We start from the raw sequence: 56,730 nt of genomic DNA on the forward strand, positions 1-56,730 counted from the left end.
TCGACGTGCTGGTGCCCTGGCTGGCCTGGTAGATGTTGTACGAGCCGACGCCGGTCGAGCCGACATAGAGCCAGTACTGCGAAACGCCACTACCCGTGGTCCATATGAACGTCGCAGAGGACCCGAGGGTGGAGCCCGGGGTCGGGGACGTCATGACGGCCTTGGTGCCGCCGCCGGTCTTGTAGGTGTAGTCGTTAGACTGCCAGCTTCCCGAAATCAGCGACCACAGCCGCACGTAGATCGTGCCGGTGGACGGCAGACCCGTCACGGTCCTGGTCGTGCTGGTGCCGTTGCTCGCATTCCAGATGTTGGAAGAGCCGACGCCGGTCGAGCCGACATAGAGCCAGTACTGCGAAACGCCACTACCCGTGGTCCATATGAACGTCGCAGAGGACCCGAGGGTGGAGCCCGGAGTCGGAGACGTCATGACGGCCTTTGCGGTACTGCCGCCGAGTGCTGTCAGAGCACTGTCCACCTTTATGCGTGGCTTCGTCGTGCCGGACGAGGAGATGGCGACGCCGGTCGTCTCGAGAGCCGTCTCTATCTGCGATACCGTCGCAGCGGGTTTCGCTGACCTGAGAGCAGCGAAAGCGCCCGCCACGTGCGGAGACGCCATAGAAGTGCCGCTCAAGGATGCATAGAAGTTGTTGCTCGACCCACTGGGGTACGACGCCAGGATCGACGAACCTGGAGCGACGACATCAACAAGGGTTCCCCAGTTAGAGAAGGACGAACGAACATCCGATTTAGTCGAGGAAGCAACGGTGATCGCGCTGGAGATGCAGCCTGGCGCCCCGACGCTCGTATTGAAACCGCTGTTGCCTGCTGCGATCACTGTTGCAATTCCGGCTGCGCGCAGCTGGTCGATGATCGGCTTGCGCGAATCACTATCGCAGGCGGAGAAGTGCTGTCCACCGCCGAGGCTCATGTTCACCGAGGCTATATTGTAGGTGTTGCGCAACGCGTAGACCCGCTCGAGACCCTTGATTTGGTCCGACGTGAAGGAGAGCACGCACCCGCTGGACTTGATGTTGGAGCCGCAGTTGGAGGTGGTGGTGAAGCGTGAGAAGACATTGATGGTGATGAGCTTGGAATTGCGTGCCACACCATTGGCAGGCTCGCCGGAACTAAGGCTGGTGTTGAATCCGGCAGCCGTTCCGGAAACGTGCGTGCCGTGACCGCAGCCAGCGATCGTCGCTTCATTGCAGTCTAGTGCCGAATTGATGTCCGTCGAGGCGCTTACCCCGCCGGGGCAGAGGCTAAAAGACGGATAGCTAGAACTCGAGGTGCTATAGCAAGCAGCCGAGTTCACGCTTGAGCTGAGGAACTCGTGGGTCCGGCGCGCGCCCGTGTCGAGCACGGCCACATACCATCCGTTGCCTGTCGCACCGGCCGCGTAGGCGTTCGGCATTCCGATCAGCGGAAGCGACTGGATGAGATCAGGCTTGGCGAGCCCGTCCTCGTGGATGCGCACCACCGCCGGATCCGCCGCCAGTTTCTCCAGCGTCGCCTGGTCAACCGTGACGGCGAACATCGGCGAGAAGTCCATTCTCTTTATGCCGAGCTGGTCCGAAGCAAGGGCTCCGGAAAGTCCGCCTTCGGCCGCGAAGACCCGGCCCAGGATCTCGTCCTGTTTCTGATGCACGGCCGAGGTGAGCGCCTCGTCGGCCGCCGCGGCATCTGCTGCCGTGTCGGCGGCCGGCATCGCGAATTCCACGATTACCGGTGCGCTTCCATCTGCCATGTTGGCGAGGATCTGGTCTGAACCGACCAGCTTTTCCGTGGCAACCTTCGAAAGACCGCCGTTCTCCGCGAACGAGAAGCCGATGGCCGTCGTCGTCAAAAGTGACGCAACCACCGCTCGTCGCAGGATTTTCGATACTACTGCGGATAGCATCTCACTCTCCCGATCATTTGATGCCCCAACGGAAGCTAACAGGAATTGCCAAGCCGGCACAAGTAAAAATTCATTTATAGTATCAATGTAAAATCTACAGCGAATTTACTTCGTATTTTGTCCCATAATTGACAGAAAGGGGTCCTTCTCACGGCTCTGGAGGCCTTCATCTGGTACATTTCGATGCGCGTATCTGCAGTCTGTGATCCCTAGTCGCGGAGTCCCGGCGGAATCGGGGAAAAATCCGTGCGAATTGTACTTCGCATCGCTAGTTGAAAGGTGAAACGTACAGATTTTCTGCGTGTCAATAGCCAAAATAGGCGGACTTGCCGCCGAAACGATTGCTGACTAATATCAACTCGCAATGGTCATTTGCCCCACCTCCTGACCAAAGCGGGCCGGCGCAGTGGTTCGTCCGCTGCGCCGGCTTCTGGAGGTACGTGGTCACGGCAGCGAGGTGATTCTCCCCCACCGCCAGGGCCGTAGCCAGCAGTGCGCGCGACTATCGCGGCCGGGTAGCCGCATGCGACTTCACTCATTCGACCAGAATAAATCCCGCCGGAGCGGCGGGATTCTCCTGCAACGCGTTCCCGATCGATCAGGTGATGGGAGCGAGCCGGATCTCGACGCGGCGGTTCTGCGCGCGCCCTTCGGGCGTGGCGTTCGATGCGATCGGCTGGCTTTCGCCGAGGCCGAGGATCGAGAAGCGGCGAGAATCGACGCCCTGGGCACCGAGATAGTTCGCCACCGACAGCGCGCGGCGCTGCGAGAGGTTGAGGTTATAGTTGTCGTCGCCGCTGGAATCGGTGTGGCCGTAGACGTCGACGATCGTGCGGTTGTACTTCTGGAGTACGATCGCGACGGAGTTCAGCGTGCCGTAGAAGCCAGGCTGGATCGAATCCTGATCCGTCGCGAAGGTGATGTTGGATGGCATGTTGAGGATGATGTAGTCGCCCTGGCGCGTGACACCGACGCCGGTGCCCTGCAGTTGCGCACGCAGCTGCGCTTCCTGCTGATCCATGTAGCCGCCGATCGCACCGCCCGCGAGTGCCCCGATACCGGCGCCGATCAGCGCATTGCGGCGGTCGTCGCCTCCCGCGAGCGTGCCGAGACCGGCGCCCGCAAGCGCGCCGAGCGCGGCGCCGCCGGCCGTGTTCGACATCTTCTGCTGCCCCGTATAAGGGTCGGTCGTGCATGCACCCAGCGCAAGAGCCGCGACCGTGGCCGCGGCAATCATCTTCACCTTCATCGAATTCCCTCTCCATGTGGCCGGCGATGGCACGCCGGCCGAGTCGCCTTCGGCGAAGTCTTTAACATGAATTGAGGCGAAAAACGGATGATGCCCAACTTTCGTCGCGGTCAGGCCCTGCCTCAGTTCTTTCGCCGCTTGCGGCCGTAAAGCTCGAGCCGGTGGTGGAGGATGTCGTACCCTAGTTCTCGGGCGATCTCGTCCTGCAGCTTCTCGATCCGGGCGGAGCGGAATTCGATAACGTCGCCGGTCTCGACGTCGATCAGGTGGTCGTGATGCTCCTCGCCCGTGTGCTCGAAACGGGATGGGCCGCCGGCGAACGCGTGCCGCTGGATCGCGCCGTGCTCCTCCAGGAGCTTCATCGTCCGGTAGACGGTCGACAACGAGATGCTGGCGTCGAGCGCGGAAGCGCGGCGCAGGATCTCGTACGCGTCCGGATGGTCGCCGGTCTCTTGCAGGATGCCCAGGATGATCCGGCGCGGACGCGTGATGCGGATGCCGGCGCGCCGGAGATCGCCTTCGAAATCGAGGGATTGCTTGGCCTCTGTCGTCATGGCCCGGACTATGGTTCAGATGACAACCAGTTGCAAATGGGCAAGATCACGAGAACCTTTTTGCAAATGATTTGCATTTGCGTTGACAATGCCGATCCAGCCGCTACATTCCCGCGGCATGGCAGAAAGTCGCGAAATCCGGGGTATGGAATGCAGCTGAAACGTCTCATTGTCGCTATCGCAATGATTGCCGGAGCGGGCTCCGGCGCTCTCGCGGCCGACGACAAGCTCAAGGTGATCACGACCTTCACGGTCATCGCGGACATGGCCCGCAACGTCGCCGGCGATGCCGCGGACGTGGATTCGATCACCCGGCCTGGCGCGGAGATCCATAACTACCAGCCGACCCCGGGCGATATATTGAAGGCCCAGGACGCGGACCTCATCCTGTGGAACGGCCTGAATCTCGAACTCTGGTTCGAGCGATTCTTCACCAATCTCCGCGACGTCCCGTCCGCCGTCGTGTCGGATGGCGTCGAGCCCATGGGCATCTCGGAGGGTCCGTACACCGGCAAGCCCAATCCGCATGCCTGGATGTCCCCGTCGGATGCGCTGATTTACGTCGACAACATCCGCAAGGCGCTTGCGGAGCACGACCCTGGCAATGCTGACATCTATGCGGCCAACGCCAAAGCCTACGCCGACGAGATCACGTCCGAGATAGCCCCGATCCGCGAACTGCTCGGGCGCATACCGCAGGAACGGCGCTGGCTGGCGACCAGCGAAGGCGCCTTCAGCTATCTCGCGCGCGATTTCGGCCTGAAGGAACTGTATTTGTGGCCGATTAACGCCGACAGCCAGGGCACGCCGCAGCAGATCCGCAAGGTGATCGACGCAATGCGAGACAACGATGTGCCGGTCATCTTCAGCGAGAATACCGTCTCGGACAAGCCGGCCAGGCAGGTCGCGAGAGAGACAGGAGCCAGATATGGCGGCGAGCTCTACGTGGACTCGCTGAGCGAGGCGGACGGTCCGGTGCCGACATACATCGACCTCCTGCGCGTCACGTCGGAGACGATCGCGAAAGGCCTGGCCGAGTGAACATATCCACCAGACCGAGCGAAACAGCACTGCCGCGGTCCGGCATCGCGGTGAAAGACCTGACCGTCACCTACCGCAACGGCCACACGGCTCTGACCGACGTCAGCTTCGAGATCCCCATCGGTACGATCACGGCGCTGGTCGGCGTCAACGGAAGCGGAAAATCCACGCTATTCAAGGCCATCATGGGTTTCGTTCCGCTGGCCAGGGGCTCCGTCTCGATCCTCGGCGAACCCTCCGGCCGCGCCCGCAACCGCAATGCCGTCGCCTACGTGCCACAGGCCGAGGAGGTCGACTGGAACTTTCCGGTGCTCGTCGAGGACGTGGTCATGATGGGCCGCTACGGCCACATGAACATGTTCCGCATCGCTTCGCGCCGTGACCGGGAACTCGTCGGGACCGCGCTCGATCGCGTCGGGATGGCGGATTTCCGCAAGCGCCAGATCGGCGAGCTTTCCGGCGGACAGAAAAAGAGGGTCTTCCTGGCCCGCGCGCTCGCCCAGGAAGGCCGCGTGATCCTGCTCGACGAGCCCTTCACCGGCGTCGACGTAACCACCGAGGAAGCGATCGTGCAGCTTCTGCGCGACCTTCGAGAGGAGGGACGCGTCATGCTCGTCTCGACGCACAATCTCGGCAGCGTTCCGGAGTTCTGCGACCGCGCCATCCTCGTCAACCGGACCCTGCTCGCGGCCGGTCCGACGGAAGAGGTCTTTACCCGCGCCAACCTCGAGCGCGCGTTCGGCGGGGTGTTGCGGCACTTCGTCCTCGGCGGGACCGACCTTCACGACGATGCCGACACCCGGCAGGTGACGGTCATCACTGACGATGAACGTCCCTTCGTCTTCTATGGCGAGGAAGGCGTGGACGGCGCAGCCAGCCGTTCCTCGCCGTCGGCTCCCGACGCGCCTTCCGGACGTCGGGACGAGGACGCCGGCAGCGGCGTTTCCGGGAACTGAGGCATGGAAACGCTGCTCGAACCTTTCACCTACGGCTACATGATCAATGCGATCTGGGTGAGCGCGCTGGTGGGCGGCGTGTGCGCGTTCCTTTCCGCCTATCTGATGCTGAAGGGCTGGTCCCTCATCGGAGACGCGCTCTCGCACTCGATCGTGCCCGGCGTCGCCGGCGCCTACATGCTCGGCCTGCCCTTCTCGCTCGGCGCGTTCATCTCCGGCGGGCTGGCGGCCGGCGCCATGCTGTTCCTCAACCAGCGCACCAAGCTTCGCGAGGACGCCGTCATCGGCCTGATCTTCACGTCCTTCTTCGGGCTTGGCCTCTTCATGGTCTCGCTGTCGCCGACCTCGGTGAACATCCAGACCATCGTACTGGGCAACATCCTGGCGATCACGCCGGAGGACACGCTCCAGCTCGTCATCATCTCTGGCGTCTCGCTGGCCGTGCTGCTGGCAAAATGGAAGGACCTGATGGTGGTCTTCTTCGATGAGAACCATGCACGCTCGATCGGCATCAATCCCGGGCTGCTGAAGGGCATATTCTTCACCCTCCTTTCCGCTTGCACCGTCGCCGCCTTGCAGACGGTGGGCGCCTTCCTCGTTATCGCCATGGTCGTGACGCCCGGCGCGACGGCCTATCTCCTGACCGACCGCTTCCCGCGCCTGATCGTCGTGTCGGTGGCCATCGGATCGATGACCAGCCTGTCGGGCGCCTATCTGTCCTATTTCCTCGATGGCGCGACCGGAGGTATCATCGTGGTACTGCAGACGCTGGTGTTCCTGACGGTCTTCGTCTTTGCGCCCAAGCACGGCATGCTGGCGGCGCGCCGAAGGGCGCGCGCCGCTTTGATGGAGAGCGTTTGATGGAGACCCTCCTCCTGCCCTTCGCGTTTCCGTTCATGCAGCAGGCCTTCGTGATCTCCCTGCTCGTCGCGACGCCGATGGCGCTGCTTTCAACATTCCTCATCCTGAAGGGCTGGTCGCTGATGGGCGACGCGGTGAGCCACGCGGTCCTGCCCGGCGTGGTCATCGCCTACATCATCGGCATCCCCCTCGCGATCGGCGCCTTTGCCGCCGGTATGGTCTGCGCCATTGGCACCGGCTTCCTGAAGGAGAACAGCCGAGTGAAGGAGGACACGGTGATGGGTGTCGTCTTTTCCGGCATGTTCGGGCTTGGCATCGTGCTCTATGTCGGCGTGCAGACGGAGGTTCATCTCGACCACATCCTGTTCGGCGACATGCTGGGCGTGACCTGGACGGACGTGGCCGAAAGCGGCGCGATCGCGGCGATCGTGTCCGCCCTGCTGCTCGTCAAGCAGCGCGACCTGTTGCTGCTCGCTTTCGATCCGCAGCATGCCCGCGCGATCGGCCTGCCGGTACGGCTGCTCCACTACGGGCTGCTGGCGATCCTGTCGCTGACCATCGTCGGGGCGCTGAAGGCCGTCGGCATCATCCTGGCGATCGCGATGCTGATCACGCCCGGCGCCACCGCCTTCCTGCTGGCGCGACGCTTCGAGACGATGATGGCACTCTCGCTGGCCGTGGCACTCGCGGCGTCATTCCTCGGGGTCTATCTCTCGTTCTTCATCGACAGCGCGCCGGCGCCGACGATCGTGCTCTTGCTGACCGCCGCCTTCGTCGCCGCATACGTCCGGTCGCGATCCGTCACCGCGCGCGCTCAGTCGACGGCGGGGTAGTGACACGGTTGCAGTGGAACAGTTTCCTGGCGCGACCTACATTCGAGGCATGAGAACACTTCCGAACCAGGAAATGCCGTCGCCGCGACGCCTGCGCGGGGCTGCGCACATGCTGCTCGCCGTCGCTGTATTCGCAAGCGCGGTGGGTGTCTCGTGGGCGCAAGGCACAAACCCACCGGAGAATTCGCGCCAGAACGCCGTGACGGTCGAGGAACTGCAGATGGAGCGTACCATTCAGCAGCGCGAGCAGTTCCAGCAGCTCCAACAGCTCAACCGGCAGCAGGACCGCAATGATCTCCGCTACCGGCCGGAACGGCTTCAGGTGCCGGTAATTCGACCCTCTTGCCGGAGTTCCGTCTACGGCAGCAGCATTTCCGCCGGCTGCCGCTGACGAACAACAGGTTTGAAAGCGCTACTTGTCCTGTTCGCGATCGGCTGGCGGTTTGCCGGGCACGCCGGTCGTTTCGTAAGACACCGGATCGCTGGCGGGGAAGGTATCTTCCAGTCCCTCCTGCAGTTCTTCCTCGATGTTTTCGCGGGCGCTCCCCTTCTTTGCGCGCTCTTTTCTGAATGCTTCGGCGGCTTCGGAATTATGCGGCGTATTCGGGGTGGCTTGCGGCTTGCCGGACATGATCTTCATTCCTCGGTGAACTGAGCGGTCGTCGAGGTTAACACCGCCGCGCCGCGCCGGGTTCCACGTGCTAACGCCTCAGACGGTCAGGAATTTCCTCACTTCGGGATCATCGAGGTCGGCGGCCGGACCCGAATGCACGATCAGGCCGCGATCCATGATGTTGACCTCGTCGGCGAGTTCGCGGCAGAAATCGAGATACTGTTCGACAAGCAGGATGGCGATGCCGGCCGTGTCGCGCAGGAAGCGGATCGCGCGGCCGATGTCCTTGATGATCGAGGGCTGGATGCCCTCCGTCGGCTCATCGAGCACCAGCAGCTTCGGCCGCATGACCAGCGCCCGCCCGATGGCGAGCTGCTGCTGCTGACCGCCGGACAGGTCCCCTCCCCGCCGCGACAGCATCGTCTTCAGGACCGGAAACAGTTCGAAGACATGTTCGGGAATGTTGCGGTCGGCCCGCTTCAGCGGCGCAAAGCCCGTCTCCAGGTTCTCCTTTACCGTCAGGAGCGGGAAGATTTCCCGCCCCTGCGGCACGAATGCGATGCCCGACCGGGCGCGATCGTACGCCGCGCTCCGGTCGAGCGCCTTCCCCTCGAAGGCTATCTCTCCGCTCGTCAGCCGGTGGTGGCCGACGATCGCTCTCATTAGGCTGGTCTTGCCGACCCCGTTGCGGCCGAGCACGCAGGTGATCTTTGCCTTGTCGGCAGAAAGGGACACGCCGCGTAACGCCTGGGCCGCGCCGTAGTGGAGGGTCGCGTTGGTGACATTCAGCATGGCCTCACCTTCCCAGATACACTTCGATGACGCGCTGGTCGGCGGAGACGTGGTCGAGCGTGCCCTCCGACAGCACCGATCCCTCGTGCAGGCAGGTGACCCTGACGTCCAGCTCGCGCACGAAGTGCATGTCGTGTTCCACGACGACGACCGAATGCGTCTTCGATATGTCCCTGAGCAGGCGCGCCGTCTCCTCGGTCTCGGCGTCCGTCATGCCGGCGACCGGCTCGTCCACGAGCAGCAACTTCGGGTCCTGCGCCAGGAGCATGCCGATCTCCAGCCATTGCTTCTGGCCGTGGGAGAGATTGGCCGCGTGGTCGTGGCGCCGCTTTTCGAGCCGGATCGTGGCCAGTATTTCATCGATTCGCTCGCCTTCCGGCCTGGTCTTCTTGTGGAACAGAGCGGGGAAGATCGACCGCGGGCCTGCCAGCGCCAGGACGAGATTGTCCTCGACCGTGTGGCTTTCGAACACCGTGGGCTTCTGGAACTTACGGCCGATCCCCATCATGGCGATGTCGGCCTCGTCGTGCTGGGTCAGGTCGATGGTCCCGTTGAAGAAGACTTCGCCGGTATCGGGGCGCGTCTTGCCGGTGATGATGTCCATCATCGTGGTCTTGCCGGCACCGTTCGGCCCGATGATCGCCCGCATCTCGCCCTTTGCGAGCACCAGCGACAGGTTGTTGATCGCCCTGAACCCGTCGAAGGAGACGGACACGCCGTCGAGATAGAGGATGGTGTCGACCTTGGACATGTCTACTCCGCCGGCTGGGGTTCGGCACCGCCGGCCAGGCCGTCGTCCGGCCGCGAGGCCGAGCGCGCGCTGGCTGGCTTCGAACCAGGCGTCGGCATCGTCGGCGGTTCCCCGTCCTGCGTGAGCGCCTCGGTGCGCCGCCGTTCGGCCGCGTCACGTCGAGACGTCTGCCAGGCATCCCATGTGCCGACGATGCCCTTGGGAAGGAACAGCGTCACGCCCACGAAGAGGCCGCCGAGCGCGAACAGCCAGAACTCCGGCAGGACGCCGGTGAACCAGCTCTTGCCGCCGTTGGCGAGCAGCGCGCCGACCACGGGCCCGACGAGCGTGCCGCGCCCGCCGACAGCGGTCCACACAACCACCTCGATGGAATTGGCCGGCGCGAACTCGCCCGGGTTGATGATGCCGACCTGCGGCACGTAGAGCGCACCCGCGATGCCGGCCATGACGGCCGACAGGGTGAAGGCGAAGAGCTTGATGTTCTCGGGTCGCCAGCCGATGAAGCGCGTGCGGCTTTCGGCGTCGCGCACGGCGATCATCAGCTTGCCGTACTTGGACTTCGTGATTGCCGCGGTGATCAGCAGCCCGAGCGACAGAGCGATCGCGCTGGCGGCGAAGAGCGCCGCGCGCGTCGCCGGCGCCTGGACGTTAAAGCCGAGGATGTCCTTGAAATCGGTCAGTCCGTTGTTTCCGCCGAAGCCCATGTCGTTGCGGAAGAAGGCCAGCAGCAGCGCGTAGGTGAGCGCCTGCGTGATGATGGACAGGTAGACGCCCGTGACGCGGCTGCGGAAGGCAAACCAGCCGAAGACGAAGGCGAGCGCCCCGGGCACCAGCACGATCATGATCGCCGCGAACCAGAACTGGTCGAAGCCGTACCAGAACCAGGGAAGCTCCTTGTAGTTCAGGAACACCATGAAATCGGGCAGGGTCGGGTTGCCGTAGACGCCGCGATCGCCGATCTGGCGCATCAGGTACATGCCCATCGCATAGCCGCCGAGCGCGAAGAAGGCGCCATGGCCGAGCGAGAGGATGCCGCAGAAGCCCCAGACGAGGTCGAGCGCCAGCGCTAGAAGCGCGTAGGTGAGATATTTGCCGACCAGCGTGACGAGGTAGTTCGGCACGTGGAAGGCGCTGGATGGCGGAAAGGCCAGGTGCAGCACGGGCACCAGGACGGCGAAGCCGCACAGGATGGCGACCGTGATGAGAATGCGCCGGTCGATCCCGCCGGCAAGCAGGCGTTGGGTGATCATGCCTCCACCGATCTTCCCTTGAGGGCGAAGAGGCCTCGCGGCCGCTTCTGGATGAAGAGGATGATGAGGACCAGCACCAGGATCTTGCCGAGCACCGCCCCGGCATAGGGTTCGAGGAACTTGTTGACGATGCCGAGCGAGAAGGCCCCGACGAGGGTTCCCCAGAGATTGCCGACACCGCCGAACACGACGACCATGAAGCTGTCGATGATGTAGCCCTGCCCGAGATTGGGCGAGACGTTGTCGACCTGGCTCAGCGCCACCCCGGCGATGCCCGCGATGCCGGAGCCAAGCGCGAAGGTGAAGGCGTCAATCCAGGGCGTGCGGATGCCCATGGAGGAGGCCATCCGGCGGTTGGCGGTGACCGCGCGCATCTGCAGGCCCCAGGCCGTGCGATTGAAGATGTAGAGAAGCAGCGCGAACACGCAGAGCGAGAAGACGACGATCCAGAGACGGTTCCAGGTGATGGCGAGCTGGCCCAGTTCGAAGCCGCCCGACATCCAGGAGGGATTGCCGACCTCGCGGTTCGTCGGGCCGAAAATGGTGCGTACCGCCTGCTGGAGGATCAGGGATACGCCCCAGGTCGCAAGCAGGGTTTCCAGCGGGCGACCATAGAGAAAGCGGATGACGCCGCGCTCCAGCGCCAGTCCGACGGCGCCAGCCGTCATGAAGGCGAGCGGCAGGGCGATCACGAGGGACCAGTCGAACAGCCAAGGAGCGGAATTGCGGATCACGTCCTGTGTGACGAATGTGGTGTAGGCGCCGATCATCACCATCTCGCCATGCGCCATGTTGATGACGCCCATGACGCCAAAGGTTATGGCAAGGCCGATCGCAGCCAGGAGCAGGACCGAGCCCAGGGAGATGCCGTACCAGATGTTCTGTCCGGCTCCCCAGAGGGCGAGCGAATCGTTGATGTTGGCGATGGCGTCGTCGGCGGCCTCGCGCAGAGCGCCGTCAGCACCGGCGGCAAAGCCGGTCAGCAGAGACAGCGTGTCCCGGTCCCCGCGCTTGCCGAGGAGTTCGACCGCGGCGCGCTTCTCCTCTTCCGAGGCATCCGATACGAGAACGGTCGAGGCGCGCGCGGCTTCGAGCGCGGAGCGAACGTAGTCCACGGTCTCCTTGGCGATCGCGGCGTCGAGCGCCTCGAGATTGCCTGCGTCGGGCGACAGGAACATCGTGCGGGCCGCGGCGACCCTTGTCGCGGCATCGGGCGATGCCAGGGTCAGGGCCGATATGGCGTCGCGGATCGTCCGCCTGAGAGAATTGTTGACCTTGATCTTGGTGAAGCCGCCCTTCGGCTCCTCACCGACCGCCTCGCCGGTCAGCGGATCGAAGAGCTTCGCGACCTTGCCTGTCTCGGTGGTAACGAAGACCTGCTTGTCCGATTTGCGGAAATAGAGGTTGCCGTCCGAAAGTGCCGTCAGCGCACGCTCGACCTGGACATCGCCGGTGGCGCCAAGTTCGCGCACGATCTCCTCGGTGGCGTTGAAATTCCTGGACGAGGCGAATTTCGCGATGATCTCGCGCAACGCGGCCTCGTCGGCGTGGGCGGGCTGCACGGCCGCCAGAGCCAGCAGTACCAGGGTCGCGAGGGTTCGGGCTAGGATCATCAAAGTGGCAGGACCTTCGGCTTCATGTCATCGTCCTGGCTCCCGGGCGGGCGGGAGGAGAAAACCCGCCCGGAAGCTTCGCGGTCGAACCGCAGTCGATCAGGCGCCGATCAGTTGACGCCCTTGCCGCCGCACTTGCCCGTGGCGACGTTGAAGTTGCCGCAGGACATCGGAGCGCGCCAGTCGGCAATGAGATCCTTGGAGTCCGGCAGGTAGTCGGACCACTCGTCGCCCACCACGAGGCCGGTGGTCTCCCACACGGTTTCCATCTGTCCGTCTTCCTGGATTTCGCCGATCAGGACGGGCTTGGTGATGTGGTGGTTCGGCATCATGGTCGAGAAGCCGCCGGTCAGGTTCGGAACCGACACGCCGATGATGGCGTCGATGACGGCGTCCGCGTCGGTCGTGCCGGCCTTTTCGACCGCCTTGACCCACATGTTGAAGCCGATGACATGGGCTTCCATCGGGTCGTTGGTCACGCGCTCGGGGCCGGTGAACTCCTTCCACGCGGCGATGAACTCTTCGTTCTCTGGCGTATCCACGGACTGGAAGTAGTTCCAGGCCGTCAGATGGCCGACCAGCGGAGCGGTGTCGAGACCGGCGAGTTCCTCTTCGCCGACGGAGAAGGCCACGACCGGGATGTCCTCGGCCTTGATGCCCTGATTGCCGAGTTCCTTGTAGAACGGCACGTTGGCGTCGCCATTGATGGTTGAAACCACTGCCGTCTTCTTGCCGGCCGAGCCGAAGGCCTTGATGTCGGACACGATCGTCTGCCAGTCGGAGTGACCGAACGGCGTGTAGTTGATCATGATGTCCTCGGGCGCCACGCCCTTCGCCTGGAGATAGGCCTCGAGGATCTTGTTGGTCGTGCGCGGATAGACGTAGTCGGTGCCGGCGAGCACCCAGCGTTCCACGCTCTCGTTCTCCATCAGATAGTCGACGGCCGGGATCGCCTGCTGATTGGGCGCGGCACCGGTGTAGAACACGTTGCGCTGGCTTTCCTCACCCTCGTACTGCACCGGGTAGAAGAGGAGTGAGTTCAACTCCTCGAACACCGGCAGCACCGACTTGCGGGACACCGAGGTCCAGCAGCCGAAGACGGCGGCGACGTCGTTCACCGAAATCAGTTCGCGTGCCTTCTCCGCAAACAGCGGCCAGTCGGACGCCGGATCGACGACCACCGCCTCGAGCTTCTTGCCGAGCAGGCCGCCCTTCTCGTTCTGCTGCTCGATGAGCATCAGCATGACGTCCTTCAACGTCGTCTCCGAGATCGCCATCGTGCCGGATAGCGAATGCAGGACGCCGACCTTGATCGTGTCTTCTTGCGCCGTCGCCGTCCCGACAGCCAGCAGGCCAGCGAGCGCTGCGCCCGTCATCTGCCTGGCAATCGATGTTATCGTTCCCCTCATATGTAAACCTCCGGTATGAGTTGGTTGTTGCACCGCACTAGACGATGCAACGGCCGTGCCAACCGGCCGAAGTTCCACTGCCAGAGCGCATTTTTCCGTGGCGGAGCAGGCATTTGAAGGGAAAGACGAGAGTCGAAGAATAGCGGCCCGTAGAGGCGTTAAGGAATCGTTGACGAATGATTGCGCAGTCGAAGGCACGTCCTGTCTATTTTTTAATCAATGCAGATTCTTGCATAATTCGCAGGCAACGAACTACTCGGCATCTCGCGCGAGTGCCCTCACTGCTCCAGGCGGAAGGCCTTTGAGGCCGTGGCCAGCGCGAGTTCAACCATCGGCCGGAAGACCGCCTGCCGCTCGGACTCCGCGATGGCGTCATGCGTGAAGATGTTGTCGACCACCATGCAGATAGACAGGGCGCGCGCGCCGAACCGCGCGGCGAGCGTGTAGAAGCCGCTCGTCTCCATATCGACGGCGAGCACGCCATGCGAGCGCAACGGCCTGAACCGTTCGTCCCCCGCCGAGTGATAGAAGACGTCGCTCGAGGCGGTCGGCCCGACATGGTGCGCCAAGCCCGACCCTTTCGCGTGATCGGCTGCCATTCCCAGGAGGCTGAAATCCGGCGACGGCGCGAACCGGAAGTCGCCGAACGTCCGTCCGTCGGCGCAGCTGTCGGTCCCTGCGGCCTGGGATATCACGACCTCGCGGATGCGGACGTGGTCCTGCAATCCGCCGCAGGTGCCCACTCTGAAGAGCGCTTTGGCGCCGTAGGTTTCGAGGAGTTCGTGAACGTAGATCGAAAGCGATGGAATTCCGATGCCGGTCGTCTGCACGCTGACCGGCATGCCCCTGTAGCTGCCCGTATAGCCGAGCGCCCCGCGGATCCGGTTCACGCAGCGGGCTTTCTCGAGGAACGTCTCTGCAATCCATTCCGAGCGCAGGGGATCGCCCGAGAGAAGGACGGTCGGGGCGTAGTCTCCGACTTGTGCCTCATTGTGCGGCGTCATCTGTCCACACACCACCGATCGTCATCCGGGATCGTCCACCCGGCGGGAATTTTGCACGATATCCGTTCTTCTCGTCTATTCCTCGCCTTCCAGCATTTCCTTAACGATTGTCGCCAATTGCTTGAGCGAGAAGGGTTTCGGAAGGAATCCGAACTTGGCGTCGGCGGGCAGGTTCCTGGCGAAGGCGTCCTCCGCATAGCCCGAAACGAAGATGAACTTGATGTCGGGACGGCGCTTGCGCAGTTCGCCCAGCAGCGTCGGCCCGTCCATCTCTGGCATCACGACGTCGGAAACGACGATATCGATCTTGCCTTCGAGTTCGTCATAGATTTCCAGCGCCTCCACGCCGGAAGTCGCTTCGTGGACGGTGTAGCCGCGGGATTTCAGCGCCCTGACGCCGCCCATGCGGACCGCGTCCTCATCCTCGACGAGAAGCACGGTGGCTGAGCCCGAAAGGTCCTTCTGGACTTCGGGAATCCGCGGAGCAGCAGCAGCGGCCGCTGCCGCCTTTTCCTCGCCCGTCGCAAGCGGCTTCTCCTCCACGATGTGGCGCGGCAGGAATATGCGGAAGGTCGTCCCGTCTCCGACCTGAGATTCGCAGAAGATGAAGCCGCCCGTCTGCTTGATGATGCCGTAGACCATGGACAGGCCAAGGCCCGTGCCCTTGCCGACCTCCTTGGTCGTGAAGAACGGTTCGAAGATCTTCTCCAGCACGTCCGGCGCGATGCCGGTTCCGTTGTCCTGGACCTCGACGAGCACGTAGTCGCCCGGCGCGAGTTCGCGGTAGTGATAGGCCTCGCTGTCGATCGCGGCCACGTTCTTGGTGCGCACCGTCAGTTCGCCGCCCTGGGGCATCGCGTCGCGCGCGTTGACGGTCAGGTTGACGATGACCTGCTCGAACTGGCCGAGGTCGGCCTTCACGGGCCACAGGTCGCGGCCATGGTCGATCTTGAGCCTTATGTCGTTGCCGGCGAGCCGCGTCAGCAGCATCCGAAGGTCGGCAAGCACGTCGGTCAGGTTCAGCACCTCTGGCCGCAGGGTCTGGCGGCGGGAGAAGGCGAGCAGCTGCCGCACGAGCGAGGCGGCTCGGTTGGCATTCTGCTTGATGTTCATGATGTCGGGGAAGGACGGATCCGACGGACGATGATTGGTCAGGAGCAGGTCGGAAGCCATGATGATGGCGGTGAGCACGTTGTTGAAATCGTGAGCGATGCCGCCCGCGAGCTGCCCAACGGCCTGCATCTTCTGGCCCTGGGCCATCTGCGCCTCGAGCGCCTTCTGCTCGGTCGTTTCCACCGCGTAGACGATGGCGGCCTCTTCGGTGGCGTCGCCCTCCTTCGCGTCCGCGACCGCGTTGACGTAGAAGCGCATGTGTCGCTCCTCATCGTCGGGAAGGACCGTGTCGATCGGCAGGATATCCGCCTGGTGCTGCTTGGCCTTCTCCAGGGCCGACGCGAAGGCCGCGCGGTCGCGCGAATGGATGACCCTGTCCAGAAGAACGTGGCGATCGACCGCGTCGCGATCGACGACGCTCGAAAACAGGGACAGGAAAGGCGCATTCGTGCGCAGGATGCGGCCGCGGCCGTCGATGCCGGCGATTGCCATCGGCGTGGAATTGAAGAACCGGGTGAACCGGACTTCCGACGCCCTCAGGTCGGCCGAGGCGTCCTCGCCCTTGGCCCGGTTCAAAACGATGGTGCGGGTGGGGCCTTGGGTGCCTTCCCGCGTCGCGGTCGCGCGGTGCATGAAACGGACGGGAAGCACCTCGCCGGTGACCGTCGAGAGATCGAGATCGACCACCGCGTTGCGCGTCGAACCGGGATCGGCCTTGACGGAGCGGATCAACGCCATTCCGTCGCCGGCCACGATCTCGGACAGGGTGATTCCGCCGGGCGTGAAGCTCGCCAGGTCGATGCCGAGCCACTCGGCGAGCGTTGCGTTGATGTAGGTCACGCGGCCCGACGGATCGGCGGAGAAGAAGCCGGCGGGCGCGTGGTCGAGATGGTCGATCGCCTGCTGCAGATCGAGGAAGAAGCGCTCCTGTTCCGCCCGTTCCCGCGAGATGTCCTCCAGATGCCAGGCGGCCAGCGGCTGCCGCCGGCCCGGAACCGAAAAGCTGCGCGCGCGGATGCGATACCAGCGCGACCCGCCTTCCGAGCCGGGCCGGATCGCCTGGGATACCCGGAACTCGCCGTCGCCGGGGCGCCCGTCGCGCAGGCCGTCCGCCAGACCGTCCACCGTCGGCGCCGCCTCAGCGTTGTCCGACAGGAGGACGTCGGGCGTGCGGACGTCCGCGGCCGAGGTCGCGCCGGTCAGCTCGGCATAGGCGCGGTTGGCGTAGAGCACCTGGCCCTTCATGTCCGCCAGCACCAGCCCCTGGTCCATGGTGTCGACGCAGGCTTTTGCCAGTTCGTCGCCAGAGGAGCGCGGCGCCACCTGCACGAGCCCGATCGCCGAGGCGAAGAGATAACCGACGCCGATCATGGCGAGGATGCCCAGCATGCCGAGCAGGAACGGATCGCCGAGACTGTCGCGCATCAGCGCGAACACGAAGGCGGCCGCGACGAGGATGACGATGAAGATGATCAGCCGCACGATCGTCCCCGGCCGCGAATTCTGATCGACGACTGGCGCCGGATAGAATTCCCCTTGGCTGTCCCTCGCCATTCCCTGACAGTCCTACCGATTCCCAAAGCCGCCGCGTCGATGGGTTGAATCACATAATGTCTGTGCGGGGAAGAGTACGGTACCCATTGTCCCTCATTTCGTGCGTTTGCCGCCGATTCGCATGATGTCTCGACGGCTTTCCCACAGTGATGGGGCGGCCATGCCTGCGCGCGCCTTGCGACCGCCACAGGGTCGTGTCTACTGTGCCGGACAACCTTGGGGGCTAAGGGAGCACGAAGACAAAGATGACCGGTCTGCTCGAAGGCGTTGTCGACCCGCAATACGAAGCGGCAGTTTCGTGGATCATCATCGGCGCGGCCGCGCTGCTGCTGATATACATTGCCTACCGGATCGTGCGGATGCTGACGTCCGGCACCTTCATCGCGGGCGGTCGCAATCGCCGGACGCGGCTCGCGGTCATGGATGCCGCGGCGGTGGACGATAAACGGCGGCTCGTGCTGGTGCGGCGCGACGACGTCGAGCATCTGATCCTCATTGGCGGTCCGACGGACGTCGTCGTCGAGCAGGACATCCGGATGATCGCGAAGTCGACGCGCACCTTGCCCGGAGAGCAGGCCGAACCGGCCGACCTGGCACCCGAGGCCGTGCCGGCACCGCGTGTGCCGGTCACGGCGCCGGTCCGGGCGGCGCACCGGGAAAGCCGGCCGTCGGAACGACCGGTCCCTTCGCGTCCCGCCGCCGAACGGGTCGCGCCGCCGCTGAGCCGCCCGAGCACTCCTCAGCAAGCCACGCCGCAGACGGCGGCGCCACAGCCCCCCGCGGCGCAGCAGCAGCCGGTGGCGCGACGCGAGCCGGCAGCACCGGCCCCTTCCGCCTCCCCGGTCTCGGCGCCCAGACAGGACGCCCCGCCGCGTCCCGCGGCGCCCGTACAACCGCCCGCTGTCCGTCCGGAGCCGGCCAAGAGCGGCTATTTCTCATCGTTCCAGAACCGTGTCGCGCAGCCGAACCCGCCCATGACGCGAACGCCTCCGGTACCAGGCGCGGCCCCTGCCCCATCGGTCAGGCCCGCCACAGCCGTCACACCGACGCCCTCTCCCGCGAGCGGAAACCTTGACGATGCGTTGCTCCAGGAACTGGAGGATTCGCTCGAACTGACGGATCGCGGCGGCGGCTCAGCGTCTGACAGGGGCCTCGAGGACGAGATGTCGAAACTTTTGGGCGAGCTCTCGCGCGACCGGAAGTGACCTCCGGCGAAATTGGCTCCACGGCTCCGCGGAGAGACCAAACCCTGACAAAGAAAAGGCGGCCATTCGGCCGCCCTCAATCCCCACGCATGACGCCTCGGCGTATCAATCGTCCCGATAGACCTTTTCGCGACGTTCATGCCGTTCCTGGGCCTCGATCGAAAGAGTCGCGATCGGGCGAGCATCCAGGCGCTTCAGCGAGATCTGCTCGCCGGTTTCCTCGCAGTAACCGTAGGTACCCTCGTCGATCCGCTGCAGCGCGGCGTCGATCTTCGAAATCAGTTTGCGCTGGCGGTCCCTGGCGCGCAGTTCGATGGCGCGATCGGTTTCCGACGACGCCCTGTCGGCGAGGTCGGGATGATTGGCGTTTTCCTGTTGCAGGATCTCCAGCGTCTCGCGCGCCTCGCGCAGGATGTCACTTTTCCAGGAGAGGAGTTTCGCCCGAAAGTAAGCCTTCTGCCGTTCGTTCATGAACGGCTCGCTTTCACTCGGAACGTAGTCTTCCATAGTCTCGTTCATTCGAGTCACCCCGCAGCAATGAACCGGCGCCTATATATTCGGGCGGTTGTGGTGGCACAAGCTAAAAGGTCAGCAAAGTCACGCCTTTGTTAGCGCCCGGACACACCCGGAAAGCTGGCCGCGAACATGCCGGAATCGCGACGTTTTCGCGCCGTCCGCCGGTCTTCGCGAGAGAGCTTGCGCTGGTATGTGCGGCGGCCGAGTTGCGCCGCCCGTAACCGGCGGCTAATGCTCGTCTCATCGCAAGCGCCATCGGGCCAAGGGAGGCGGAATGGGAAGGCTCTACCTGCTTCGCCACGCAAGAGCGGCATGGGCCGAACCCGGTACACGTGATTTCGATCGTCCGCTGACGGACGCCGGGCGCCTGGAAAGCGAGGGCGTGGGTGCATTCATGGCATCGCGATCCTACCAGCCCGATATCGTGATCTGTTCGCCCGCCCTGCGCGCCGTCGAAACCTGGCAAGGCCTCGCCGGTCCGCTCGGGCGCAAGCACAGCGATGCCCTTCTGTCGCAGCAGCTCTATTCCACGGACGCAACCGGCTATCTAGCCATCGTCCGTGAAAAAGGCGGGACCGGTTCGCTCCTGATTGTCGGACACAATCCCATGATCGAGGACCTGGCGATCGCGCTCTGCTCGGGACGGGAGGCGGAGCCGCCCCCGATAATGGCCGGCGGATTTCCCACCGCCGGCCTTGCCGTCCTGAGTTTCCAGACGCCGCTCTCCGCCGCCTCGCCCGGCGCGGCCCGCCTCGACGACTTCCTCGGTTCGACGCCAAGCTAGGCAAATTTCATTTCAAAAGAAGCCCGCGGTGCCTATATCGGTCGCGAACACGACGGCCGGGGAAAAGTTTTGGCGTCTCTGACAAGCTTCACCGACGAGACGCTGATCGCCCTCGACACGCTCGCTGAACGTGCCACGGGCCTCGTCAACCCGTCGATCCGCATCGGAGTGACTGGCCTGTCGCGGGCCGGCAAGACCGTCTTCATCTCGGCGTTCGTGCACAACCTCATCCATGGCGGCCGGCTGCCGATGTTCGAGGCGCAGAAGTCCGGTCGCATCGCCCGCGCCTATCTGGAAGAGCAACCCGACGATGCCGTGCCTCGTTTCCAGTACGAGGATCATATCGATGCCCTGGTCAGCGGACGGACCTGGCCCGATTCGACCCGCGCCGTGTCGGAGCTTCGCCTGACCGTCGACTATGAATCCGCCTCCGCCTGGGGGCGCATGTTCTCGCGCGGGCGGCTTTCTGTCGACATCGTCGACTATCCGGGCGAATGGCTGCTCGACCTGCCGCTCCTGGGCAAGAATTTCTCGACGTTCTCCGCCGAATCGTTCCAGCTGGCGGCCTTGCCCGTGCGCGCGGACCTGGCCGAGGCTTGGGTGGCGCTGGCGGGATCGGTAGACGCCGACGCCGCCGCCGACGAAATGATGGCGCGCCGCCTCGCCGAAACCTTCACTGCCTATCTGCGAGCATGCCGGCAGGACAGCCGGGCACTGTCCACCTTACCGCCGGGGCGCTTCCTCATGCCCGGCGATCTCGAAGGCTCGCCCGCCCTCACCTTCGCCCCGCTTCCGAACCTCAGGGAAGGACGTGCCCGTCCGGGTTCGTTGCGCGCCATGCTCGAGCGTCGCTACGAAGCCTACAAGACGCACGTCATCAAGCCGTTTTTCCGCGAACACGTGACGCGGCTCGACCGGCAGATCGTGCTCATCGACGTCATGCAGGCGCTCAATGCCGGGCCGGCGGCGCTTTCCGACCTGGAACGCGCGCTGACGGAAATCCTCGGCTGCTTTCGCCCCGGCACGGGAAATCTCTTCACCAGCCTCTTTGCGCGGCACATCGACCGCATCCTGATCGCCGCCACCAAGGCCGACCACATCCATCACACCAGCCACGACCGCCTGCAGGCGATCGTGCGTCGCCTGTCGGACCGCGCCGCCGCCCGGGCGGGTGTTTCGGGCGCCTCGGTCGACGTGCTGGCGCTCGCGGCGGTACGCGCCACACGCGAAGGCACGGTCACGCAGCGCAAAGAAGAGCTGCCCGTGATCATCGGAACGCCGCTTGCAGGCGAGACGATCGGAAAGGACACCTTCGACGGCGAGACGGAGACGGCGGTGTTTCCCGGCGACCTACCAAAGAACCTGGACGCGCTGTTCGACCCGAATGCGGCAGCCGGACCGTCGGAGGCTATCCGGTTCGTGCGATTCCGGCCTCCGAAGCTGGAACGCAGCGCCGATGGCGTGTCCCTGTCGCTGCCCCACATCCGTCTCGACCGTGCCCTGCAGTTCCTGATCGGAGACCGGCTGGAATGACCGACGACCGCAGACGGCCCGTCGCGTTTCCCGTGACGGCGGACAAGACCGATGATGGGGAGCGGAAGCCCGGCCGGCAGCCCCGCGCGGTCACCGGCGCGGAATTCATCGAGATCAAGCCGGCCGATATCGACGTGTTCGACATCGAGGACATCGCGACCGCCGAGCCGCCGCCGGCGCTACCGCCGAAGCGCCGCTCGCGCCTCGGCCGGGTGTTCCTCGCGGCCGCCGGCATCCTCCTTTCCATGGCGGTGGGGCTGTGGACCGACAGGCTCATCCGCGACCTCTTCGCGCGCGCGGACTGGCTGGGATGGACCGCGCTTGCGCTTGCCGGCGTGGCACTCGTCGCACTGGCCGCGATCGTCATCCGCGAGACGCTCTCGCTGGCCAGGCTCGCCTCGGTCGAGCGCATGCGCGGCCGCGCCGCGGACGTGCTTGCGCGCAACGATCCGCCGGCGGCCCGCAGGCTCGTCGACGATCTCACCGGTTTCCTTGCGGCAAAGCCGGAGACGGCCGCCGGGCGGCGATCGCTGGCGGAATTGCGCGACGACGTCATAGACGGACCCGATCTGGTGCGGCTCGCCGAAACGGAGCTGCTCGTCCCCCTCGACCGGGCGGCTCAGGCGATGATCCTGAACGCGGGAAAGCGCGTCTCGATGGTGACTGCGATCAGTCCGCGCGCGGCGGTCGATCTCTTCTACGTGCTTTTCGAATCGGCCCGGCTGATCCGGCGGATCGCCGAACTCTATGGCAGCCGGCCCGGCACGCTCGGCTTTTTCCGCCTGGCGCGGGAGGTGCTCGCCCACCTCGCGGTGACCGGATCGATCGCGGCGGGCGACAGCATCGTCCAGCAACTGGTCGGACACGGGCTTGCCGCCCGCCTCTCCGCCAAGCTCGGCGAGGGCGTCGTCAACGGCATGATGACGGTGCGGATCGGCATCGCCGCGATGGAGACTACGCGCCCGCTGCCCTTCGAGGCCGTGCGCCGACCGGGCATGTCCGACTTCCTCTCTGCCATCGTCACCTTCACCCGTACGAAGCAGACGGATTAACCGCCTCGCCGAAACGGACTTGCAAGGCGGGGGCCGTTTGCGCATTGTAGGGGAGAATCGGCTCCGCTAGACGAAGCATTAACCAATCTTGGCCATGGTTTGACGGGTCCGATACAGTTCAAGTAGATCGCTGGTGCTTCATGACGACACGATTGCCTCGCACAGCATTCCTCCCGTTGGCGGCGGCGTCCCTGCTGGCGTTTCAGCTTGTCCCGTCGATGGCCGCGGACCGTGATGCCCAGTTCTTCCAGAGCGTGCGCGGCGAATGGACCGGGCCGGGCGAGATCGTGGCCGGCAAGTACAAGGGCACCAAGTTCACCTGCTCGCTGACCGGCGACATGCCGGACGGAAAGATAGGCATGGCCCTGGAGGGAAGCTGCCGCGTCGGTCTCTTCTCGCAGCGCATGTCGGCCCGGATCGAGCGCCGCGGCGGATCCTACCGTGGCAAGTTCCTCGACGGAGCGGAAGGCGACGGGCTCGACATCGTCGCCGGGAACGTCTCAGGCTCGAAGGTGGTCATGACGCTGAACCGCAAGCAGCTCAACGGCGCGATGCTCGCCAACATCAAGAGCAGGGACGCGATGAACGTGACGGTTTCCGTGCGCGTCAACAAGGAACTCGTTCCCGTGATCGGCATGAACCTGAAGCGGGTCGACGGTTCCAGCGTCGGGGCCATCGCACAGGAGTGATCCGCGGATCACTGTTCCGCCTTCACCTCCTGCCGCCACCAGTTTCCGCCGTGCTCCACGATCGAGATGCCTTCCTGGTCGACGCCGGCCAGATGTTCCGCCACTGACTTTCCCTCCAGTTCCAGCTCGGGAGCGATTTCGGTCAGGGGCAGGAGGACGAATGCGCGCAGGACCATGCGGGGATGCGGGATCTCCAGTCCGGGTTCCTTGTAGGAACGGCCGCCGAAATAGAGCACGTCCACGTCGATCGAGCGCGGCCCACCCACTTCCGTGCGAATGCGCTTCAAGGCGTTTTCCGCACCCAGGCACAGATTGAGGAGACCGCGCGCGGACAACGTCGTGCGCACCTCAGCCGCCGAATTCAGGAAATCCGGCTGATTGATGTCTCCCCAGGGCGGGGTCCTGTAGACGGACGAGACGGCGGATACCCGCGTCTGCGGGTCTGCGTCGATGATCCTGAGCGCGGCCGCCATCGCACGCCGCGGCTCCCCCAGATTGCCACCGAGGCTCAGGAAGGCCTGCTGTTCATTCGGGCCAGGCAACTGTCACCTCCACATGGTCGAGCACGCCGGCGACCGGCGCATTCGGCTTTCTCACCGTGATTTCGGCTTTCACAATCTGCGGGAAGCGCAGGGACAGTGCCTTTGCCACTTCGAGAGCGAGCGCCTCGATGAGGAAACGACGCTTTCCGGTGACGATTTCCTCGATCACCTTGAATGCCACCCCGTAGTCGACGGTGGCGTTGATCGAATCCCTCTCAAGCCCGTCACCGGGATCGACCGTCAGTACCGCGTCGACGTAGAACCGCTGCCCCAGGGTCTCCTCTTCGTCGAGGACGCCGTGACGCGCGAAGAATGCGCAGTTCTTCATACGGATCAGATACATGATGACTATCCTTCAAGCTCCCGCCGGCGCGGCGAGCATAGCATCCGCGACGCGCAGGGCATCGATGTTCATTGCGACATCGTGAACACGGAAAATCGCCGCTCCCTTGAGCCTCAGGATCGCGCTGGTGGCTGCCGTCCCGGCATCCCGATCCGCCGCCTCGCGTCCCGTCGCATGGCCGATGAAGCGCTTGCGAGAGGTGCCGGCCAGGAGCGGGAAGCCGAACGCGTGCAGTTCCTCGAAGCGCCGCATCAGTTCGAAATTCAGCTCCGGCTTCTCCTTGCCGAAACCGAAGCCCGGATCGAGCACTATTCTGTCGGGCTCGATGCCGGCATCCTTCGCGAGATTGAGGGAGCGGTCGAGGAAGACGTGCTGGTCTGCCACCGGGTCCAGCTCGAGGCGGCGCTCGCGGCTGTTGTGCATAAGGACGACCCCTGCCCCCGCCGCCTGGCAGATCGACGCCAGGTCCAGGTCGCGCTGCAGACCCCAGACGTCGTTGACGATATGCGCCCCCGCGTTCAACGCAACCCGCGCTGATTCGGCGCGGTAGGTGTCGATCGAGATCAGCACGTCGCCTCGCGCTGCCAGTGCCTCGATCACCGGCAGGATCCGGTCCTGTTCCTCGGTTGAGCCGACCGCGGCACTGCCAGGCCGCGTCGATTCGCCCCCGACGTCGATGATCGCCGCGCCCTGTACAGACATCGCGATTGCCTGCTCGATCGCCTGCGAGGCCGAAAGGAAGCGCCCGCCATCGGAAAAGCTGTCCGGCGTGACGTTGAGGATGCCCATTATCACCGCCTTCGGCCCGAGCACGAGTTCGCGCCCGTGGGCCAGTCGCCAGCGGCGAGGGCTGAACCAATCAGTCATGTGCCATCCGAACCCGTGCTCCCCGGTATCGTTCCGGCTTCCGGCAACCGTGAATCTGGTTGCAGGTTCGCCGGCCGTGACGCATGCTGGGCTTAACGGGGATGCGTCATGAAGAGAATGACTCTTTTCACATTTCTCAGCCTGTCCGCCGCCGCGACGGCTGCGCAGGCGCAGTCGATCTCGCGCACCTATTCCTATTTTTCGATCGGCGGCAGTACGCTCGAGGAGATTGACAAGGAACTCTCGCGGCGCGGTCCGAAGGTGAAATCGACCGGCCAGCGCCACCCCGGCGCCACCCAGATGCAGTTTTCCACGCGCTACACTTTCGCCAGCACGGCCGACTGGTGCCGGATCGATAACGCGGTCGTAACCGTTAAGGCGAAGATCATCCTCCCCAACTGGGGCCAGCGCCGCAGGGCCGACGAGGACACGCGCCTGATCTGGGACACGCTCAACGCGGACATCCGCCGGCACGAGGAATCGCACGTGCAGATCGCCAAGCAGCATGCCCGCCGGCTGGAGAGCGAGCTCGGGCGGCTCGGCCGCCGCGACGACTGCGAGCAAATCAAGGCGGATGCCGCGACGGTCAGCGCGCGGGTGCTTGCCGAGCACGACCGCGCCCAGGACAGGTTCGATCGGATCGAAACGATCAACTTCGAGAACCGCATGGGGCGGCTTCTCAGGTACCGGATGGAACGCATCCGCGCCGGAAGCCTGCAGAACTGAGGGCGGCGGCCTCCGGAACGTCGGTGGCGATCAGGCGACGCCAAGCTTCTTCTGCAGGTTCGTCGACGAGGTCGTGTACTGAAAGACGATCCGCTCACCCGGATTGGCGATCCTTTTCGCCGCCTGCGCCATCAGTGCCGCCTCATGGAAGCCGGACAGGATGAGCTTCAGCTTGCCGGGGTACCAGTTGATGTCCCCGATGGCGAAGACGCCGGGAATGGACGTCTCGAACTTCTCCGTGTCAACGGGGATGAGGTTCTCGTGCAGGTTCAAGCCCCATTCGGCGATCGGACCAAGCTTCATGGTCAGCCCGAAGAACGGAAGCAGCCGCGTGCACCTGATCTCGACTGGTCCATCCGGTCCCTTCACCGTCGCCGATTCCAGCTGACCGTCCGTGCCGGTCAGTGCCGTCACCTGTCCTACCTCGAAGCCGAGTTCCTTTCGCTCGTGCAGTGCGTACATCTTGTTGACGCTGTCGGGCGCGGCGCGGAATTCGGGCCGGCGATGAACGAGCGTCAGGCTGTTGGCGATCGGCTGCAGGTTGAGGGTCCAGTCGAGGGCCGAATCGCCCCCGCCGACGATGAGCAGGTCATGGCCCCGGAAATCCTCCATCCGCCGCACCGAATAGAAGACGCTCTTGCCTTCATATGCTTCGATGCCGGGTATCGGCGGCCGCTTTGGCTGGAAGGATCCGCCGCCCGCCGCAATCACGATCACCTTGGCCTCGATCGTCTCGCCTTCGTCCGTCGTGACCCGGTATCCGCCATCCTCCAGCTTCTCTAGCGATGAAACCATCCTGTTGAAGGTGAACTCCGGATGGAACGGAGCGATCTGTTCCATGAGCTTGTCGACCAGCCCCTGAGCCGAGATCGAGGGCCAGGCGGGGATGTCGTAGATCGGCTTTTCGGGGTAGAGCTCGGCGCATTGCCCGCCCGGCCGGTCGAGAATGTCGATCAGGTGGCATTTGAGATCGAGGAGGCCGAGTTCGAAGACGGCGAAAAGCCCAACCGGGCCCGCGCCGATGATGATCACGTCGGTTTTCTTCGTCATGCTGCACACCTTCGGGAAAGAAGCACCTGCCGCGGACAGGAAAGGCCCGCGGCCAGATCGAACGTCGCCGGAACCGCAATGTCCACGCGGCGGCGCGGTCGCGTCAAGCCTGGCGTTCAGGTACCCGGACAACGAGCCCGTCGAGTTCGTCGCGCACCTTGATCTGGCAGGAAAGCCGCGACGTGGGACGCACGTCGTAGGCGAAGTCGAGCATGTCCTCTTCCATCGGCTCGGGCTCGCCGACCGCTTCAGCCCAGGCTTCGTCGACATAGACGTGGCAGGTGGCGCAAGCGCAGGCTCCGCCGCATTCCGCCTCAATGCCCGGAACGGCGTTGCGGATCGCGTTCTCCATGACGGTCGAGCCGTTCTCGGCTTCCACCTCGAATTTCGAACCGTCATGCGCGATGTAGGTGATCTTGGTCATTCGGCTGGCCCCGGCGCTACAGACAAGCGGACTTATCGTGTCCGCCCGGCAAGTCAACCGCCGACACGGCCTGTCGGGCAGGCCGCGGCACGCCGATCCGGAAAAAAGCCCTACCGGCTGATCGCAGCGACGAAATCTCGCACTTCGTCGAGCGCGATAGCGAGCTTGCGCAGGTGTTTCTCGCTCGACGGATCGCTCTCGACATCCCCGGCGATGTCGGCCACCCGAAATGCGCCGATGCCGCGCGCCGCGCCCTTCAGGCCATGCGCAAGCGACAACCGTTCGGCCTCCGGCGCGGCACAGATTTTCTCCCGCACGTTCTTGGCCTGGTGGAGGAACATCGACAGCACCTCCTGCTCCAGCGAGCGGTCGCCCATCGTCTGCCTGGACAGATGGGCGAGGTCCACGGGCCTGTGGCGGGACGGTCCGCAGCTTTCCCCACCCGGCCGCGAAAACGCTACGGCTTCAACACTCGGCAACGCCATGCTCTTAAACCCGCCTGCACTCTTATGTCCGGGCTCGTATGCGGCCCCGGCTCGACGGAGACCATAATTCCGCCGGGTGGATATGCGGTTAACGCAGACCGTCGGACTGTGGCGGAAATTTGGTGGACCGGATCAATCGCTGTTAACCTTGTGTTTAAACTTTTACGCATGTGGCGACTTCCGTGTTTCCTTTGACCCCCTGTGCCACTACGATACGGGGGCCATATTGCGTCATGCGATCGGGCGGCAGTGCATCGGACGTCACGCGGGTCCGGGCGTAGAAAAAGTACAGGGTTGAAACGGCATGGCTCGCAAACCGACCACGACCAGGAACATCGACAACGACGTCGAAAGGGAGCTCGAGGAAGCCCTCGACATCAACTTCGCCGACGAAGAGATCGACCTGACCGCCTCGATGGAGGAACTGGAAGCCCAGATCTCCCTTGCCGCCGACGAACTGGCTCGCGAAGGTCGCGGAGAGGCCGCAGTGGCCGCCGCGAAGAACGCAGTGAAGGAGGCGCCCGCCGAGAAGAAGCCCGCGCCGGCCCCCGCCGCCGCAGGCCCCGCCCGTCCTGCCGAAGAGGCGAATTACCGTCCTGCCGTCCCCGAAAGCGGGACAGCACGGCCTGCCGCGCCCTTCACGGCCGCCAATGACGACCGCCAGAAGGACCTTACCGCCGTCCTCGCCAATCTTAACCGCCGCGGTTCGAGCGCGGTCTACTGGACGGTCGCCGTGATTTCGCTTCTGTGGATCGGCGGCGCGATCACGCTCGCCAACCAGCTCTATGCGCCAGCTATCTGGAACGTCCGCTCGTTCGACGCGCTTCTCGCCACGCCGGGTGCACTCGGCATCGCCGTCGCCGCCGTGCTGCCGCTCATCCTCTTCTGGGCCTTCGCGCTCCTCGTCCGCCGGGCGCAGGAAATGCGGCTCGCGGCCCAGTCGATGACGGCCCTCGCCTACCGCCTCGCCGAGCCCGAATCGGTGGCGCAGGACCGCGTGATGACGATCAGCCAGGCGGTTCGCCGCGAGGTGAACGCAATGGGCGAAGGCATCGAGCGCACGCTGGCGCGTGCGGTCGAACTCGAGACGCTCGTCCACACCGAGGTCAACGAACTCGAGCGCGCCTATTCGGAAAACGAGCGGCGCATCCGCACCCTCGTCGACGGACTCGGGACCGAGCGCGAGGCGGTGATCAGCCATGCCGAGCGCGTCCGCGCATCCATTGCCGGGGCGCACGAGCAGATACGCGAGGAGCTCAACTCGGCGACCGACCTCATCCAGGAGACGGTCTCCGGAGCATCGAGCAAGCTCACCTATACCATCACCAATGCCGGCGAGGCGCTGGTCGAGCGTTTCAACGAAAGCGGCAATTCGATCTACGGCGCGATCGACGAGCGGATGGAGAACATCACCGGCCGTCTCAGCACCTCCGGCGAGGCCTTCGCGAGCCTGCTCGACACCCGCATCGCGACGCTCACCGAAAGCACCGAAGCAGCGACCAGGACGCTCTCGCAGATGCTGGACAGCCGCACCAGCGGAATGGCCTCGCTGCTCGGAGGCGCCACGGATACGCTGACCCAGGAATTCGACCAGCGTCTGCAGGAGATCGAGCGCACGCTGGCCGAGCGCGGCCGCTCGCTCATCGGCGAGTTCGAAACGCGCGCCCAGGCGCTGGACACCGGCGCCGAGAAGCTCAACGCCGCGCTGGAGGCCCGTTCCCGCCAGATCAACGAGGCGCTCGCCGAGCGTACCCGCGACATCGCCGATGCGTTCCGCAAGGGCAGCGAGAACATCACCCATGCGGCCGAGGACAGCCGGGCGAAGGTCGATGCCGACATGAATGCGCTCGTCCAGTCCACCTCGGCCATGCTCGAGGCGCGCGCGTCGGAGTTCTCCGACCGGCTCGAAGCCGGGCGCGGCCGCATGACGGACATGCTGGACGCCGACCTGCGGCATCTCGAGGATGCCCGATCCGACCTCGAAGGCGTGGTGTCGGGCTATCTGGAAAGGCTGTCGGAGGGCCGCGGCAGTCTCACCCGTGCCCTGGAGGGAGACCTTTCGGCCGTGGACACCGCTTTCGCGGGTCAGCTCGACAAGATCGGCGGCAGCCGCCAGCAGTTCATCCAGGCCCTCCACGGCGAGATCGAGGGCATCGACGGCGCGGTCGAGGCGAGCCTCAACAAGCTTGCCGAACGCCGTAGCAGCCTCACGCAGGCGCTGCATGGCGAGATCGAGAACGTGGAGAACGCATTCGCGGCCAATCTGGAACGCCTGGCGCGGGGCCGCAGCGACCTCACCGCCGCGCTCAACCAGGACCTCGAGGGTCTCGGGGATGCGCGCGCAGAGATCGACGCCGTCGTCGCCGGACACATCGGCAAGCTCGCGGAAGGGCGCAAGCTGTTCCGCAAGGCGCTCGACGACGATCTTGGGCATCTCGCGCAGACGCGGGCCGAAATCGACGACGTGGTCGTGGGTCATCTCGGCAAGCTCGCCGAAAGCCGCGCGTCGCTGACGCATGCGCTCGAAAGCGACCTGGCGAACGTGGACGGCGTCGTCACGGCCCATCTCGACAGGATCGGCGATGGAAGACGCAGCCTGACGGAGGCGCTCGACGCCGACCTCTCACGCCTCGGCGAGACGCGGGCGGAGATCGATGCCGCGGCGGCTGCGCATCTGGAATCGTTCGCCCAGCGCCGCGACGCGCTGACCGAGGCCCTCAAGGCGGACCTCGCACGCATCGACACCACGGCGACCTCCCATCTTGAAAACATCGCTCAGCGCCGCGATTCGCTGGCCGAGGTCCTGCAATCGGATCTCGCCCAGGTCGAGGCCGCCGCCGCCGCCCACATGGACACGATCTCGCAACACCGCAGTTCGCTGGCCCAGGTCCTGCAATCGGACCTCGCCCAGATCGAGAGCGCGGCTGCCGCCCACATGGACGACATCGCCCAGCATCGGGCGACGCTGACCGAGGCGCTGCAATCCGACCTCGCGCGCATCGACACGACGGCTGCATCCCAGCTCGGCAGCATCGCCCAGCAGAGGGACGCTCTGACGCAAGCCCTGCAGGCTGACCTCGCCCAGATCGACGCAGCGACCGCCTCTCATCTGGAAAAAGTGGCGCAGCGCCGCGATTCGCTGACCGAATCGCTGCAGGCGGACCTCGTCAAGATCGAGACCGCGGTGGCCAGCCAGCTCGACATTCTCTCGGAAGGCAGGAGCGTCCTCACGCAGGCCCTCCAGGGCGATCTGGAGAACGTCGGTCAGGCGCTTGCCGATCATTCCGAGAAGCTGGCCCAGGCCCGCTCGATGCTGACCGGCGCGATCCACGAAGATCTCCAGCAGCTCGACCAATCGCGCGCCGAGATCGACGGCATCGTCGTCGGCCACATCTCCAAGCTCTCCGAAGGGCGCAAGCTCTTCAAGCAGGCGCTCGACGACGATCTCGGCCGCCTGGCTGGGGCAAAGTCGGAGATCGACGAGGTGGTCACCAGCCATGTGGCAAGGCTGGCGGAAGGCCGCAGCACGCTTTCGCAGGCTCTTGACGCCGACATGCAACAGATCGAGCACGCTCGGACGGGCATCGAGACCATCGTCTCCGACCAGCTCGCACGTCTTTCGGAAGGCCGGGACCATCTCACCCAGGCCATGGAGGCAGACCTCGTGCGCCTGTCGGAGACCCGCGATCTCATCGATCAGGCGGTCGCCGAGCAGGTCGCGCGCCTCGCCGACGGCAGGCACGTCCTCACCGAGGCGCTGGACGAGGATCTCGCGAAGCTCGCGGACACCCGCGCGCTCATCGATTCGGTCGTCAAGGAGCACCTCGACAATCTGGCGGACCGCCGCCACGAACTGTCGACCGCGCTCGACGAGGATCTGCGCAAGATTTCCGAGGCTAGCCAGGCCATCGACGGCTCGGTCACCACGCACGTCTCCAAGCTTGCGGAAGGCCGCAACATCATGACGCGCGCACTCGAGCAGGACCTCGGAAGACTCGCCGACACGCGCGCGGCAGTGGATGCCGCGCTCCAGGCGCACCTGGAACTATTGTCATCCAGCCGCGGCGAGATCACATCCGCTCTGTCGGGTGACGTCGAAAAGATTGAGGAGGCGTTCCGCCGCCAGACCGGCGTCATCGAGGAACGGACCGACACCATGCAGCGCGCCCTCGGCGTAGGCATCGAGAACGTCCGCGCCGCGATCGAGAACAGCGCCATCGTCGTGGCGGGTTCGCTGCGCGACAAGGTCATCGAGATCACGTCGACGCTCACCAACGAGGCCGGCCGCGTCTTCACCGACGCCGACGAGAAGATCGCGCACAGGATCGATCTGACGGCCAACACGCTCGCCGCCCGCGCCGGGGACTTCGCCTCCGCCTTTGACGAGGCCGAGCGCCGGCTCGGCGAGCGCGTCGACGTATCGGGCGAGAAAATTTCGCAGCGCGCCGCCGAACTGGCCGACGTGTTCGAACAGACCGACCGGAAGCTCGCCGAACGTGCAGACCAGACGGCCATCATGCTCTCCTCGCGCGCCGACGACATCGCCAAGCGGTTCTCCGACGCCGACGAGATGCTGCTCGCCCGCGCCGAGGCGACCGCCCGCGCTCTGGAGGAGCGCTCGGGCGGAATGGCGGCCACCTTCGACGAGACCGATCGGAAGTTGCTCGCAAGAGCCGAGGCCACCGCCCGCGCGCTTGAAGAGCGCTCGCAGGGCATCGCGACGGCATTCGACGAGGCCGACCAGAAGCTGCTCGCAAGGGTCGAAGAGACGGCCCGCACGCTCGACGAACGCTCGCGCGGCATTGCCGGGACCTTCGACGAAGCCGACCGCACGCTGATCGCCCGCGCCGAGGCCACCGCCCGCACGCTGGAAGATCGGGCACGCGGCATCGCGGGTACCTTCGACGAGGCCGACCAGAGGCTTCTCGAACGGCTCCAGGAAACCGCCCGTGCCATCGAGGAACGGGCACGCGGCATCACCGATACGTTCGACGACGCTGACCAGAGGCTCATCGCCCGCCTGGGCGAAACCGTCCGCACTATCGAGGAACGTGCGACCGGCGTAGCGGGCAGCTTCGACGAAGCCGACCGGCGGCTTGCCACCCGGCTCGAAGAGACCCTGCGGGCCATGGAGGATCGTGCCCGCGGTGTCGCCGGCACCTTCGACGAGGCGGACCAGCGGCTGGCCGCCCGTCTTGAAGAGACGGCCAACACCCTCGAAGAGCGTTCCCGCGGCATCATCGGCGGCTTCGAGCAGTCGGAACAGCGCATGCTCGCGCGGGCCGACAGCACGGCACAGACGCTCGAAGAGCGCGCCAAGGGCATCTCGGCCGCCTTCGACGAAGCGGAACGCCGCATCTACGTGCGCGCCGAAAGCACGACGCAGTCGCTGCTCGAACATTCGAAGGGCATCGCCGGCGCCTACGAGCAGGCGGAGAAGCGGATGATCGAACGGGCCGACCGCACCGCGGAGACGCTGCTGGACCGTTCGTCGACCATCGCCGGCACCTTCGGCGAGGCGGGCGACCGTCTCGTCGAGCGGGCGGAGAGCACGGCGGATGCGCTGCTCCAGCGTTCGTCGGCCATCACCGGCGCGTTCGACGAAGCGGGCAACCGCCTGATCGAACGGGTGGACCGCACGGCGGATACCCTGCTCCAGCGCTCATCGACAGTCGCCGGCGCCTTCGACGAGGCGGGCGAACGCCTGATCGAGCGGGTGGAAAGCACCACCCACTCGCTGGTGGAGCGTTCCGGCGTGATCGCCGACACGTTCGACGGCGCCGACCGCCGGATTGCGGCGCGCACGCGCCAGACCTCCGAGGAACTGGAAGCTCGCACCGCCCAGATCGACGCGGCACTGTCCAACGTCGAAAAGCGCCTCGGCGACAGCGCCGACGCCGTCACGGTGCGCGTCAGCGGCCAGATCACCGAAGTGGAACAGCGGCTTGCCGCGAGTTCCGAGCGCATCGGCCAGAAGCTGGTCGAGCAGGTCGCCAACACCGAGACGCAGCTGGTCTCGCGCGCCAACGTGATCGCGGAGACCTTCTCGGCCGTGAACCAGCATATCGGGCAGAGCACGTCCGAGGCGGCTGCCACGCTCGACGCCCGCACGCGCGAACTCAACGAAATGCTGGCGAACCGTGCCCTCGAGATGGGCAAGGTCCTCGACGAGAAGGCACGACCGCTCATCGACAGCTTCGCCGAGAGCGGCGGCGATCTCCAGAGGAGCCTCGAAGCGGCCACCCAAAAGGCGACGGAACGGCTTCGCTCCGAGAACGCCGCCCTGGTCAACGCGATCGCCAGCCGCACGGCCGAGACGCTGTCGGCCATGGAAGGCGCGCGCGAAAGCCTCTCCGGTAACATCAACGAAATCCTGGATCGTCTGTCGCTGTCCAACGCGAAGCTCAGCGATCTCGTCGGATCCGCGACGCGCAACCTCGGCGCCATCGACGAGCAGCTTACCGGTTCGACCGCGGCGTTCTCGGCAACGACCGAAAAGGCATCGCAGACCATCTCCAGCTCCGCGCGGCTCATCGACACCAACGCGAACCGGCTGGCGGAGGTGTCCTCGCAGGCGCTCAAGGAGGTTGCCGCGATCGCCAGCCGCTTCGACGATCATGGGCGGCTGCTCGCCCAGGCGCGGGAGATGCTTGGCTCGGCGGAGGCCAGCCTTTCCTCCACCATGGAGGAACGCCAGGCCGCACTGGAAGAACTCGCGGTCGGTCTGGTCAAGAAGTCCGAGGATATCGAGCGCGTGATGCGCTCCTTCGAGGGCATCGTCGGCAAGGCGATCGAAAAGGTCGAGGGCCGCACGCTCTCTTCGACGCAGCATATCCGCGACGCCATTGCCGAGGTCGTCGAGGCCGCGACGGAGCGCTTCTCCGGTGCGACCGAGGAGATCCGGCGTACCGCCAGCGAGATTCGCTCCGAACTGGAAGAGACACGTTCGGAACTGAAGCGGGGTGTCCTCGAACTGCCGGAGGAAGCCCGCGAATCCACCGGTGCGATCCGTCGCGCGGTCGGCGAGCAGATCGCGGCGCTGAAGGAACTGGCCGACATCGTCGCCAAGTCCGGACGCATGTACGACGTTACGGACTCTGCTCCGGCGCCCGTGCAGGTTCGGCATCAGGCGCAGCCGGTCGCTGAGCCTGCTCCGGCTTCGGCTTTCCCGCAGCCCGTCCGTCCCGCGCCTACGCCGCGGCGTGCTCCCGAGATGGACACGCGCGTGGCCGAACCGGTCCTTCGCGGAACGCTCGAACATGACCGCGTGAGCGAACCCGCTCCCGCTGACCGTGACGGCGCACAACAGGACGGCTGGGTGCAGAACCTGCTGCGCCGGGCATCGCGCGAGGAAGAGCCGAAGGCGGCGCCAGCGCCGGCGCCGGCCGAGCGCTCGCCTCTCCACGTGGTGGAATCGCTCAACTCGCTGTCGGTCGACATCGCTCGTGCGATCGACCACGAGGCGTCGATCGAGCTCTGGCAGCGCTACCGGCGGGGAGAACGCAACGTCTTCACGCGCCGACTCTATACGCTGAAGGGCCAGCAGACCTTCGACGAGATCCGCCGCAAGTACCAGATCGATGGAGAATTCCGCTCCGCCGTCGACCGCTATTGCGAGGATTTCGAGAAGCTGCTGCAGGACGTCTCGCGCAACGACCGCGACAACATGGTCACGCAGACTTACCTGACGTCCGATACCGGCAAGGTCTACACGATGCTGGCCCATGCCAGTGGCCGGTTGCGGTAGCAGGCACGATCTGAGGCCCGGAGAACGCCGGGCACTTGACAGCAAAGCTGCGCTGCCTCCCGAGGCAGCGCAGCTTTCCATTCAGGCGGAGGCCGACCGCTGACAACGTTCCGCCCGCGCACCCGCCCCCGACGATTGGCGGCGCCACCACCTCACCTTCGTCATCCAAGGGCGAAGCAGCCGCGAAGCGGCGTCGCGTAGACCCTGGGATCCATGCCTGAGCATCGCAGAAGCGTGAGGCAGTGCAGGAAACCGCCATTCGTCCGCCACCCCACCCGTCACCTCCTCTCACGCATAGATCCCCGGCTCTCCCTGCGCTGCGCTCCGGTCGGCCGAGGATGACGAAGCGGAAGGGAACGGTGCTCGGTTGGCGACAGCCCCCACACCTTCGTCATCCCAGGGCGAAGCAGCCGCGCAGCGGCGTCGCGCAGACCCTGGGATCCATGCCTGAGAATACCGGCAGCATGAGATGGCGCAGGAAGCCGCGACTCGGCCACGTCGCCCGTCACCACGTCTCAGGCCTGGATCCACGGCGCTCCCTCCGCTGCGCTCCGGTTGGCCGAGGATGACGAACCGGAGGGGCGGCCGGCGTGGATGAGATCGGGCCCAACCTCAGCCGGATCAACGACTTCCTCGAATTCCATCCACGCATCCATCACCCGCGGCACACTGCCCGCCGGTGAGCGAAGGGATGCGACATGAACGTACATGCGGCAACGGTGGACGAAAGGATGCTTCGGCGCGTCATGGCGCTGCTCGTCTCCTTCGCCGCCATGGCCGAGCAGGCCGCAACGCGCTCAGCGCCGGTCCGCTGGTTCGTGCTCGTCCTCCTGCGCTATGCGGAGGCGGTGTCGGAAAGCTACGTGCTCGAGACGGCGGGAATGCCGCTCTCGGAATTTGAAGGGATCGCGCCGGACGGCAACAACCCCGACGACGCGCTGCGGCTCGCCGCGCGCTTCTACGCGCTGGCCGCGGCGCTCTGCACGCTGTTGCCCCTCGGGGGCGGATTCGACTGGCGATCCGTGCAGCCCGGCCGGGTATCCGGCCACGCCGCGTCGGGCTCCCGCCTCCGCTTCAGCGGCCCGACATGGAATCCGAACAACACCTCGTAGTCCGGCGGAGCGCCCGGCCGCCGATGGTATCAGATTACGCCGACGGCCCATTCCACGACAGCCGAGGCCACCGTGCCGAACGCGGCATCCATGGCCGCGACGCGGGCATCATTTCCGGTTCCCGTCACGGGAACGGCGGCGTCGAAGCTGCGCGCGGCGCGCACGACGCCGTTGCGGTCATTGAGGATGCGCACGAAGAATTCGACATGGGCGCGCTCGCCCGGCTGGACACGCACCTCGAAGGAGCGGATCTCGACCACGACCTGGTAATCGATCGCCAGGCCGTCGCCAGGCTTGCCCACACCGGCGAACTTCTCCGACTGCTGGAATGCTTCCGCGAGCCGGGCCTGCACGAGCTTGGGAAGCCGGTCGCCCCACTGCGCTCCGCTCAGGAACTGAATCGATGCCGGCGCGGGCTTGACGACGATGTCCTGCCCGTCCAGCGACTTGAGCGCGCTCGGCTCGGCGATGAGGATCTGCGTGCGGGGGTTGGCCGGCCCAGATACGGTGAGGTCGGGCGTCGTGAGCTCATAGGTGTCGAGCGGGGCCGGACCGCCGCCCGGCAATGCCGCGCACCCGGACGCAAGTGCCGTCACCCCAAACAGTACTCCAACAAACCGACTGCTCTTCACTCTGATGTCCCCGACGTTTCGCGACGACATCCGCCGCGAACGCTTTCACTGTGTCTTGGCCGTGCGAACCTTCGATGTCAACGCCGCACCCGGCCGTCGTACTGCCGCACGGCCCCGTCGCCACCCGTGATGATGCGCTGCGGGTTGCGTTCGAATTCGGTGATCGTCTCTTCGATGCGGTTGATCGAGCGGCGGCTGTCTTGCACGAGCGCCTCGACGTCGCGCAAGCCCTGGCCGCTAAATCGTCCGAGCCCGTCCAGGATGGTTCCCAGCCTGGAGTTCAGGGTGTCGGCGACCTGCCGGAAGGACTTGAGCGTCTCGCCCGCATCGGCCATCAGCCCTTCCGCCTCGCCCGAACCGAGCAGTTGCTCGGCCTGCACGAGGACGCCTTCAACGCGCGTCGACGCCTGGCGCAGGTTCTCCGCGACCACCTTCGCGTCGGTGACGATGGCGTCGATATCCTCGGAGCGGGCGGTGAAGCGGCCGGTGAATTCGGCAACGTCGTTTGCGGCGCGCTGGGCGTCGCCGGCTGCCGTCTCGAAGCTCGTCAGGGCGTTGTTCACCTTTGCGGCATCGACGCTTTCGAGCAGCGTGTCGACCTTGGCGAGAACGCCGTCGACGCGTGTGGACGCCTGGTTCAGGTTGTCGGCCATTCCGCGCGCGGCCGTGATGATCTGCTCGATGTCCTCGGAGCGTGCGTTGAACTTCTGTGCCAGGGCGGCGATGTCCTGAGTGGCATTCCGGGCGTTGGTTGCGGCGCCCTCGATCGCCGTCATCGCATTGTCCACCTTGGCCGGGTCGACGCCCGCCAGGATTTCGTCAACCCGCACGAGCGAGTTTGAGGCGTCCCTCGCCACCTGCTCGACAGAGCCCGCGGCGGCGTCGATGCTCGATTGCGCGGTGTCGAGCAGACCATCCACCTTGCCCAGTGTGCTCGATGCATCGTTCGACAGCCGGTCGAAGGACGTCACCGCCGTATCGACGCCGGTCTTGGCCGAGATGAGCACATCGTCGGCGCGCGCCAGGGTTCCCGTCGCGCTGGTCGACAGGCGCTCGATCGAGCTCGACGCGGACTGCACACCCGCCCGGACGTCGTCCAGGATGCCGCTCGCCTTTTCCACCACCCCGCCCGCATTCTCCGCGAGCCCCCTCACCGACACCATGGTCTGATCGACGTTTTCCATGATGCCCTCGAGATCCGCCGATGCGGTCTGGAGCCGCTGGGTAAACGTCTCGAGGTTCGTGACGATCTCGCCCACCTTGTCGCGGTCGACCGAATTCAAGAGGTTCTCGGCCGCCGCAAGCGTGGAATCAAGCCGCCCCGAGACCTCGCCGATCGTTTCGGAAAGCTCTCCGAAATTGGCGAGGAATTTGTCGACGCCGTCGGCGTTGCGGCTCAGAGCCTGCGAGAACACCTCGATGTTCTGTGCCGTGCTGGTCATCGGGCCGCGCACGTCGGTGGTGAAGCCCTCCAGCGTGTTGAGCACGGAATCTGCGCGCTTGAAAATGTCCTGCGCGGTCTGGAGGAGGTTGGTGACCGCGGAAGGGTTGGCCTCGATCTCCGGGATCGTGTTCTCCGCTTCCGCGGTGACGAGCAGGTTCGGTTCGTCGGGATTGCCGCCCTTCAGTTCGATGCTCGCTTGCCCCGTCAGGCCCGCCAGGCCGATGTCGGCGCGCGTGGAGGCGGTGATCGGCGTCAGCCGGTCGACCTCGGTGTCGGCGATCGCGACGGTCGGGTTGTTGACGTCGATATAGACGCGGCGCACGTCGCCCACCTTGATGCCGTTGAACAGCACCGCGCTTCCGCGACCGAGGCCGGCGGCAGAACCCGGAATCCGCACGCGCAGCAACGTCGTGTCGCCGCCCGTGTTGATGCCGAAGCTCCAGTAGATCATCGCGAAGAGGCCAAAGACCAGCACCAGCGTGAAGATGCCGACCGAAACATAGTTGGCTTTGGTGTCCATCAGCTTGCCGCTCCGGCCGAGTGGTTCTTGCTACGGGCGGCCGGATCGATCTGCCGCGCCCTCTTGCCCCGGAAGTAGGATTTGACCCATGGGTCCTCGACCGTGAGCATATAGCTCACCGGCCCTTCGACAAGGACCCGCTTCTGGCCCAGAACCGCGACCCGGTCGCAGACGGAGAACAGGCTGTCAAGGTCGTGGGTCACCATATAGACGGTCAGGCCCATCGTGTCCCGCAGCTTGGCGACGAGTTCGTCGAAGTCCGCCGCGCCGATCGGATCGAGACCCGAGGTCGGCTCGTCGAGGAAGACGATGGCTGGATCCAGCGAAAGCGCCCGGGCAAGCGCCGCGCGCTTGATCATGCCGCCCGAGAGCTGCGAGGGGTATTTCGACGCCGCATTGGCCGGCAGCCCGACCAGTTCGATCTTCAGGCGTGCGAGTTCGTTCATCAGCGGCTTCGGCAGGTCGAGGTATTCGCGCATCGGAACCTGGATGTTTTCGAGGACGGTGAGGCCGGAAAACAGCGCTCCATGCTGGAAGAGCATGCCCATGCGCATGTCCAAGCTCATCCGCTCCTGGTCGCTGACGTTGTCGATGTCGACGCCGAAGAGCCTAATCGTGCCGTGCTGCTTCTTGTTCAGTCCGAGCACCGTGCGCAGCAGGACCGACTTGCCGGCACCCGATGCACCGACGAAGCCGAGGATCTCGCCGCGGTAGACGTCGAGATTCAACCCGTCGAGCACCACCTGATCGCCGAAGGCAACCCTCACGTCTCGCACTGAAAGGACGACTTCTTGGTCCGTGCCCTCAGGCGCGCCGGTATCGATGCTGGTTGCCATTGCCGCCGCTGCCCAGGAAACTAGAAATCGATCGCCGCGTAAAAGATTGCGAAGAACCCGTCCACGACGATGACGACGAAGATGGCCTTCACCACCGATGCGGTGACGTGACGTCCGAGCGATTCCGCGCTGCCGCCAACCTTCATACCCTCCACCGACGCGATGATGCCGATGATCAATGCCATGAATGGGGCTTTGATGAGGCCCGACAGAACGCTCGTGTAGTCGATCGCCGAACTCATGCGGTCGAAGAACGCCTCCGGGGTGATGCCGGAATAGACCCAGCCTACGCCCATCGCGCCGATGATAGCCGCCACGTTCGACGCCACCGTGAGGCACGGCAGGATGATGACGAGCGCCACCAGCCTCGGAAAGACCAGGACGCCGATCGGGTTGAGGCCGATCACCGTCAGCGCGTCGACTTCCTCGCGCATTTTCATCGAGCCGATTTCGGCAGTGATCGCGCTGCCGGTTCGGCCGGCGATCATGATCGCGGTCAGGAGCACGCCCATCTCGCGCAGTACGAGAATGCCGACCAGATCGACGACGAAGATTTCCGCGCCGAAATAGCGCAACTGGAACGCGCCTTGCTGCGCCACGATCGCCCCGACGATCGTCGACATCAACAGGATCACGGGGATGGCGCCGATGCCCATCCGATCGATCTGGGTCGCGATCGCTGCGACGTTCACGCCGTGGCCGCGCCCGCGCTTCATCTGGGAGCCGCGGACGGTTGCACCCAGGATGTGCATCGCCAGCAGGAATTCCTCGCCGCCCTGCGAGACGACCCGCCCGATCCCCTCCAGCATCGCCACCGGCCCGAATCGGCGCCGGCCCTCGTTCGGGGGAAGATCCTGCCTGACCGCGTCGTCGACGGCGGCGAGCAGGATCGTCTCCGTCGGCCCCGCCTCGCGGATTTCGACCTTGTGCCCCGCCTTCTCGTGCGCCACGGCGAGCCGCTTGATGACCCAAGCGCCGGCCGTATCCATCCGCGTGACGGAAGACAGGTCGATGATGAGCGAGCCCGCGCCCGTCTCACGCTCCAGCTTGCGCAATTCGGGATCGACGCTTCCAACCGTGCGCGTCAGCCATGGCCCTCCGAGCGAAACGCTCAATCGCCCGCCTTCCGCCCGCCGCTCCACGGTGGCACGGCGGGGCGGCTCGGATATATCTTGCAGACTTTCGTCCGCCTGATGCTTGTCCAACATGGGAAGGACTATTAACCGTTGGATGCGGCCGTGTCGATTTGTAGGATGCGGCCCGCCAGTTCCGGCATCGGAAATTCCCATGGCCCATTCGCTCCATCTCGAAACCGAACGGTTCCCCATCGCGGGAAGTTTCAGGATCTCGCGCGGTTCCAAGACCGAGGCGGAAGTGATCACCTGCACGATCCGCCAGGGCGACCATGCCGGTCGCGGCGAGTGCGTTCCATACGGGCGCTACGGCGAGACGGTGGCGAACGTGCTCGACGCGGTGGAGGCGGTGCGCGGCGACATCGAACGCGGCCTGTCGCGCGAGGAACTCCTGTCGGCCATGCGGCCGGGCGCAGCCCGCAATGCCGTCGACTGCGCGCTGTGGGATCTCGAGGCGAAGAGCCTCGGGCACAATACGCACATGCGCGTCTGCCGGGTGCTGCCGCGGCCGGTCGTCACCGCCTTCACGATCTCGCTCGGCGATCCGGAGGAAATGGCCGGTCAGGCACGCGCGGCGGCCGACCGTCCCGTCCTCAAGGTCAAGGTCGGAGCCACGAATGATTCCGCGCGCATCCATGCGGTTGCCAGTGCGGCTCCCAACAGCCGGATCATCCTCGATGCGAACGAAGGATGGACCGAGGACAACATCCGCGAGAACCTGTTGACCGCCGCGCAGTTCCACGTGGCTCTTGTCGAGCAGCCGCTTCCGGCCGGTAGGGACGGGATTCTCCGGGATATCCCCCACCCGGTACCGATCTGCGCCGACGAGAGCGTGCATACCGCGGACAGCATTCCGGATCTTGCCGGGCTCTACGATTTCGTCAACATCAAGCTGGACAAGACCGGCGGCCTGACCGCCGCCATGCAACTGCGTGATAAGGCGCGCGAGGCCGGGTTCGGCATCATGGTAGGCTGCATGGTCGGCACATCTCTGTCGATGGCTCCCGCCGTCCTGCTGGCGCAGGACGCGGACTACGTCGACCTCGACGGCCCGCTGCTTCTGGCCCGCGACCGCACGCCCGCCCTCTCCTATTCCGGCTCGCTGGTGTCACCGCCCTCGCCTGCGCTCTGGGGCTAGCCGGTACGCTGCGAAGGACAGGACCAGCCCAACGGCCGAAATCGCGGCCATCGCAAGGAAACCAAAGGCGCCCGCGTGGTCGTAGAGCGGTCCCGACGCCAGGGTGACCAGAGCCATGCCGCCGCTGTTGGCGGCGAAGGCGACGCCCTGCGCGGCGCCGGTACGCTCTTCGGGAATCGTCTCGGCGATCATCTTCTGGAGCCCCAGCATCGTCAGGCCGGTCGAGAACGCGTGCAGGCCCTGCACGAGACCGAATCCGGCAAGGCCCAGACCGAGCGGCCATACGAGCGGCATCGCCACCCATCTCAGAACGGCCGCGCCGGCGCAGACGGCGAGTATCGCGGGTACACTGAACCCCGAAAAGAGCCGGCGGAATCCAAACAGGAGAAACATCTCCGCGAGGACCATCAGCGCCCACAGAAAACCGACCGTGTCGGACGCGATCCCGAGCGATCTCCAGTAGATGGAGCCGAAAGCATAGAGGAAGCCGTGGCTGGCCACGATCGAGCCGCAGCCGAAGGCGATCGCGAGGAAGTAGGGCTCGGACAGCACGCGGCGCGCATCGGGAAGCTCGGCCGCGAGTTGCGAGGGCCGCCGCGGACGCCCCAGCCGCGGAGCGGCAAGCGCCGCGGCAAGCGTGCCCGCAAGGCCGGCGCTGAGCATCCAGGGAACCACGCCGGCATCGAAGCGCGCCAGAACCGCGCCGCCGACCAGATTGGCCGCCAGGAAGGAACCCGTTCCCCAGATACGGAGACGCGAATAATCGACGCCGTAGCGGCGGACGCCCGAAAGCGCCAGCGAATCGGCCAGCGGCGAATGCGGGGACCACACCACCGACAGGATCAGCGAAACCGCGAGCACGAATGCCGGTCCGGCCGGCAGGAAGTAGCCGAGCGAAGCCACCAGGGATGCGGCGGCGAGACCGATGAGAACGTAGGCGCGTTCGGGCGCGCGGTCGGCGAGCGCAGTGATCGCGGGCGCGGCTATCAGGCGCACGAAAATCGGTGCCGACAGGATCAGACCGACCTGCCCGGCCGTGAAGCCGCGCTCCTCCAGCCAGAGCGGAAAATACGGCAGATGGATGCCCATCGGCACGAAGATCGCTGCGAAGAGCAGCGACATGCGCGCTTCGAATCGCGGCGGCTTGACCGATTGTTCGGGCGTCAGCGGAGGAAAGGACATGCGGGAGCGGTATTCCGGCCGTGTCCGGTGCGACGCGCCATGCGGTCCGGAACGGCCGTCTTTGATATCATCAAAGGGGGAAGCGGGAAATCTCCGCGCCGAGCCGGTCCCGCTCGTCCCGCCGGTTACAGCCGAGTCCGCTATGCCGCCACTGCCTCCTCGCGGACCAGTGCGAGGACCGGTTCGGAGGCAGGCTCAGGCTCGGCATGGACGACCTTGGCCCAGGTCAGGATCTCAAACGTGCCGTCCATGCGTTCGGCCACCGCGGTGCAACTTTCCACCCAGTCGCCGGTGTTGATGTATTCCACCCCCGCGATCGTCTCGATCGTCGCATGGTGAATGTGGCCGCAGATGATCCCGTCGACGCCGGACCGCCGCGCTTCCTCCGCGACGACGTTCTGGAACGACCCGATGAAGTTGACCGCGCGCTTCACCTTGACCTTCGCCCACGAGGAGAACGACCAATAGGGCATGCCGAACATCCGCCGGAACAGCCCGATCGTGCGGTTGACCACGATTGCCGCGTCGTATGCCTTGTCGCCCAGATAGGCGAGCCAGCGCACGTTGTGGACGACGCTGTCGAACTGATCACCATGGATCACCAGGAAGCGCCGGCCGTCGGCTGTCTCGTGCACGACCCGGTCGGCAACGACTATGCCGCCGAAATGAATGCCCTGGAAGCCGCGCAGGAACTCGTCGTGGTTGCCGGCGATATAGACGATCTCGGCGCCCTTGCGTGCCTTGCGGAGAAACTTCTGCACCACGTCGTTGTGCGCCTGCGGCCAGTGCCAGGAGCGCCGCAGCCGCCATCCGTCGACGATGTCGCCGACGAGGAAGATCTTCTCCGCCTCGTGGTAGCGCAGGAAGTCGATCAGGAACTCGGCCTTGGCAGGCTTCGAGCCCAGATGCACGTCCGAAATGAAGAGGGTGCGGAAATTGCGGATCGGCTCGCTTTTCATCGGATGGCCCCGGCCTTTCTCTTGGGCCAAGGCAAGACACGATTCATGTCACAGGCTTATGACGGTTGTGGATTCGCACGCCTCCCGCTAGACCGTTTCGCGGAAACGGACGGGAGGCGCGGCGATGGATCTCGGCATCAGGGGACGCAAGGCGATCGTGTGCGCGTCGAGCAAGGGGCTCGGACGCGCCTGCGCCATGGCGCTCGCCGAGGCAGGATGCGATGTCGTCGTCAACGGCCGCAACACCGAGGTGCTCGCGCGGACCGCGGCCGAAATCCGCGAGCGCTTCGGCGTCGGGGTCGAGGAGGTCGCGGCCGACGTCGCGACACCGGAGGGCCAGAAGGCACTGCTCACCGCCTGTCCCTCGCCCGACATCCTCGTCAACAACAATGGCGGGCCACCGCTGAAGGACTTCCGCCAGCTCGACCGCGCGGCGATGCTGGACGGCGTGACACAGAACATGGTCACGCCGATCGAGCTCATCCAGGCGGTCATCGACGGCATGGCCGAGCGCGGCTTCGGCCGGATCGTCAACATCACCTCGCTCTCGGTCTATCAGCCGATCCCCGGTCTCGATCTCTCGTCCGGTGCACGGGCCGGCCTGACGGCCTTCCTTGCCGGGGTGGCGCGCACGGTGGCCGACAAGAACGTCACCATCAACAACATCCTGCCGGGCAAATTCGACACCGACCGCATCCGCAAGACCGTCGTCTTCGCGGCCGAGAAGGCCGGCATAAGCGAGGCCGAACAGACCGAACGCACGGCGAACGAGATTCCGGCGCGCCGGCTCGGCCGTCCGGAGGAATTCGGCCAAGCCTGCGCGTTCCTGTGTTCGCAGCATTCCGGCTTCATCACCGGGCAGAACCTCATCCTCGACGGCGGCCTGTTCAACAGCGCATTCTAAGCCATCGATCCGCTTCATCCGTCGCATTCATCGGGAGGGACAGAATTTGAAACTGGTGCGTTTTGGTGAACCGGGCGCCGAAAGGCCCGGAGTGATCGACTCCGATGGTGCCATCCGCGATGCGTCTGGCCTGGTCGACGACTACGGACCGGAGACGCTGTCGCCGGCGCTGATGGACAAGCTCGCGGCGATCGATCCCGCATCGCTGCCGAAGGCGCCGGAGGGGGTCCGCATCGGGTCCCCGGTCAGGCGCATCGGCCACTTCATCGCGATCGGTCTCAACTATGCCGACCATGCCGCCGAGACCGGGGCGGCGATCCCCAACGAGCCGATCGTGTTCTCCAAGGCGCCAAGCTGTCTTTGCGGCCCCAACGACGACGTCCTGATGCCGAAGGGATCGCAGAAGCTCGACTGGGAGGTCGAACTCGCGGTCGTCATCGGCGAACGCTGCGACTACGTCACCGAGGAGGAGGCGCTGTCGAAGGTGTTCGGCTACGCGCTCTGTAACGACGTCTCCGAGCGCGCCTACCAGGCCGAGCGCGGCGGCCAGTGGATCAAAGGCAAGAGCGCGCCGACCTTCGGCCCCCTTGGCCCCTGGCTCGTCACGGCCGACGAGGTTGCCGACCCGCAGAACCTTTCCATGTTCCTCGACGTCAACGGCGAGCGCATGCAGACCGGCACCACGGCGACGATGATCTTCCCGGTCGCCGAGATCGTCTCCTACCTCTCCGAGTTCATGGTGCTCGAACCCGGTGACGTCATCACCACCGGCACGCCGCCCGGCGTCGGCCTCGGCAAGAAGCCGCCGAAATTCCTCAAGGTCGGCGACACCATGCACCTCGGCATCGACGGCCTCGGCGAACAGCGCCAGACGGTGGTGGGGCGCTAAAGGGCTTCAGAAGGCGCGTGGCGGCACGAACAGGCAGATTGTCCTGCCGTCGCTCTTGCCGGCGACCGAGCACCAGTGGAATTCGCCGTCGGGCGAATTCCGCACCCGTCGGTCGCTGTATGCGACCACTTCTCCGGTCGAGCCGATCACGTAGCCTTCCGGCCTCTCGCTGATCACCCGCGGCTCCACCGGCCGGCAGTCGAAGCCGGAGCAACAAGCGAACGGATAGTCCCAGCCCGACGGCGCCTCATGGGCCCCGACATCACCGGCAATGCCCGAGGCGACCGCGGCAAGTGCGATTGCCCCAAGAAGTGGAGAACTTTTCGCCTGCCGGCTCGTGCGACGCATGAAGCGCCAACTGTGCGGATTTTCTGGAAGTTGATGCATGTTCGGCTCCGGGCTTAGCTATTCGCTTGCCCCTCCTCGAACATTTCCGGCCCGCTCGGGCGAGACGGCCCACGGTTCACGAGCCTTTGGTCCGGCTACCGACCGTCCCTGCCTTCGGCGATCTGTATCTTCCCGTGATTCGTCAGCCGGCGCAAGAGTCCCCGCCGACGCCGATTCGCGCTCGCCTCAGCACTGCGAATACCCCCCGACATGCGACTGGCCGCATCACGGTGCAGACACCTTCATGTCCGATCCTCTCGTCACAAAATGAACCGAACTTCCGAGCAGGTTCCCGCCAGATCCAGCTCTCCATTTATTAGCGGTGGCTTTATTGGTTAAGGAGGTATCGACGGCACCTTTCCGCTTTCGTATTCTTGCGCGCCAAGGGTTTCCGGAGGTCTTCATGAACGTCCATCCCGCAGCAGAGCCTTCCTGGAACGGCCTTGCCGAGAGCCGTCCGACGCTCGACAGCCGGGCCTATTTCGGCGCCGAGGAATACGCCCGCGATCTCCGGGACATTTGGTACCGCAACTGGGTCCATGTCTGCCGGTCGAGCGAACTCGCGGAGCCGCGCGATTTCCGGCTCTTCCGGCTCGGCGACCAGGAAATCCTCCTTCTGCGCGGCGAGAACGGAGGCCTTCGCGCCTTCCACAACACCTGCCGCCACCGCGGATCGGCGCTCCGGACGGAAGACAGCGGCCGTCTGAAGTCACGCCTGATCGTGTGTCCCTACCATGCGTGGTCCTATTCGCTCGACGGCGATCTGGTGCGTGTTCCCTCAAAATCCTGTCCGGCAGGGTTCGAGAAGGCCGACCATCCGCTCTACCGCGTGGCGGTCGCCGAATGGCGCGGCTTCGTCTTCGTCAACTTCGGCGCGGAACCGGGCGCTTCGATGGATGGGAGCTTCGACGTGGATCCGGGCGTGCTGGCGGACTGGCCACTCGAGGCGATGACCAGCGCGCATGTCTTCCGCAAGACGATGAACTGCAATTGGAAGATTTTCTGGGAAAACTACAACGAGTGCCTGCACTGTCCGGGCGTCCACCCGGAGCTTTCCGCCCTCGTCCCGATCTACGGTCGCGGTCTCATGGACCGGCACGATGATCCCGAATGGGCGGCCCACGCGGACGATACGGCGCCGGAATTTTCGGGCACGTTACGACACGGCGCGGAAACCTGGTCGAGCGATGGCAGCGCCCACGGCCGCGCATTTCCGGAGCTCGGCGACCGCGAGCGCGCGGCGGGCCAGACCTACGTGACCCACCTGCCCTCGATCTTCGTCGTCGGTCATGTCGACTACGTCCGCGCGGTCAGCCTTCGGCCGCTGTCGCCGACGCAGACCGAACTGACGGCCGAATGGTTCTTCACGCCCGACACGCTGCCCCCAACCGCGGAGGAACTCGACAACATCGTGTCCTTCGGCCGACTGGTGCTCGAACAGGACGCAGCCATCTGCGAGGTCAACCAGCGCGGCCTCGCCTCCGGCCGCCACGAACGCGGGGTGATGATGCCGGAGGAATACGAGATCGCGCGCTTCCACGACTGGGTGCGCGCGCAAAGCCGCTGACGTCGCGAAAGATCGTCGACGCGCGGCCGACACACAGCGGCAACCGGCGCGGCCTATCAAAGGGCCGTCACAGAGAGAAAATCATGCGTCTTTGCCTCGCCTTCCTCACCACTCTCGTACTTGCCGGCAGCGCATCGGCGGCATGTTACGAACTCATCGGATGCACCGACGTGGACCGGTTCGCGAAAGGCGACCTGCGGCAGTTGTCATGCGAGAACCTGTGGTACGTGCGCAACTCGATATACGACGAGAACGGCTACTGCTTCAAAACCAGCCGCGCACAGGCGCAGTTCGATAGCGCTGACTGCTGGGTCCGAGACCAGGCGAAGGTGAAGCTGTCGGTCATCGAAAGCCAGAACGTCGGCAGCATCGCCCAGGTCGAACGGGAGCGCGGCTGCCCGAAATGACCCTCACATCCGCCGCGGCAGGTAGACGAACGTGACCACGCCGCACAGAAGCACGAAGACGCCGAGCGTGGCGAACACCGATCCCAGTCCGAAGAAGGCCAGCGCCACCGAATAGACCAGCGGCGGAAGGAGTTCCGAGAGATCGAGGTAGGTGCGGTAGACCGCCGTCATCTGCGGCCGTTCCCAGGCGCGCACGCTGCGCATGAAGGCAGTCGAGCCGAGAGCGTCGAGCGCGATGCAGAAGAACGCCGCGACCAGCAGGAACACCGCCGCGGCGACCGGCGCGGCCTCGCCGGCATAACCCGCTCCGAGAAGCATCGCGCCGGTCGCGGCGAAGGCGAACGCCATCGTGTTGCGCGCGCCGAAGCGCTTGCCCGCCCAGCCCCAGATCAGCGCCGAGAATAGCAGCGCGTTGCCGCCCGACACGAGCAGCCCGCCGGCCATTTCGCCCTGCCCCGAGGAGACCATGAGGATCGGGCCGTAGACGAAGAAGGTCGTCCAGAAGCAGGAGCGCCCGAAGGCGATAAGCCATGCCAGCCGCAGGCGCGGCTGGCTGACGAAGCGCCCGATATTGGCGAGCGGATTGGCGGGCCTGATCCTGCCTGGCCGGATCAGCGGATTGTCGCCCAGCCTGAAGTACCAGAACAGGCAGAGCAGGATGACAGCGAACAGGATCACGACGCCATGCGCCGCCTCGATGCCGTAGCGCGTGTATAGGAAGACGCCGAGCGCCGGCCCGCCCGTCCAGGCGATGGTCGACCAGGCGAGACGCATCGATTCGGCCTCGATGAACTTCGTCTTGCGGATATGCTCCATGATGTAGAGGTTGAGCGTGATCGACAGCGCGCTGGCGCCCATCACCCGGCAGAGCATGCCCAGCATCTGCGTGGGAAGCGACTGGGTCAGGAACAGCAATGCGCCGATGATGAGCGCCACGACACCGGCGGTGTAGACCCACCGGCGGGCGAACCGCGCGATGAGCAGCGGCATGAACAACGTCACCGATATGCCGGCGAGCGCCACCCCCGTATAGACGAGCGATACCGCCTGCTTGTCGCGCAGCACCTCGTAGATCTGGATCGGGATGACGCTCGAAACCGAGGCGCGCGCGAAGGATTCCAGCGCATAGAGGATGGCAAAGGTGCTCGCGCCCGGCGCGCGCACCGCTGGTAGCCAGATCGGGTGCCGGACCTGAGTCGCCATTCCTGCCTGCCGGAGAATTCCGAAGCGACAGTTGCAGCGACGCGCGATCGGCCGTTAGCAGGAAACCGACGCTCCAGCGTCGCAAAAACGAAGCGGCGAACGTCGCGCGGAAGACGGCATAGGCCAAGGCGTCAGGCGCGATCCCAGTCGGGCGCGAAGGCGAAGTCGCAGATGCGGCTGTTGGCCGATCGCAAGGCGGATATGGCGTTCATCTCTTCCCCGGACAGGGAGAAGTCGAAAATCGCGAAATTTTCGGCGAGCCGCTCCTTCTTCGTCGTCCGCGGGATCGCGGCGACCCCCTCCTGCTGAACGTGCCAGCGCAGAACGACCTGCGCGGGCGGGCGTGCGTGGCGCTCGGCGGCGGCGCGCACGGCGGTTTCCTCCAGGAGCCCGCCTCCGCGGTGCAGCGGGCAGTAGGACACCATCGCCATGCCGGCCTTCCGGCAGAGGGCGTAGACCTTCTCCTGCGAGAGCATCGGATGGTACTCGACCTGATTGCAGGCGAGCTTGTGCTCCGACAGTTCGATCGCCCGCGAAAGCAGGCCTGTCGGGAAGTTGGAAACGCCAATGTTCCTGGCGTAGCCCTTCGCTTGCGTCGCGTTCAGCGCCCGGATCGATCCCTCCAGCGGGACGGTCTTGCTCGGCCAGTGGATCAGGAGCAGATCGACATGGTCGAGGCCAAGGCGTTTCAGGCTTGCCTCCGCCGAACGCTCGAGGTCTCCGGGCGCGATGTCGGTGTACCAGACCTTCGTCGTGACGAAGAGCTCGGACCGCGCGATTCCCGAGGCCCGGATCGCCGCGCCCACTTCGGCCTCGTTCTCGTAGCTCGCTGCAGTATCGAGGTGGCGGTAGCCGACGTCCAGCGCGTGCTCGACCAGCCCGGTACATTCGGCTCCCCTGAGGGTCCAGGTCCCAAGCCCGATGGCGGGGATCGAAGCGCCGTTCGCGTCGATAGTGTGAATCATGATTTCCCGTTCCGTGTGAGCTGCCGGCGGTTATTCGGATGCCTCGGCCCTGCCGGCAACCTGCGGTTCCCGGATGCGCCACGCCAGCCCGCACAGGGCAAAGAGCCGGATGATCAGGTAGGTTCCGTCGATCTCCCACGGGCGGTGGCCGTGGCGGGCCGAGCGCGGATCGGCATGGTGGTTGTTGTGCCAGCCTTCGCCCATCGCGGTCAGCCCCAAGACGATGTTGTTGCGACTGTGCTCGCCGGTCTCGTAGTTCCTGTAGCCCCACATATGGCTGACGGAATTGACCGCCCAAGTGTTGTGCCAGTTGAAGACCGTCCGCACGAACACGCCCCACACGAGGATGCTGAGGCCGAATTGCAGCGCCTCGGGATAGGTGCCGCCCGCGAGCAAGGTCACACCGAAGCCGGCGGCGAAGAAGACGAACCAGTGCGCGACGATGATGCCGAGGTAGACGGACCGCTTCTCCAGGAGCTTGTAGAAGCGGTCGCGCAGAACGTCCTTGGCGTAGCGCGAATAAATCTCGTAACGCGACATGTCGGGCGACTTGACCAGGATCCAGCCGACATGCGCCCACAGAAAACTACGCACCGGCGTGTGCGGGTCGGGTTCGTCGTCGGCGAACTCGTGGTGCCTGCGATGCACCGCCACCCAATGCGCCGGCGTATCCTGGAAGGAGCAGACCGCCATGACCGCCATCGCATACTCCAGCCATTTCGGGCACTGGAACGCCTTGTGGGTCAGGTAGCGGTGATAGAACACGTTGATGCCGACCGTGCCGAACAGCTGCATGCCGACGAAGACCAGGATCACGCCGGTCCAGCTGAAAAAATAAGGCAGAAACGCAAGCGCCGCGACGAGATGATAGAACCCGATCCCGATGATGTTCACCCAGTTCAGCGTGTAGGCACGCGGGGCGGCAAACGGTTCGGAACCGCTTTCAGGGATTGTCACGCTCATCTGCTCTCCTCGGGGCGAAGCGTCGGCGCCGAACCGCTTCGTCAGCGCCGGCATCTTTTCGAAGGCCCACGCATGTGTCAATCAGTGACCGGCAATGCGCCGCTCGCGGTCTGGGCATCCGAAGGGGGCTCGCGAGGTTCGTGTCATCGTTCGCCAGCCGCCGTTCGGTCGTGCGTATTCTACTCCAGCGTCTGCCGGAAATCACCATTCCCATGCATCAATCCGTCCCCGTCCGCCGCATCGAAGCGATAGACCTCGCCCGCGGTCTCGCCCTCATCGCGATGGCGGTCTATCACTTCGCCTGGGATCTGGAGTTCTTCGGCTATGCCGACCCCGGCATGACGGCCGTCGGCGGTTGGAAGTTCTTCGCCCGCTCGATCGCGTCCTCGTTTCTGTTCCTGGTCGGCGTCAGCCTTTACCTCGCCCATGCGAAGGGGATTCGTTGGACGGGTTTCTGGCGGCGCCTCTTCATGGTCGCAGGGGCGGCGGCGGCGATCACGCTGGTCACCTGGCTCGCGACGCCGGAGAGTTTCATCTTCTTCGGCATACTCCACCAGATCGCGGTCGCGAGCCTGCTCGGGCTTTTGTTCGTCGGCCTGCCGTGGCCGCTCGTCTTCACCATCGCAGTCGCCGTTATCGCGGCGCCCTTCTGGCTCGCGACCCCCGCGCTGGATGCACCATTCTGGTGGTGGACCGGCCTTTCGGAAATCCGGCCGCGCTCCAACGACTACGTTCCGCTCTTCCCATGGTTCGGCGCGGTTCTGTGCGGGATCGCGGCGGCGGGTGCATCGCAGCAGGCAGGCATCCTGGATCGTCTCGCACGGCTGGCGATTCCGCGCTGGAGCGGTCTCCTTGGCTTTGCGGGCAGGCATAGCCTCGCCTTCTACCTACTTCACCAGCCGGTGCTCATCGCCTGCGTGTTCCTCTTCGCACAGGTATTCCCGCCCGAGCGGGAGACACCGCAGGTGCAGTTCCGCCAGGCCTGCGAGGCGACCTGCTCTGCCGAACGAAGCGCGGAATTCTGTTCCTTCTACTGCGTATGCGTGCTGGATGCGGTGGAACGCGAAAACCTGCTCGACGCGGTGTTCTCATCGGACCAGAATGGCGCAACGAGGAGCCGGCTGACGGAGATGGCCGACATCTGCACTGCGGAGACGTCGCAGAAGCTCGACGAGGGAGGAAGCCAGTGAACGACGCAGAGACCCGGCCCAACCGGCTGCCTTGGCCACCGATGATCTATCTGACGGCGATCGCCGCCGCGGTCGTCCTGATGTGGCAGGTTCCCCTGCCCTGGCTGCCAAGCCCCTTGTCCGATCTGCTCTTTGCCGTCGGCATCGTCGCGATCTTCGGGGTGGTCGCCATCGACGTCTCGGCCATGCGCACGCTTTCCAAGGCCAGGACGACCATCATGCCGCATAAAGGTTCGGATCATCTGGTGACGAACGGGCCCTTCTCGTTCTCGCGTAACCCGATCTACCTCGCCAACACGCTCCTGATGATGGGTGTGGGCCTTATCGCGGGCAGCGTCTGGTTCATCCTTCTCGGGCTCGTCGCCGCCTTCCTGACGCAAAAACTCGCGATCGAACGGGAGGAACGGCACCTCGACATCCGGTTCGGCAAGCGGTACCGCGACTATCGGAAGAAGGTTCGTCGCTGGATCTGAGCGGTCGCGATTGGCGGCATCAGGGTATCGCGTAGAGCGTCAGTTCGCGCTCCATACCGCGAAGCACCGCGTTCTGGGAGACCGGCACGAGCGCCTGCGCCTTCAGCAGATCCGCCGACTTGACGTCGCCGACGACCGCATCGGTCGCGAATATCTCCTGCGCACTTGCAAGTGCCTGCACTCGGGATGCGATGTTGACCGTCTGGCCGAAATAATCCTGGCGCTCGTTCATGCTCACCGCGATGCATGGCCCCTCATGCATTCCGATCTTGAGGACGAGGTCGTCGCGCCCGCTTGCAAGGTTCATCCGCTGCATCGCCTCGCGCATGCGCAAGGCGGCCGACAGGGCACGGTCCGGCGTCGGGAACGTCGCCATGACCGCGTCTCCGATCGTCTTCACCACAGCGCCGGCCTCCGACGCCACGATTTCGTTGAGCACGCGGAAATGCTCCTGCACCAGATCGAAAGCGGCGAGATCGCCCACCCTCTCGTAGAGTTCAGTCGATCCCCTGAGGTCGGTGAACAGAAAGGTCAGGCTGGTGATCTTCAGTCGTTGGTCAATCGAGACCGTGTCGGTGCGATGAAGATCGCGGAACGTCTGGTTGGTCAGCAGGCGCGTTGCCGTCAGGAACGGCCGCCTGCGTGCCAGCACGTCGTGAAGTTCGTCGCCGGCAATGAAGACGGCCGGCAGAACACGCGCCTCGGTGCGATTCTCGATCGCAAAGCGCACCGGCCCTGGCTGCATTTCCAGCGTTTGGTTCTGGTCGTGCTCGCGGGTGTAGACGAGCGTGAGCGACTGCCGTTCGCGCGTCGGCTCACCCTTGACGTCGATAAACTGGACCGAGTGGGTCACCGGCTCGAAAACGATGATGAACTGTTCGGGCAGATGCAGCGACAAGACCACCTTTTCGCCGGCGAGGACCTCGACGCTCTCGATCACGAGCCGGTCGATCAGTTCCTCATAGCCTTCCTCGGGCAGGTCGATGCCCGAGCCCCAGTAGATCTGGCGCAGATATTCCGGCACTGGAAGCTGTTCGGGCGTGTGACCTGCAATTCGACGCACGCGCGGATTGACCGTGAAGGTGACCTCGACCAGTTCGTCCAGGGTCGGGGCATAGCCGGCCGCACACAGCGAACAGACGTACTCTTCCTTGATAACCGTCTTCAGGCTGGCGTTGGTTTCCAGTACGCCACCGCAGCCGGGGCAGAGCACGTTCCAGGAAATGTCGAACATCCCGAGCGACGCGGCATGCAGAAAGGCGGCAATTACCTTCTCTTCGTCCAGTCCGCGCGCCGCGGCAAAGGAGAGCAGATTGATCCGGCAGAGCGAACGGTCCGAACCCTCGTCGACCAACTGTTGCATGGCAGTCACGCAGTCCGCATCGGCCGAATTGCGAAGGATCGAAAAAAGGCTTGCAGCGTCCGACATGGCTCGACCCTCGGGTCAACCGACGATGGTGAGGAGGCGGCGCCCGGTGCCAGGGTGCGCACGACATGCCCAGTGCCGGCGAAGCCGCCCCTTGCCGCGCACGCTACACCCAACGACGGCTCGCTGTCACTGCGATTCGGGGCATCGTTGGGTCGGACGAGAGCCGCCCCCCTCACGCCTTCAGATCAGGTGGTGACGCCGAGTTCTACCAGGCGCTCCACGCAGGATTCCTCGGCGTGATCGAGTTCGGCAAGCGTCTCCTCGAGGTCGCGGCGCTTCTGCCTCAGATCGTTGCGCTTTTCCTCGATGCGCTTGATCATCAGCTTGAGCTGACCGACCTCGCCCGGCGGTTCGCGATACATCTGGATGATCTCGCGTATCTCGTTGATCGAGAAGCCGAGCCGCTTGCCCCGCATGATCTGCCTGACGAGATGGCGGTCGGACGGACGGAAGAGACGGGTGCGGCCCCGCCGGACGGGATGGATCAGCCCCTCGTCCTCGTAGAAACGCAGGGTGCGGGTGGAAATGTCGAACTCGCGGGTCAGTTCGGTGATGGTGTAGTATTCCCGCATGGGCACTTCCTGACCTGTGGCGATTCACTGCCCAGGGAATAGTCATGGCATTTACGTAAAAGTCAATTCTCCGCAACCCTGCGCTTGATCCTGATCAAGGACGCCCCCGCTCCCGCTTCTAGACTTTCCTCGAACAGGAGGGAGCCATGAGCGGGTTGAGACACATCGTGGAAGGCATCGCCGAGAGATGGCGCCGCCACCGGGACGCCACTGCGGGACTGAGGGAGATCAACTCGCTCGATCCGGAACTGGCGTCGGAGATCGCGGCCGAAGCAGGGCTTTCGATCGAGGATTTGCGAGACGTCATCGCCCGCGGGTCGGGCGCCGACGGACTGATGCACCGGATGATGGCCGCCTACGGGATCCACGAAAAGCAGCTCGAGGCCGAGGCGCCCGGCGCCATGCGCGACCTTGCGATACTGTGTTCGCGCTGTCAGGCGAAGGGACGCTGCGCCAATGAACTCGAAGCCGGGACCGCGCGGGAGAACGCGCACCTGTTCTGCCCGAATGCCGATACGTTCGAAACCTTCGCCTGACCTGCGGCGATACGCGGCAATCAGCCGAGACCGAACCAGAGGCTGGCCAGCCCCAGAAACGAGAAGAAGCCGATCACGTCCGTCACCATGGTGACGAACACGGACGAGGCGATGGCCGGGTCGGCGCCGAACTTGTCGAGCAGCAGCGGGATCAGGATCCCGCCCAGCGCCGCCGCCATCATGTTGATGACCATGGCGAGTGCGATCACCGCGCCGAGGCCGGGGTTCTGGAACCAGAGGCCGGCGACGAGCCCGATGAGAATCGCGAATACCACGCCGTTGATCAGCCCCACTGCCGCCTCGCGGCGGATGATGCGCCCGGCATTGTAGATGTCGAGGTCGCGCGTTGCGAGCGCGCGCACCGTCACCGTCATGGTCTGCGTGCCGGCATTGCCGCCCATGGAAGCCACGATCGGCATAAGCACCGCCAGCGCCACCATCTGCTCGATCGTCGCGTCGAACAGGCCGATGACGCTCGCTGACAGAAAAGCCGTACCCAGATTGACGAGCAGCCAGGGAGTGCGCGAGCGCGAGGTGGCGCGAACCGTGTCGGATAGTTCCTCGTCGCCGACGCCGCCCATGCGCAGCAGATCCTCCTCGGCCTCCTGCTGGATGACGTCGACGACGTCGTCGATGGTCAAAACGCCAACGAGGCGCTCGTTCTCGTCGACGACAGCGGCCGAAAGGAGATCGTACTGCTCGAACTCCCGCGCCGCCTCTTCCTGGTCCATCGTGGCCGGGATGGCGTGGCGCGTCTCATGCATCACCTCCTCGATCTTCACCGCGCGCTGGGTGCGCAGGATCCGGTCGAGGTCGACCGCTCCGAGCAGCTTGAA

At 65.1% G+C, this 56,730-nt stretch carries 52 protein-coding genes (1 of these 52 only partly in view); 21 read left to right on the top strand and 31 right to left on the bottom strand.

The genetic code is table 11. The annotated features are described in order from the left end of the window. The 3 genes from ABGN05_RS26185 to ABGN05_RS26195 all read right to left on the bottom strand — a co-directional run. A partial coding sequence (locus ABGN05_RS26185; protein WP_367956979.1) for a S8 family peptidase occupies window positions 1–1,957 on the bottom strand: 1,957 nt, incomplete at its 3' end. Between the two features lie 538 nt (window positions 1,958–2,495). After that, window positions 2,496–3,146, bottom strand: coding sequence for a YiaD family glycine zipper/OmpA-like lipoprotein (locus tag ABGN05_RS26190; RefSeq protein WP_367956980.1), 651 nt, complete (start codon window positions 3,144–3,146; stop codon window positions 2,496–2,498). Between the two features lie 122 nt (window positions 3,147–3,268). Continuing rightward, window positions 3,269–3,700: a Fur family transcriptional regulator gene (locus ABGN05_RS26195; RefSeq protein ID WP_367956981.1), complete on the bottom strand. Its 432-nt coding sequence runs from the start codon at window positions 3,698–3,700 to the stop codon at window positions 3,269–3,271. Window positions 3,701–3,883: 183 nt separating this feature from the next. Here ABGN05_RS26195 and ABGN05_RS26200 point away from each other — a divergent pair, with 183 nt between their 5' ends. From ABGN05_RS26200 to ABGN05_RS26220, 5 genes are all read left to right on the top strand, one after another. Next, entirely contained in the window at window positions 3,884–4,741 is an 858-nt protein-coding gene (locus tag ABGN05_RS26200; RefSeq protein WP_367957190.1) for a metal ABC transporter substrate-binding protein, read from the top strand. Then, window positions 4,738–5,697, top strand: coding sequence for a manganese/iron ABC transporter ATP-binding protein (locus ABGN05_RS26205; RefSeq protein WP_373695985.1), 960 nt, complete (start codon window positions 4,738–4,740; stop codon window positions 5,695–5,697). Before ABGN05_RS26200 ends, ABGN05_RS26205 begins: the two co-directional genes overlap by 4 nt. A 3-nt stretch (window positions 5,698–5,700) precedes the next feature. After that, on the top strand, window positions 5,701–6,558 hold the full coding sequence (locus tag ABGN05_RS26210; protein WP_367956982.1) for a metal ABC transporter permease: 858 nt from the start codon (window positions 5,701–5,703) through the stop codon (window positions 6,556–6,558). Then, window positions 6,558–7,391 carry a metal ABC transporter permease gene (locus ABGN05_RS26215; RefSeq protein ID WP_367956983.1) on the top strand — a complete coding sequence of 278 codons (834 nt, stop codon included), beginning with the start codon at window positions 6,558–6,560 and terminating at the stop codon, window positions 7,389–7,391. The genes ABGN05_RS26210 and ABGN05_RS26215 overlap by 1 nt, the downstream gene beginning before the upstream one ends. Window positions 7,392–7,500: 109 nt before the next feature. Beyond that, on the top strand, window positions 7,501–7,782 hold the full coding sequence (locus tag ABGN05_RS26220) for a hypothetical protein (protein WP_367956984.1): 282 nt from the start codon (window positions 7,501–7,503) through the stop codon (window positions 7,780–7,782). Between the two features lie 21 nt (window positions 7,783–7,803). On the opposite strand, the gene ABGN05_RS26225 is transcribed toward ABGN05_RS26220, so the two are convergent. The 8 genes from ABGN05_RS26225 to cckA all read right to left on the bottom strand — a co-directional run bounded on the left by ABGN05_RS26225 (window position 7,804) and on the right by cckA (window position 17,490). Then, window positions 7,804–8,022, bottom strand: coding sequence for a hypothetical protein (locus ABGN05_RS26225; RefSeq protein WP_367956985.1), 219 nt, complete (start codon window positions 8,020–8,022; stop codon window positions 7,804–7,806). Window positions 8,023–8,100: 78 nt separating this feature from the next. Next, entirely contained in the window at window positions 8,101–8,796 is a 696-nt protein-coding gene (gene urtE / locus ABGN05_RS26230) for an urea ABC transporter ATP-binding subunit UrtE (RefSeq protein WP_367956986.1), read from the bottom strand. A 4-nt stretch (window positions 8,797–8,800) separates the two neighbouring features. Next, complete coding sequence (gene urtD, locus ABGN05_RS26235) at window positions 8,801–9,547, bottom strand: urea ABC transporter ATP-binding protein UrtD (protein WP_367956987.1); 747 nt, start codon at window positions 9,545–9,547, stop codon at window positions 8,801–8,803. A 2-nt stretch (window positions 9,548–9,549) separates the two neighbouring features. Next, the gene (gene urtC / locus ABGN05_RS26240) at window positions 9,550–10,797 is read right to left on the bottom strand and encodes an urea ABC transporter permease subunit UrtC (protein WP_367956988.1); all 1,248 of its coding nucleotides are present in this window, start codon (window positions 10,795–10,797) and stop codon (window positions 9,550–9,552) included. Then, window positions 10,794–12,410, bottom strand: a complete 1,617-nt coding sequence (gene urtB / locus ABGN05_RS26245; RefSeq protein WP_367956989.1) for an urea ABC transporter permease subunit UrtB — start codon at window positions 12,408–12,410, stop codon at window positions 10,794–10,796. Before urtB ends, urtC begins: the two co-directional genes overlap by 4 nt. A 110-nt stretch (window positions 12,411–12,520) precedes the next feature. Further along, complete coding sequence (gene urtA, locus ABGN05_RS26250) at window positions 12,521–13,819, bottom strand: urea ABC transporter substrate-binding protein (RefSeq protein WP_367956990.1); 1,299 nt, start codon at window positions 13,817–13,819, stop codon at window positions 12,521–12,523. A gap of 278 nt (window positions 13,820–14,097) precedes the next feature. Beyond that, window positions 14,098–14,823 (bottom strand): purine-nucleoside phosphorylase, encoded by a 726-nt coding sequence (deoD, locus tag ABGN05_RS26255; RefSeq protein WP_367956991.1) that lies wholly within the window; start codon window positions 14,821–14,823, stop codon window positions 14,098–14,100. A gap of 75 nt (window positions 14,824–14,898) precedes the next feature. Continuing rightward, window positions 14,899–17,490: a cell cycle histidine kinase CckA gene (gene cckA, locus ABGN05_RS26260; RefSeq protein WP_367956992.1), complete on the bottom strand. Its 2,592-nt coding sequence runs from the start codon at window positions 17,488–17,490 to the stop codon at window positions 14,899–14,901. A gap of 245 nt (window positions 17,491–17,735) precedes the next feature. Here cckA and ABGN05_RS26265 point away from each other — a divergent pair, with 245 nt between their 5' ends. Then, window positions 17,736–18,695, top strand: coding sequence for a hypothetical protein (locus ABGN05_RS26265; RefSeq protein ID WP_367956993.1), 960 nt, complete (start codon window positions 17,736–17,738; stop codon window positions 18,693–18,695). A 105-nt stretch (window positions 18,696–18,800) separates the two neighbouring features. Here the strand turns inward: ABGN05_RS26265 and dksA are convergent, their stop codons facing one another. Continuing rightward, entirely contained in the window at window positions 18,801–19,214 is a 414-nt protein-coding gene (gene dksA / locus ABGN05_RS26270; protein ID WP_367956994.1) for an RNA polymerase-binding protein DksA, read from the bottom strand. Window positions 19,215–19,485: 271 nt separating this feature from the next. Here dksA and ABGN05_RS26275 point away from each other — a divergent pair, with 271 nt between their 5' ends. From ABGN05_RS26275 to ABGN05_RS26290, 4 genes are all read left to right on the top strand, one after another. Beyond that, entirely contained in the window at window positions 19,486–19,995 is a 510-nt protein-coding gene (locus ABGN05_RS26275; protein WP_367956995.1) for a SixA phosphatase family protein, read from the top strand. A 69-nt stretch (window positions 19,996–20,064) separates the two neighbouring features. Then, the gene (locus tag ABGN05_RS26280) at window positions 20,065–21,528 is read left to right on the top strand and encodes a YcjX family GTP-binding protein (protein ID WP_367956996.1); all 1,464 of its coding nucleotides are present in this window, start codon (window positions 20,065–20,067) and stop codon (window positions 21,526–21,528) included. Further along, window positions 21,525–22,580 carry a YcjF family protein gene (locus ABGN05_RS26285; RefSeq protein WP_367956997.1) on the top strand — a complete coding sequence of 352 codons (1,056 nt, stop codon included), beginning with the start codon at window positions 21,525–21,527 and terminating at the stop codon, window positions 22,578–22,580. The genes ABGN05_RS26280 and ABGN05_RS26285 overlap by 4 nt, the downstream gene beginning before the upstream one ends. Before the next feature lie 140 nt (window positions 22,581–22,720). Beyond that, entirely contained in the window at window positions 22,721–23,269 is a 549-nt protein-coding gene (locus ABGN05_RS26290) for a hypothetical protein (RefSeq protein ID WP_373695986.1), read from the top strand. Between the two features lie 8 nt (window positions 23,270–23,277). On the opposite strand, the gene folK is transcribed toward ABGN05_RS26290, so the two are convergent. From folK to folP, 3 genes are read right to left on the bottom strand one after another with little or no spacing between them, the layout of a single operon-like run. Beyond that, the gene (gene folK, locus ABGN05_RS26295; protein WP_367956998.1) at window positions 23,278–23,811 is read right to left on the bottom strand and encodes a 2-amino-4-hydroxy-6-hydroxymethyldihydropteridine diphosphokinase; all 534 of its coding nucleotides are present in this window, start codon (window positions 23,809–23,811) and stop codon (window positions 23,278–23,280) included. Beyond that, complete coding sequence (gene folB / locus ABGN05_RS26300) at window positions 23,795–24,154, bottom strand: dihydroneopterin aldolase (RefSeq protein ID WP_367956999.1); 360 nt, start codon at window positions 24,152–24,154, stop codon at window positions 23,795–23,797. Before folB ends, folK begins: the two co-directional genes overlap by 17 nt. Window positions 24,155–24,166: 12 nt before the next feature. Beyond that, window positions 24,167–25,021, bottom strand: a complete 855-nt coding sequence (gene folP, locus ABGN05_RS26305; RefSeq protein WP_367957000.1) for a dihydropteroate synthase — start codon at window positions 25,019–25,021, stop codon at window positions 24,167–24,169. Window positions 25,022–25,129: 108 nt separating this feature from the next. On the opposite strand from folP, the gene ABGN05_RS26310 reads away from it, so the two are divergent. Beyond that, entirely contained in the window at window positions 25,130–25,747 is a 618-nt protein-coding gene (locus ABGN05_RS26310) for a DUF922 domain-containing Zn-dependent protease (RefSeq protein ID WP_367957001.1), read from the top strand. A gap of 30 nt (window positions 25,748–25,777) precedes the next feature. Here ABGN05_RS26310 and ABGN05_RS26315 read toward each other — a convergent pair whose 3' ends face one another. From ABGN05_RS26315 to ABGN05_RS26325, 3 genes are all read right to left on the bottom strand, one after another. Continuing rightward, entirely contained in the window at window positions 25,778–26,797 is a 1,020-nt protein-coding gene (locus ABGN05_RS26315; protein ID WP_367957002.1) for an NAD(P)/FAD-dependent oxidoreductase, read from the bottom strand. Between the two features lie 103 nt (window positions 26,798–26,900). After that, complete coding sequence (locus ABGN05_RS26320) at window positions 26,901–27,221, bottom strand: 2Fe-2S iron-sulfur cluster-binding protein (RefSeq protein ID WP_367957003.1); 321 nt, start codon at window positions 27,219–27,221, stop codon at window positions 26,901–26,903. Between the two features lie 110 nt (window positions 27,222–27,331). Then, window positions 27,332–27,598 (bottom strand): Hpt domain-containing protein, encoded by a 267-nt coding sequence (locus tag ABGN05_RS26325; protein ID WP_367957004.1) that lies wholly within the window; start codon window positions 27,596–27,598, stop codon window positions 27,332–27,334. A 412-nt stretch (window positions 27,599–28,010) separates the two neighbouring features. Here ABGN05_RS26325 and ABGN05_RS26330 point away from each other — a divergent pair, with 412 nt between their 5' ends. Together ABGN05_RS26330 and ABGN05_RS26335 are read left to right on the top strand one after the other, a co-directional pair. Further along, on the top strand, window positions 28,011–35,453 hold the full coding sequence (locus ABGN05_RS26330) for an apolipoprotein A-IV repeat region-like domain-containing protein (protein ID WP_367957005.1): 7,443 nt from the start codon (window positions 28,011–28,013) through the stop codon (window positions 35,451–35,453). Between the two features lie 698 nt (window positions 35,454–36,151). Then, complete coding sequence (locus tag ABGN05_RS26335) at window positions 36,152–36,565, top strand: hypothetical protein (RefSeq protein WP_367957006.1); 414 nt, start codon at window positions 36,152–36,154, stop codon at window positions 36,563–36,565. A gap of 29 nt (window positions 36,566–36,594) precedes the next feature. On the opposite strand, the gene ABGN05_RS26340 is transcribed toward ABGN05_RS26335, so the two are convergent. The 4 genes from ABGN05_RS26340 to ABGN05_RS26355 form a co-directional block, all read right to left on the bottom strand. Next, the gene (locus tag ABGN05_RS26340; RefSeq protein ID WP_367957007.1) at window positions 36,595–37,161 is read right to left on the bottom strand and encodes an ABC-type transport auxiliary lipoprotein family protein; all 567 of its coding nucleotides are present in this window, start codon (window positions 37,159–37,161) and stop codon (window positions 36,595–36,597) included. A gap of 113 nt (window positions 37,162–37,274) precedes the next feature. Then, window positions 37,275–39,161, bottom strand: coding sequence for an MlaD family protein (locus ABGN05_RS26345; RefSeq protein ID WP_367957008.1), 1,887 nt, complete (start codon window positions 39,159–39,161; stop codon window positions 37,275–37,277). Continuing rightward, window positions 39,161–39,997 carry an ABC transporter ATP-binding protein gene (locus tag ABGN05_RS26350; RefSeq protein ID WP_367957009.1) on the bottom strand — a complete coding sequence of 279 codons (837 nt, stop codon included), beginning with the start codon at window positions 39,995–39,997 and terminating at the stop codon, window positions 39,161–39,163. Before ABGN05_RS26350 ends, ABGN05_RS26345 begins: the two co-directional genes overlap by 1 nt. A 20-nt stretch (window positions 39,998–40,017) precedes the next feature. Next, complete coding sequence (locus tag ABGN05_RS26355) at window positions 40,018–41,205, bottom strand: ABC transporter permease (protein WP_367957010.1); 1,188 nt, start codon at window positions 41,203–41,205, stop codon at window positions 40,018–40,020. 79 nt (window positions 41,206–41,284) lie between these two features. On the opposite strand from ABGN05_RS26355, the gene dgcA reads away from it, so the two are divergent. After that, the gene (dgcA, locus tag ABGN05_RS26360) at window positions 41,285–42,268 is read left to right on the top strand and encodes an N-acetyl-D-Glu racemase DgcA (RefSeq protein ID WP_367957011.1); all 984 of its coding nucleotides are present in this window, start codon (window positions 41,285–41,287) and stop codon (window positions 42,266–42,268) included. On the opposite strand, the gene ABGN05_RS26365 is transcribed toward dgcA, so the two are convergent. Next, window positions 42,239–43,450: an MFS transporter gene (locus ABGN05_RS26365; protein WP_367957012.1), complete on the bottom strand. Its 1,212-nt coding sequence runs from the start codon at window positions 43,448–43,450 to the stop codon at window positions 42,239–42,241. The two genes, dgcA and ABGN05_RS26365, sit on opposite strands and share 30 nt — an antisense overlap. A 140-nt stretch (window positions 43,451–43,590) precedes the next feature. Further along, window positions 43,591–44,409, bottom strand: a complete 819-nt coding sequence (locus ABGN05_RS26370; RefSeq protein ID WP_367957013.1) for a UDP-2,3-diacylglucosamine diphosphatase — start codon at window positions 44,407–44,409, stop codon at window positions 43,591–43,593. 124 nt (window positions 44,410–44,533) lie between these two features. Between ABGN05_RS26370 and ABGN05_RS26375 the strand changes: the two genes are divergently transcribed. Beyond that, window positions 44,534–45,313 carry an SDR family oxidoreductase gene (locus ABGN05_RS26375; RefSeq protein ID WP_367957014.1) on the top strand — a complete coding sequence of 260 codons (780 nt, stop codon included), beginning with the start codon at window positions 44,534–44,536 and terminating at the stop codon, window positions 45,311–45,313. 46 nt (window positions 45,314–45,359) lie between these two features. Beyond that, entirely contained in the window at window positions 45,360–46,202 is an 843-nt protein-coding gene (locus tag ABGN05_RS26380) for a fumarylacetoacetate hydrolase family protein (protein ID WP_367957015.1), read from the top strand. Between the two features lie 6 nt (window positions 46,203–46,208). On the opposite strand, the gene ABGN05_RS26385 is transcribed toward ABGN05_RS26380, so the two are convergent. Then, entirely contained in the window at window positions 46,209–46,550 is a 342-nt protein-coding gene (locus tag ABGN05_RS26385) for a hypothetical protein (RefSeq protein WP_373695987.1), read from the bottom strand. A gap of 442 nt (window positions 46,551–46,992) precedes the next feature. Here ABGN05_RS26385 and ABGN05_RS26390 point away from each other — a divergent pair, with 442 nt between their 5' ends. Beyond that, window positions 46,993–48,156, top strand: coding sequence for an aromatic ring-hydroxylating oxygenase subunit alpha (locus ABGN05_RS26390; RefSeq protein ID WP_367957017.1), 1,164 nt, complete (start codon window positions 46,993–46,995; stop codon window positions 48,154–48,156). 83 nt (window positions 48,157–48,239) lie between these two features. Continuing rightward, window positions 48,240–48,563 carry a YARHG domain-containing protein gene (locus tag ABGN05_RS26395; protein WP_367957018.1) on the top strand — a complete coding sequence of 108 codons (324 nt, stop codon included), beginning with the start codon at window positions 48,240–48,242 and terminating at the stop codon, window positions 48,561–48,563. A gap of 3 nt (window positions 48,564–48,566) precedes the next feature. Here ABGN05_RS26395 and ABGN05_RS26400 read toward each other — a convergent pair whose 3' ends face one another. The 3 genes from ABGN05_RS26400 to ABGN05_RS26410 form a co-directional block, all read right to left on the bottom strand. After that, complete coding sequence (locus tag ABGN05_RS26400; protein ID WP_367957019.1) at window positions 48,567–49,766, bottom strand: MFS transporter; 1,200 nt, start codon at window positions 49,764–49,766, stop codon at window positions 48,567–48,569. 131 nt (window positions 49,767–49,897) lie between these two features. Further along, window positions 49,898–50,728, bottom strand: a complete 831-nt coding sequence (locus ABGN05_RS26405) for an aldo/keto reductase (RefSeq protein ID WP_373695988.1) — start codon at window positions 50,726–50,728, stop codon at window positions 49,898–49,900. 33 nt (window positions 50,729–50,761) lie between these two features. Then, complete coding sequence (locus tag ABGN05_RS26410) at window positions 50,762–51,694, bottom strand: acyl-CoA desaturase (protein ID WP_367957021.1); 933 nt, start codon at window positions 51,692–51,694, stop codon at window positions 50,762–50,764. 212 nt (window positions 51,695–51,906) lie between these two features. Between ABGN05_RS26410 and ABGN05_RS26415 the strand changes: the two genes are divergently transcribed. After that, window positions 51,907–52,884: a heparan-alpha-glucosaminide N-acetyltransferase gene (locus tag ABGN05_RS26415; protein WP_367957022.1), complete on the top strand. Its 978-nt coding sequence runs from the start codon at window positions 51,907–51,909 to the stop codon at window positions 52,882–52,884. Beyond that, window positions 52,881–53,357: a methyltransferase family protein gene (locus tag ABGN05_RS26420; protein WP_367957023.1), complete on the top strand. Its 477-nt coding sequence runs from the start codon at window positions 52,881–52,883 to the stop codon at window positions 53,355–53,357. The genes ABGN05_RS26415 and ABGN05_RS26420 overlap by 4 nt, the downstream gene beginning before the upstream one ends. 19 nt (window positions 53,358–53,376) lie before the next feature. Here ABGN05_RS26420 and ABGN05_RS26425 read toward each other — a convergent pair whose 3' ends face one another. Beyond that, a complete protein-coding gene (locus ABGN05_RS26425; RefSeq protein ID WP_367957024.1) occupies window positions 53,377–54,786 on the bottom strand; it encodes an adenylate/guanylate cyclase domain-containing protein in 1,410 nt (469 codons plus the stop codon). A 185-nt stretch (window positions 54,787–54,971) separates the two neighbouring features. Then, window positions 54,972–55,358 carry a MerR family transcriptional regulator gene (locus ABGN05_RS26430; RefSeq protein WP_367957025.1) on the bottom strand — a complete coding sequence of 129 codons (387 nt, stop codon included), beginning with the start codon at window positions 55,356–55,358 and terminating at the stop codon, window positions 54,972–54,974. Between the two features lie 146 nt (window positions 55,359–55,504). Between ABGN05_RS26430 and ABGN05_RS26435 the strand changes: the two genes are divergently transcribed. Next, window positions 55,505–55,894, top strand: a complete 390-nt coding sequence (locus tag ABGN05_RS26435) for a DUF6455 family protein (protein ID WP_367957026.1) — start codon at window positions 55,505–55,507, stop codon at window positions 55,892–55,894. Between the two features lie 20 nt (window positions 55,895–55,914). On the opposite strand, the gene mgtE is transcribed toward ABGN05_RS26435, so the two are convergent. Continuing rightward, a protein-coding gene (gene mgtE, locus ABGN05_RS26440) for a magnesium transporter (RefSeq protein ID WP_367957027.1) crosses the window boundary here: on the bottom strand, window positions 55,915–56,730 show its 3' portion. 603 nt of this gene lie beyond the right edge of the window; only the last 816 of its 1,419 coding nucleotides appear in the window; its start codon lies beyond the right edge, outside the window; its stop codon occupies window positions 55,915–55,917.

Origin of the sequence: Aquibium pacificum (assembly GCF_040839445.1) — a bacterium.
Taxonomy (GTDB): domain Bacteria; phylum Pseudomonadota; class Alphaproteobacteria; order Rhizobiales; family Rhizobiaceae; genus Aquibium; species Aquibium pacificus.

What these genes read in the sequence shown, in the direction of transcription:
- ABGN05_RS26190 (WP_367956980.1), bottom strand. Translation starts at nt 3,146, where the DNA reads ATGAAGGTGAAGATGATTGCCGCGGCCACGGTCGCGGCTCTTGCGCTG.
- ABGN05_RS26195 (WP_367956981.1), bottom strand. Translation starts at nt 3,700, where the DNA reads ATGACGACAGAGGCCAAGCAATCCCTCGATTTCGAAGGCGATCTCCGG.
- ABGN05_RS26200 (WP_367957190.1), top strand. Translation starts at nt 3,884, where the DNA reads ATGATTGCCGGAGCGGGCTCCGGCGCTCTCGCGGCCGACGACAAGCTC.
- ABGN05_RS26210 (WP_367956982.1), top strand. Translation starts at nt 5,701, where the DNA reads ATGGAAACGCTGCTCGAACCTTTCACCTACGGCTACATGATCAATGCG.
- ABGN05_RS26215 (WP_367956983.1), top strand. Translation starts at nt 6,558, where the DNA reads ATGGAGACCCTCCTCCTGCCCTTCGCGTTTCCGTTCATGCAGCAGGCC.
- ABGN05_RS26220 (WP_367956984.1), top strand. Translation starts at nt 7,501, where the DNA reads ATGCTGCTCGCCGTCGCTGTATTCGCAAGCGCGGTGGGTGTCTCGTGG.
- ABGN05_RS26225 (WP_367956985.1), bottom strand. Translation starts at nt 8,022, where the DNA reads ATGTCCGGCAAGCCGCAAGCCACCCCGAATACGCCGCATAATTCCGAA.
- urtE (WP_367956986.1), bottom strand. Translation starts at nt 8,796, where the DNA reads ATGCTGAATGTCACCAACGCGACCCTCCACTACGGCGCGGCCCAGGCG.
- urtD (WP_367956987.1), bottom strand. Translation starts at nt 9,547, where the DNA reads ATGTCCAAGGTCGACACCATCCTCTATCTCGACGGCGTGTCCGTCTCC.
- urtC (WP_367956988.1), bottom strand. Translation starts at nt 10,797, where the DNA reads ATGATCACCCAACGCCTGCTTGCCGGCGGGATCGACCGGCGCATTCTC.
- urtB (WP_367956989.1), bottom strand. Translation starts at nt 12,410, where the DNA reads ATGATCCTAGCCCGAACCCTCGCGACCCTGGTACTGCTGGCTCTGGCG.
- urtA (WP_367956990.1), bottom strand. Translation starts at nt 13,819, where the DNA reads ATGAGGGGAACGATAACATCGATTGCCAGGCAGATGACGGGCGCAGCG.
- deoD (WP_367956991.1), bottom strand. Translation starts at nt 14,823, where the DNA reads ATGACGCCGCACAATGAGGCACAAGTCGGAGACTACGCCCCGACCGTC.
- cckA (WP_367956992.1), bottom strand. Translation starts at nt 17,490, where the DNA reads ATGGCGAGGGACAGCCAAGGGGAATTCTATCCGGCGCCAGTCGTCGAT.
- ABGN05_RS26265 (WP_367956993.1), top strand. Translation starts at nt 17,736, where the DNA reads ATGACCGGTCTGCTCGAAGGCGTTGTCGACCCGCAATACGAAGCGGCA.
- dksA (WP_367956994.1), bottom strand. Translation starts at nt 19,214, where the DNA reads ATGAACGAGACTATGGAAGACTACGTTCCGAGTGAAAGCGAGCCGTTC.
- ABGN05_RS26275 (WP_367956995.1), top strand. Translation starts at nt 19,486, where the DNA reads ATGGGAAGGCTCTACCTGCTTCGCCACGCAAGAGCGGCATGGGCCGAA.
- ABGN05_RS26285 (WP_367956997.1), top strand. Translation starts at nt 21,525, where the DNA reads ATGACCGACGACCGCAGACGGCCCGTCGCGTTTCCCGTGACGGCGGAC.
- ABGN05_RS26290 (WP_373695986.1), top strand. Translation starts at nt 22,721, where the DNA reads ATGACGACACGATTGCCTCGCACAGCATTCCTCCCGTTGGCGGCGGCG.
- folB (WP_367956999.1), bottom strand. Translation starts at nt 24,154, where the DNA reads ATGTATCTGATCCGTATGAAGAACTGCGCATTCTTCGCGCGTCACGGC.
- folP (WP_367957000.1), bottom strand. Translation starts at nt 25,021, where the DNA reads ATGACTGATTGGTTCAGCCCTCGCCGCTGGCGACTGGCCCACGGGCGC.
- ABGN05_RS26310 (WP_367957001.1), top strand. Translation starts at nt 25,130, where the DNA reads ATGAAGAGAATGACTCTTTTCACATTTCTCAGCCTGTCCGCCGCCGCG.
- ABGN05_RS26315 (WP_367957002.1), bottom strand. Translation starts at nt 26,797, where the DNA reads ATGACGAAGAAAACCGACGTGATCATCATCGGCGCGGGCCCGGTTGGG.
- ABGN05_RS26320 (WP_367957003.1), bottom strand. Translation starts at nt 27,221, where the DNA reads ATGACCAAGATCACCTACATCGCGCATGACGGTTCGAAATTCGAGGTG.
- ABGN05_RS26325 (WP_367957004.1), bottom strand. Translation starts at nt 27,598, where the DNA reads ATGGGCGACCGCTCGCTGGAGCAGGAGGTGCTGTCGATGTTCCTCCAC.
- ABGN05_RS26330 (WP_367957005.1), top strand. Translation starts at nt 28,011, where the DNA reads ATGGCTCGCAAACCGACCACGACCAGGAACATCGACAACGACGTCGAA.
- ABGN05_RS26335 (WP_367957006.1), top strand. Translation starts at nt 36,152, where the DNA reads ATGAACGTACATGCGGCAACGGTGGACGAAAGGATGCTTCGGCGCGTC.
- ABGN05_RS26345 (WP_367957008.1), bottom strand. Translation starts at nt 39,161, where the DNA reads ATGGACACCAAAGCCAACTATGTTTCGGTCGGCATCTTCACGCTGGTG.
- ABGN05_RS26350 (WP_367957009.1), bottom strand. Translation starts at nt 39,997, where the DNA reads ATGGCAACCAGCATCGATACCGGCGCGCCTGAGGGCACGGACCAAGAA.
- ABGN05_RS26355 (WP_367957010.1), bottom strand. Translation starts at nt 41,205, where the DNA reads ATGTTGGACAAGCATCAGGCGGACGAAAGTCTGCAAGATATATCCGAG.
- dgcA (WP_367957011.1), top strand. Translation starts at nt 41,285, where the DNA reads ATGGCCCATTCGCTCCATCTCGAAACCGAACGGTTCCCCATCGCGGGA.
- ABGN05_RS26365 (WP_367957012.1), bottom strand. Translation starts at nt 43,450, where the DNA reads ATGTCCTTTCCTCCGCTGACGCCCGAACAATCGGTCAAGCCGCCGCGA.
- ABGN05_RS26370 (WP_367957013.1), bottom strand. Translation starts at nt 44,409, where the DNA reads ATGAAAAGCGAGCCGATCCGCAATTTCCGCACCCTCTTCATTTCGGAC.
- ABGN05_RS26375 (WP_367957014.1), top strand. Translation starts at nt 44,534, where the DNA reads ATGGATCTCGGCATCAGGGGACGCAAGGCGATCGTGTGCGCGTCGAGC.
- ABGN05_RS26385 (WP_373695987.1), bottom strand. Translation starts at nt 46,550, where the DNA reads ATGCGTCGCACGAGCCGGCAGGCGAAAAGTTCTCCACTTCTTGGGGCA.
- ABGN05_RS26390 (WP_367957017.1), top strand. Translation starts at nt 46,993, where the DNA reads ATGAACGTCCATCCCGCAGCAGAGCCTTCCTGGAACGGCCTTGCCGAG.
- ABGN05_RS26395 (WP_367957018.1), top strand. Translation starts at nt 48,240, where the DNA reads ATGCGTCTTTGCCTCGCCTTCCTCACCACTCTCGTACTTGCCGGCAGC.
- ABGN05_RS26400 (WP_367957019.1), bottom strand. Translation starts at nt 49,766, where the DNA reads ATGGCGACTCAGGTCCGGCACCCGATCTGGCTACCAGCGGTGCGCGCG.
- ABGN05_RS26410 (WP_367957021.1), bottom strand. Translation starts at nt 51,694, where the DNA reads ATGAGCGTGACAATCCCTGAAAGCGGTTCCGAACCGTTTGCCGCCCCG.
- ABGN05_RS26415 (WP_367957022.1), top strand. Translation starts at nt 51,907, where the DNA reads ATGCATCAATCCGTCCCCGTCCGCCGCATCGAAGCGATAGACCTCGCC.
- ABGN05_RS26425 (WP_367957024.1), bottom strand. Translation starts at nt 54,786, where the DNA reads ATGTCGGACGCTGCAAGCCTTTTTTCGATCCTTCGCAATTCGGCCGAT.
- ABGN05_RS26430 (WP_367957025.1), bottom strand. Translation starts at nt 55,358, where the DNA reads ATGCGGGAATACTACACCATCACCGAACTGACCCGCGAGTTCGACATT.
- ABGN05_RS26435 (WP_367957026.1), top strand. Translation starts at nt 55,505, where the DNA reads ATGAGCGGGTTGAGACACATCGTGGAAGGCATCGCCGAGAGATGGCGC.